Annotated in this window: 47 protein-coding genes (1 of these 47 running past the window's edge); 22 read left to right on the top strand and 25 right to left on the bottom strand. The window is 67.7% G+C overall.

Annotated elements, in window-relative coordinates; genetic code table 11:
- The 5 genes in view from S2M10_RS10120 to S2M10_RS10100 are tightly spaced (at most 33 nt apart) and all read left to right on the top strand, a layout consistent with a single transcriptional unit that may run on beyond the window.
- Window positions 1-358 carry the final stretch of an AAA family ATPase gene (locus tag S2M10_RS10120; protein ID WP_168845943.1) on the top strand. 707 nt of this gene lie to the left of the window's left edge, so 358 of the gene's 1,065 nt are visible here — the last part of the coding sequence; the start codon falls outside the window, past its left edge; the stop codon is at window positions 356-358.
- A 3-nt stretch (window positions 359-361) separates the two neighbouring features.
- Window positions 362-1,207 (top strand): XrtA system polysaccharide deacetylase, encoded by an 846-nt coding sequence (locus S2M10_RS10115; protein WP_168845942.1) that lies wholly within the window; start codon window positions 362-364, stop codon window positions 1,205-1,207.
- Window positions 1,204-2,256 carry a FemAB family XrtA/PEP-CTERM system-associated protein gene (locus S2M10_RS10110; protein ID WP_348770570.1) on the top strand — a complete coding sequence of 351 codons (1,053 nt, stop codon included), beginning with the start codon at window positions 1,204-1,206 and terminating at the stop codon, window positions 2,254-2,256. Before S2M10_RS10115 ends, S2M10_RS10110 begins: the two co-directional genes overlap by 4 nt.
- Entirely contained in the window at window positions 2,256-3,521 is a 1,266-nt protein-coding gene (locus tag S2M10_RS10105) for a TIGR03087 family PEP-CTERM/XrtA system glycosyltransferase (RefSeq protein WP_168845940.1), read from the top strand. Before S2M10_RS10110 ends, S2M10_RS10105 begins: the two co-directional genes overlap by 1 nt.
- 33 nt (window positions 3,522-3,554) lie before the next feature.
- Entirely contained in the window at window positions 3,555-5,447 is a 1,893-nt protein-coding gene (locus S2M10_RS10100; RefSeq protein ID WP_168845939.1) for an XrtA/PEP-CTERM system amidotransferase, read from the top strand.
- A gap of 153 nt (window positions 5,448-5,600) precedes the next feature.
- On the opposite strand, the gene S2M10_RS10095 is transcribed toward S2M10_RS10100, so the two are convergent.
- The 10 genes from S2M10_RS10095 to S2M10_RS10050 all read right to left on the bottom strand — a co-directional run bounded on the left by S2M10_RS10095 (window position 5,601) and on the right by S2M10_RS10050 (window position 12,910).
- Window positions 5,601-6,365 carry a phosphoadenylyl-sulfate reductase gene (locus S2M10_RS10095; protein ID WP_168845938.1) on the bottom strand — a complete coding sequence of 255 codons (765 nt, stop codon included), beginning with the start codon at window positions 6,363-6,365 and terminating at the stop codon, window positions 5,601-5,603.
- The gene (locus S2M10_RS10090) at window positions 6,358-6,783 is read right to left on the bottom strand and encodes a DUF934 domain-containing protein (protein ID WP_168845937.1); all 426 of its coding nucleotides are present in this window, start codon (window positions 6,781-6,783) and stop codon (window positions 6,358-6,360) included. The genes S2M10_RS10095 and S2M10_RS10090 overlap by 8 nt, the downstream gene beginning before the upstream one ends.
- Window positions 6,776-8,410, bottom strand: coding sequence for a nitrite/sulfite reductase (locus S2M10_RS10085; protein WP_168845936.1), 1,635 nt, complete (start codon window positions 8,408-8,410; stop codon window positions 6,776-6,778). The genes S2M10_RS10090 and S2M10_RS10085 overlap by 8 nt, the downstream gene beginning before the upstream one ends.
- Window positions 8,411-8,413: 3 nt before the next feature.
- Window positions 8,414-8,710, bottom strand: coding sequence for a DUF2849 domain-containing protein (locus S2M10_RS10080; RefSeq protein WP_168845935.1), 297 nt, complete (start codon window positions 8,708-8,710; stop codon window positions 8,414-8,416).
- Complete coding sequence (gene cobA / locus S2M10_RS10075; RefSeq protein WP_168845934.1) at window positions 8,707-9,504, bottom strand: uroporphyrinogen-III C-methyltransferase; 798 nt, start codon at window positions 9,502-9,504, stop codon at window positions 8,707-8,709. Before cobA ends, S2M10_RS10080 begins: the two co-directional genes overlap by 4 nt.
- Window positions 9,505-9,587: 83 nt before the next feature.
- A complete protein-coding gene (moaC, locus tag S2M10_RS10070) occupies window positions 9,588-10,061 on the bottom strand; it encodes a cyclic pyranopterin monophosphate synthase MoaC (protein ID WP_168845933.1) in 474 nt (157 codons plus the stop codon).
- Entirely contained in the window at window positions 10,058-10,828 is a 771-nt protein-coding gene (trpC, locus tag S2M10_RS10065; RefSeq protein ID WP_168845932.1) for an indole-3-glycerol phosphate synthase TrpC, read from the bottom strand. The genes moaC and trpC overlap by 4 nt, the downstream gene beginning before the upstream one ends.
- Window positions 10,825-11,820: an anthranilate phosphoribosyltransferase gene (gene trpD / locus S2M10_RS10060; protein WP_168845931.1), complete on the bottom strand. Its 996-nt coding sequence runs from the start codon at window positions 11,818-11,820 to the stop codon at window positions 10,825-10,827. Before trpD ends, trpC begins: the two co-directional genes overlap by 4 nt.
- Before the next feature lie 55 nt (window positions 11,821-11,875).
- Entirely contained in the window at window positions 11,876-12,280 is a 405-nt protein-coding gene (locus S2M10_RS10055; RefSeq protein ID WP_168845930.1) for a hypothetical protein, read from the bottom strand.
- A gap of 45 nt (window positions 12,281-12,325) precedes the next feature.
- Complete coding sequence (locus S2M10_RS10050; RefSeq protein ID WP_168845929.1) at window positions 12,326-12,910, bottom strand: aminodeoxychorismate/anthranilate synthase component II; 585 nt, start codon at window positions 12,908-12,910, stop codon at window positions 12,326-12,328.
- Window positions 12,911-13,035: 125 nt separating this feature from the next.
- On the opposite strand from S2M10_RS10050, the gene S2M10_RS10045 reads away from it, so the two are divergent.
- Window positions 13,036-13,431 (top strand): hypothetical protein, encoded by a 396-nt coding sequence (locus S2M10_RS10045; RefSeq protein WP_168845928.1) that lies wholly within the window; start codon window positions 13,036-13,038, stop codon window positions 13,429-13,431.
- Between the two features lie 18 nt (window positions 13,432-13,449).
- Here S2M10_RS10045 and S2M10_RS10040 read toward each other — a convergent pair whose 3' ends face one another.
- Both S2M10_RS10040 and S2M10_RS10035 read right to left on the bottom strand, forming a co-directional pair.
- Complete coding sequence (locus S2M10_RS10040; protein WP_168845927.1) at window positions 13,450-14,937, bottom strand: chorismate-binding protein; 1,488 nt, start codon at window positions 14,935-14,937, stop codon at window positions 13,450-13,452.
- On the bottom strand, window positions 14,934-16,877 hold the full coding sequence (locus tag S2M10_RS10035) for a peptidylprolyl isomerase (protein ID WP_168845926.1): 1,944 nt from the start codon (window positions 16,875-16,877) through the stop codon (window positions 14,934-14,936). Before S2M10_RS10035 ends, S2M10_RS10040 begins: the two co-directional genes overlap by 4 nt.
- Window positions 16,878-16,995: 118 nt before the next feature.
- On the opposite strand from S2M10_RS10035, the gene tpiA reads away from it, so the two are divergent.
- Entirely contained in the window at window positions 16,996-17,751 is a 756-nt protein-coding gene (tpiA, locus tag S2M10_RS10030; RefSeq protein ID WP_168845925.1) for a triose-phosphate isomerase, read from the top strand.
- A gap of 4 nt (window positions 17,752-17,755) precedes the next feature.
- A complete protein-coding gene (locus S2M10_RS10025) occupies window positions 17,756-19,753 on the top strand; it encodes an EAL domain-containing protein (protein ID WP_247650735.1) in 1,998 nt (665 codons plus the stop codon).
- Here S2M10_RS10025 and S2M10_RS10020 read toward each other — a convergent pair.
- From S2M10_RS10020 to rimO, 4 genes are all read right to left on the bottom strand, one after another.
- Window positions 19,731-21,125, bottom strand: coding sequence for a leucyl aminopeptidase family protein (locus tag S2M10_RS10020; protein WP_168845924.1), 1,395 nt, complete (start codon window positions 21,123-21,125; stop codon window positions 19,731-19,733). The genes S2M10_RS10025 and S2M10_RS10020 overlap by 23 nt on opposite strands.
- Window positions 21,126-21,198: 73 nt before the next feature.
- Complete coding sequence (locus S2M10_RS10015; RefSeq protein ID WP_168845923.1) at window positions 21,199-21,840, bottom strand: hypothetical protein; 642 nt, start codon at window positions 21,838-21,840, stop codon at window positions 21,199-21,201.
- A complete protein-coding gene (locus S2M10_RS10010; protein ID WP_168845922.1) occupies window positions 21,837-23,237 on the bottom strand; it encodes a serine hydrolase domain-containing protein in 1,401 nt (466 codons plus the stop codon). The genes S2M10_RS10015 and S2M10_RS10010 overlap by 4 nt, the downstream gene beginning before the upstream one ends.
- 60 nt (window positions 23,238-23,297) lie before the next feature.
- On the bottom strand, window positions 23,298-24,629 hold the full coding sequence (gene rimO, locus S2M10_RS10005) for a 30S ribosomal protein S12 methylthiotransferase RimO (protein WP_168845921.1): 1,332 nt from the start codon (window positions 24,627-24,629) through the stop codon (window positions 23,298-23,300).
- A 114-nt stretch (window positions 24,630-24,743) separates the two neighbouring features.
- Between rimO and S2M10_RS10000 the strand changes: the two genes are divergently transcribed.
- Complete coding sequence (locus tag S2M10_RS10000; RefSeq protein ID WP_168845920.1) at window positions 24,744-25,259, top strand: GNAT family N-acetyltransferase; 516 nt, start codon at window positions 24,744-24,746, stop codon at window positions 25,257-25,259.
- A 173-nt stretch (window positions 25,260-25,432) separates the two neighbouring features.
- Here the strand turns inward: S2M10_RS10000 and S2M10_RS09995 are convergent, their stop codons facing one another.
- Both S2M10_RS09995 and S2M10_RS09990 read right to left on the bottom strand, forming a co-directional pair.
- Window positions 25,433-26,869 (bottom strand): AMP nucleosidase, encoded by a 1,437-nt coding sequence (locus tag S2M10_RS09995; protein ID WP_168845919.1) that lies wholly within the window; start codon window positions 26,867-26,869, stop codon window positions 25,433-25,435.
- A gap of 220 nt (window positions 26,870-27,089) precedes the next feature.
- Complete coding sequence (locus S2M10_RS09990; protein ID WP_168845918.1) at window positions 27,090-27,572, bottom strand: peroxiredoxin; 483 nt, start codon at window positions 27,570-27,572, stop codon at window positions 27,090-27,092.
- 114 nt (window positions 27,573-27,686) lie between these two features.
- Here S2M10_RS09990 and S2M10_RS09985 point away from each other — a divergent pair, with 114 nt between their 5' ends.
- From S2M10_RS09985 to trxA, 10 genes are all read left to right on the top strand, one after another.
- Window positions 27,687-28,247, top strand: coding sequence for a YqgE/AlgH family protein (locus S2M10_RS09985; RefSeq protein ID WP_168845917.1), 561 nt, complete (start codon window positions 27,687-27,689; stop codon window positions 28,245-28,247).
- Between the two features lie 119 nt (window positions 28,248-28,366).
- The gene (gene ahcY, locus S2M10_RS09980; protein WP_168846051.1) at window positions 28,367-29,785 is read left to right on the top strand and encodes an adenosylhomocysteinase; all 1,419 of its coding nucleotides are present in this window, start codon (window positions 28,367-28,369) and stop codon (window positions 29,783-29,785) included.
- Window positions 29,786-30,041: 256 nt separating this feature from the next.
- Entirely contained in the window at window positions 30,042-33,059 is a 3,018-nt protein-coding gene (locus tag S2M10_RS09975; protein ID WP_168845916.1) for a TonB-dependent receptor, read from the top strand.
- Between the two features lie 109 nt (window positions 33,060-33,168).
- On the top strand, window positions 33,169-35,508 hold the full coding sequence (locus S2M10_RS09970) for a PAS domain-containing sensor histidine kinase (RefSeq protein ID WP_168845915.1): 2,340 nt from the start codon (window positions 33,169-33,171) through the stop codon (window positions 35,506-35,508).
- Window positions 35,505-35,963: a tRNA (adenosine(37)-N6)-threonylcarbamoyltransferase complex ATPase subunit type 1 TsaE gene (gene tsaE, locus S2M10_RS09965; protein ID WP_168845914.1), complete on the top strand. Its 459-nt coding sequence runs from the start codon at window positions 35,505-35,507 to the stop codon at window positions 35,961-35,963. The genes S2M10_RS09970 and tsaE overlap by 4 nt, the downstream gene beginning before the upstream one ends.
- Window positions 35,960-36,931 (top strand): phosphotransferase, encoded by a 972-nt coding sequence (locus S2M10_RS09960; protein ID WP_211090978.1) that lies wholly within the window; start codon window positions 35,960-35,962, stop codon window positions 36,929-36,931. Before tsaE ends, S2M10_RS09960 begins: the two co-directional genes overlap by 4 nt.
- 50 nt (window positions 36,932-36,981) lie before the next feature.
- Window positions 36,982-37,680: a nucleotidyltransferase family protein gene (locus S2M10_RS09955; protein ID WP_211090977.1), complete on the top strand. Its 699-nt coding sequence runs from the start codon at window positions 36,982-36,984 to the stop codon at window positions 37,678-37,680.
- A gap of 74 nt (window positions 37,681-37,754) precedes the next feature.
- Entirely contained in the window at window positions 37,755-40,694 is a 2,940-nt protein-coding gene (gene addB / locus S2M10_RS09950; protein WP_168845911.1) for a double-strand break repair protein AddB, read from the top strand.
- Between the two features lie 4 nt (window positions 40,695-40,698).
- Window positions 40,699-44,100, top strand: coding sequence for a double-strand break repair helicase AddA (addA, locus tag S2M10_RS09945; RefSeq protein WP_168845910.1), 3,402 nt, complete (start codon window positions 40,699-40,701; stop codon window positions 44,098-44,100).
- A gap of 84 nt (window positions 44,101-44,184) precedes the next feature.
- Entirely contained in the window at window positions 44,185-44,505 is a 321-nt protein-coding gene (gene trxA / locus S2M10_RS09940) for a thioredoxin TrxA (protein WP_168845909.1), read from the top strand.
- A gap of 51 nt (window positions 44,506-44,556) precedes the next feature.
- Here the strand turns inward: trxA and S2M10_RS09935 are convergent, their stop codons facing one another.
- Window positions 44,557-45,351 carry an inositol monophosphatase gene (locus S2M10_RS09935; protein ID WP_168845908.1) on the bottom strand — a complete coding sequence of 265 codons (795 nt, stop codon included), beginning with the start codon at window positions 45,349-45,351 and terminating at the stop codon, window positions 44,557-44,559.
- Window positions 45,352-45,356: 5 nt separating this feature from the next.
- Window positions 45,357-46,583, bottom strand: a complete 1,227-nt coding sequence (gene argJ, locus S2M10_RS09930; RefSeq protein ID WP_168845907.1) for a bifunctional glutamate N-acetyltransferase/amino-acid acetyltransferase ArgJ — start codon at window positions 46,581-46,583, stop codon at window positions 45,357-45,359.
- Between the two features lie 109 nt (window positions 46,584-46,692).
- On the opposite strand from argJ, the gene S2M10_RS09925 reads away from it, so the two are divergent.
- The 3 genes from S2M10_RS09925 to secA all read left to right on the top strand — a co-directional run bounded on the left by S2M10_RS09925 (window position 46,693) and on the right by secA (window position 50,523).
- Window positions 46,693-47,226, top strand: a complete 534-nt coding sequence (locus S2M10_RS09925) for an energy transducer TonB (RefSeq protein WP_348770569.1) — start codon at window positions 46,693-46,695, stop codon at window positions 47,224-47,226.
- Between the two features lie 165 nt (window positions 47,227-47,391).
- A complete protein-coding gene (locus S2M10_RS09920) occupies window positions 47,392-47,652 on the top strand; it encodes a hypothetical protein (protein ID WP_168845906.1) in 261 nt (86 codons plus the stop codon).
- Between the two features lie 126 nt (window positions 47,653-47,778).
- Window positions 47,779-50,523 (top strand): preprotein translocase subunit SecA, encoded by a 2,745-nt coding sequence (gene secA / locus S2M10_RS09915; RefSeq protein ID WP_168845905.1) that lies wholly within the window; start codon window positions 47,779-47,781, stop codon window positions 50,521-50,523.
- 98 nt (window positions 50,524-50,621) lie between these two features.
- Here secA and S2M10_RS09910 read toward each other — a convergent pair whose 3' ends face one another.
- The 5 genes from S2M10_RS09910 to S2M10_RS23105 all read right to left on the bottom strand — a co-directional run bounded on the left by S2M10_RS09910 (window position 50,622) and on the right by S2M10_RS23105 (window position 57,467).
- Window positions 50,622-51,221 carry a hypothetical protein gene (locus S2M10_RS09910; protein ID WP_168845904.1) on the bottom strand — a complete coding sequence of 200 codons (600 nt, stop codon included), beginning with the start codon at window positions 51,219-51,221 and terminating at the stop codon, window positions 50,622-50,624.
- A gap of 132 nt (window positions 51,222-51,353) precedes the next feature.
- A complete protein-coding gene (locus tag S2M10_RS09905) occupies window positions 51,354-51,869 on the bottom strand; it encodes a phosphoribosyltransferase family protein (protein WP_168845903.1) in 516 nt (171 codons plus the stop codon).
- Window positions 51,869-52,885, bottom strand: a complete 1,017-nt coding sequence (locus tag S2M10_RS09900; protein ID WP_168845902.1) for an adenosine deaminase — start codon at window positions 52,883-52,885, stop codon at window positions 51,869-51,871. Before S2M10_RS09900 ends, S2M10_RS09905 begins: the two co-directional genes overlap by 1 nt.
- Window positions 52,886-53,688: 803 nt before the next feature.
- On the bottom strand, window positions 53,689-54,747 hold the full coding sequence (locus tag S2M10_RS09895; RefSeq protein ID WP_168845901.1) for a PD-(D/E)XK motif protein: 1,059 nt from the start codon (window positions 54,745-54,747) through the stop codon (window positions 53,689-53,691).
- Window positions 54,744-57,467: a Z1 domain-containing protein gene (locus S2M10_RS23105; RefSeq protein WP_168845900.1), complete on the bottom strand. Its 2,724-nt coding sequence runs from the start codon at window positions 57,465-57,467 to the stop codon at window positions 54,744-54,746. The genes S2M10_RS09895 and S2M10_RS23105 overlap by 4 nt, the downstream gene beginning before the upstream one ends.
- Window positions 57,468-57,671 lie beyond the last annotated feature (204 nt).

Raw genomic sequence — 57,671 nt, 5'->3', positions numbered from 1 at the left:
CCAGTTGGCGAGCCGGGTGCTGCTCTACGGGGCGGTCGAGCAGATCGAGAATTTCGGCGCGCCGGACGTCGCCGCAGTGATCGAGGACATCGAGCAGGAAGACGTGATCGAAGCGGCGCCAGACCCCGCGCCCGAAGCCGTGGCGGCGCGCCCCGGTCGCGTCGCCGAGCTGCGCGCGGTTCCGCAAGGCTCGGCCGAGGCGCGCGCGCTGGAACGGCGGGTCGCCGAGCTGGAGGCGCAGGTTGCCTCGCAGTCCGACGCGCTGCGTCGCGTGCTGTCGCTGCTGGTCGACTGGGTGGAGAAGGACGATGGCCGCAGCGGCATCGACCTCGACGCCCTTCGCGGCAGCGCGGCCTGAGCGATGGGCGTGCGCAACGGCCTGTCGGTCGACGTCGAGGACTGGTTCCAGGTCGGCGCGTTCGAGACGACGATCGCGCGGAGCGACTGGGACGGGCTGGAACGGCGCGTCGAGGCGAACACCGATCGCGTGCTGGCGCTGTTCGAGGAAGCGGGAGCCAAGGGCACCTTCTTCACGCTTGGCTGGGTGGCCGAGCGGCATCCGAGGCTGATCCGCCGCATCGCCGAGGCCGGGCACGAAGTCGCCAGCCACGGCTGGGACCATGCCCGTGTCTTCACGATGACGCCGGAGCAGTTTCGCACCGACCTTGCCCGTGCCCGCACCGTGCTGGAGGATGCCGGCGGCGTCGCGGTGACCGGCTATCGCGCGCCGAGCTTCTCGATCGATCGGCGTACGCCCTGGGCCCATGCGGAGCTGGCGGAGGCGGGCTATCGCTATTCCTCCAGCATCGCCCCGATCGCGCATGACCATTATGGCTGGCCCGATGCGCCCCGTGCGCCGTTCCGGCCGTTGCCCGATGCAGGACTGATCGAGCTGCCGATCACCATCGCCCGCGTGCTCGGCCGCGAGGTGACCGCAGGCGGCGGCTTCTTCCGACTGCTGCCGCAGGGCGTGACCGATCGGGCGATCCGCACCGCCAACGCGGAAGGCAAGGCGGCCATGTTCTATTTCCACCCCTGGGAGATCGATCCCGGCCAGCCGCGCGTTCATGCCGCACCGCTCAAGTCGCGCCTGCGGCACTATGCGCGATTGGGAGCGATGGCGGGCAAGCTGCGGACGCTGCTCGCCGCGCACGAATGGGGTCGGGTGGACAAGGTGGCGGAACGCGCGGCGGAGCGGTTCGCGTGACGATCTCCGTCCGGCACGCGGATCTGCGGGACAAGGCCGAGCGCGGGCGGCTGGCGGCATGGATCGACGGGCATCCCGGCGGCACGCCGTTCCACCTTCCGGAGTGGAGCATCGCGGTTGCGACGGGCTGCCGGCAGAAAAGTCACTATCTGGTGGCAGAGCGGCGAGGCGGCGACATCGCGGGCGTGCTGCCGCTCACCGAAATCGCGTCACCGCTGTTCGGGCGGGCGCTGGTCTCGACAGGCTTCGGCGTCGGCGGCGGCATACTCGCCGAGCAGCCGCTGGCGGTCGCCGCGCTCGCACAGGCTGGCTGGCGGCGCGCGACCGAGCTGCGATGCCCAAGCATCGACTTGCGTGGCGGCCCCTGCCCGGGCGAGGACTGGCACCGCGACTATGCCACCTATCTGGGCTTTGTTCGTCGGCTCGCGGCGGATGACGAGACCGAGCTGCTCGCCATTCCCCGCAAGCAGCGCGCCGAGGTGCGTAAGGCGCTTGCTGCGGATCTGTCGGTGGAAGTGGGTGCCGACCGTCCGGCGCGGCGGGCGCATTACGCGGTTTATGCGGAAAGCGTTAGGAACCTCGGTACGCCGGTTTTTCCGGCGTCGCTTTTCGGCGCGGTGCTTGATGCCTTCGGGGCGGAGGCGGACATCCTCACCGTTCGTTTCCAGGGGCGACCGATCGCGAGCGTGCTCAGTCTCTACTGGCGTGGGACCGTCTATCCTTATTGGGGCGGGGGCGCTGCAGCGGCGCGGAGCTTGCGTGCCAACGACCGGATGTATTTCGCCCTGATGGCGCATGCCCGAGCCCGCGGCTGCGCCCGGTTCGATTTCGGTCGATCCAAGGCCGGCACCGGGCCGGCGGCGTTCAAGAAGAACTGGGGCTTCACGCCCGAGCCGTTGGTCTATTTCTCCCGCCATGCGGCGGGGGCTGAACCGCGCAGCATCAACCCAATGGATCCCAAATACCGGCTGCAGATCGCGGCGTGGAAGCGGCTGCCGCTTTGGGCGGCGAACCGGCTCGGCCCGTGGATTTCGCGGGGGCTCGGCTGATGGGCGACATCCTGTTTCTGGCGCACCGCATCCCCTATCCGCCGGATCGCGGCGACAAGATCCGCGCCTATCACCTGCTCCGCCATCTCTCCAAGAACCACCGGGTTCACCTTGTCGCCTTCGCCGACGATCCCGAGGATCTGCAGCGCAAAGGGGGCCTTGCGCCCTATGCGGTGACGCGGGAGATCGTCTGGCGGGAGCCTCCCTCCGCGTGGACGGGGCTGCGCGCGGTGCTGCAGCGCCGCGCGGTGTCGCTGGTCGCCTTCGCCGATCCCGCGGTCCGCCGGACGGTGGATCGGCTGCTGTCGACCCATCCCATCGACACGATCTTCCTCTATTCGAGCCAGATGGCGCAGTATCTGCCGCCGCAACCGGAGCAGCGGGTGATCATGGACTTTGTCGACATGGATTCGGCCAAGTTCGCCGCCTATGCCGAGGGCGCGCACGGCCCGATGGGCTGGGTGCATCGGCGGGAGGCCGCCTTGCTGCTCCGCCACGAGCAGCGCGTCGCCTGCGGCGCGGACGCCAGCCTGTTCGTCAGCGAGGCGGAGGCGGCGCTGTTCCGGGCTCGCACGGCGGCACCGCGTGTCCACGCGATCGAGAACGGAATCGACACGGTGTTCTACGATCCCGACCAGCGGTTCGAGCCGGTGCCCGGTGCGGGTCCGCTGCTCGTCTTCACGGGGCAGATGGACTATCGGCCCAATATCGACGCGGTGACCTGGTTTGCCGAGCGGGTCTTCCCGCGCGTCCGCCAGTCGTACCCAGACGCGCGATTCGCGATCGTCGGCCGCGCACCGACGGCAGCCGTGCGGGCGCTTGCGGATCGACCGGGCGTGATCGTCACCGGCGCGGTTCCCGATGTCCGCGACTGGCTGGCCGCCGCCGCGCTGGTGGTGGCGCCGCTGCAACTGGCCCGGGGGATCCAGAACAAGGTACTGGAGGGAATGGCGATGGCGCGCGCCGTGGTCGCCTCGCCTGCCGCCGCCGAAGGCATCGACCATGCCGGCACGCTTCGCGTCGCCGATAGCCCAGACGCATTCGGGGACGCGGTACTGAGCCTGCTCGCCGAACCGGAGATCGCCGCCGCCCTGGGGCTTGCCGCGCGGGCCCGAGTGATCGCCCGCTATAGCTGGGAGGCTCGGCTGGCACCGCTGGACGCACTGCTGGACGCCCCCGTGGCGCCGCGGTTGCGGCGGGGTGGCGCGCGTGGCGATCGCTTGGTACCGGGCCGCTACGATGCGGATCATGAACGGCGAAGATAGGACGGAAATGGGCGAGCGAGAGGGCGTGCGCTGATGTGCGGCATCGCCGGCCTGTTCCATCCCGCGCTCGCCAAGCCGGTTGATCCCGCACGGATCGTCGCGATGTGCGACGCCCAGGCCCATAGGGGGCCCGACGGCTCGGGCGTTTGGTGCGTCGCGGGGGTGGGGCTCGGGCACCGGCGGTTGGCGATCATCGACCTCCAGGGCGGCGTGCAGCCGATGGCGCTGCCCGACCAGAACCTCGCGGTGACCTTCAACGGCGAGATCTACAATTTCCGGGAAGTTCGTGCCGAACTCGAGGCGCTGGGGGCGCGTTTCGTTTCCGACAGCGATACCGAAGTGCTGCTGCACGGCTGGCGAGCCTGGGGGCCGGACATGCTCGCCCGGCTGAACGGGATGTTCGCCTTCGCGCTGTACGATGCGACGAGCCACAGCCTGTTTCTCGCGCGCGACCGCTTCGGGGTGAAGCCGCTCCACTATGCCGAACTGGCCGATGGCGCGGTCGCCTTCGCCTCCGAGCTGAAGGGGCTGCTCGCCCATCCGCTGCTTCGGCGCGCCGCCGATTTCCACGCGGTCGAGGATTATATGGCGCTCGGCTATGTGCCCGACGACACCTGCATCGTCGCCGGGGTACAGAAGCTGCCCGCGGGCCATTTCCTCCTCCTCCAGCGCGGGCGCCCCGTGCCGCGACCGGTGCGCTGGTGGGACATTGATTTCACCCGCCGCGTCACCGGCAGCACCCGAGACCTGAAGGCCGAACTGGTCGAGCGGATGCGCGTCGCCGTGCGGTCGCGGATGATCGCGGACGTGCCGCTGGGCGCATTCCTCTCCGGCGGGGTCGACAGTTCGGCCGTGGTCGCGCTGATGGCGGAGGGCAGCAAGGCGGCGGTGAAGACCTGCACGATCGGCTTCGACGAGGCCGGGCTGGACGAGACTGCGCACGCCGCCAAGGTCGCCGAGCGCTTTGCCACCAGCCACCGCACACGCCGGGTGGGAGCAGAGGATTACGGCCTGATCGACGCGCTGGTCGCCGCGTTCGACGAGCCTTTCGCCGATGCCTCGGCCCTGCCGACTTATCGCGTCTGCCAGCTCGCCCGCGAGAGCGTGACCGTAGCCCTGTCCGGCGACGGCGCCGACGAAGCGATGGCGGGCTATCGCCGGCATCGATTTTTCGCCGCCGAGGAGCGGGTGCGTGGCCTGCTGTCGCTCGATCTTCGCGCGCGGGTGTTCGGGCAACTGGGTGCGCTGTACCCCAAGGCGGATTGGGCACCGCGTCCGTTCCGCGCCAAGACCACGCTGCTCGCGCTCGCCGAGGACGGCGCTGCGGGCTATGCCAAGGCGGTCGGCGTTACCGCACCGGCGCTGCGGGACCTGCTTTACAGCGACACGGCGCGGGCCGCGCTGGACGGCTATCGGGCGGAGGCGCGCTACGTGGCGACGATGCGGGCCGCGCCAGCACGCGACGCGATCGACCGCGCGCAATATGCCGATATCCGCCACTGGCTGCCGGGCGATATCCTGACAAAGGTGGATCGTACCAGCATGGCGGTGGGGCTGGAGGCGCGCGAGCCGCTGCTCGATCACCGGCTGGTGGAGTTCGAGGCGTCGTTGCCGCCTGCGCTGCGCATTCGCCGCGGGCAGGGCAAGTGGCTGATGAAGAAGGCGCTTGAGCCCTGGTTGCCGCGCGAGATCCTGTATCGGCCCAAGATGGGGTTCGTGACCCCGATCAGCGCCTGGTTCCGCCACGCGCTGGCGGAGGAGGCGGCGGCGCTCGCCCGCTCGCCACTGCTCCTGCAGAGCGGCTGGTTCGAGCCGCGGACCATCGCCCGCCTCGCCGAGGATCACCGCGCCGGCCGCGCCGAGCATGGCCGCACTCTATGGCAGCTGGTGATGCTGGAGCGGAGCCTCGCCCGGCTGTTCGGCTGACCTGCGCCACCCGCGGCGGCATCGCCGCTGCCGAACGGCTTCAGGTGGACGAGGAGCGGCCGGAGCCGACAGATCGGCACGCGTTCCTGCAGTTCGGGTTCGGACGTGCGCGCGTCAAACAGGGCCGGCATTGCCGCATCCGCGCAGGCCGGATCAGAACACCGGCTGGTTGGCGTCGTCGTCTCCGGTGGGTGTGTGGATGCCGCACTCCGTCTTGTCCCAGCCGCGCCAGCGCCCGGCGCGGGGATCCTCACCCGGCTTGACCACGCTGGTGCAAGGCGCGCATCCGATCGAGAGATAGCCTTGCGCGACCAGCGGATGCACGGGCAGGTCGTGCGCAACGAAATAGGTGTCGAGATCGGCCTTGGTCCAGTCGGCCAGCGGATTGATCTTCAGCCGATCGCCGTCCAGCTCGAAGCGAGGCAGGGCGGCGCGGGTGATCGCCTGAAACGCCTTGCGGCCGGTGATCGTGGCGTCGATGCCGACAAGGCCTGCTTCCAGCGGCTGCACCTTGCGAATGTCGCAGCAGCCATCGGGGTCGTAGGACCAGCGGAGTTCCGTGGCATCTCGCTTGGCCAGCAGGGCGGGATCGGGCTGGAGGTTGCGAAAGTCGGTCAGGCCTAGCTTTCCGACGAGCAGGTCGCGATAGGCCAGCGTCTCCGGGAAATGCTTGCCGGTATCAAGGAACAGCACCGGCACCGACGGATCGACGCTGGCGACGAGGTGCAGCAATGCCGCCGATTCGGCGCCGAACGAGGACACGATCGCCGTCTCGCCGGTGAGCCGTTCAGCCAGCACGGCGCGGAGCATCTCCAGCGTGGGAACGCCCAGGAACCGGGTGTTGAGCCGTATCGCGTCCGCCTCCGTGAAGCGGGGCGAAACGTCGATCCGATCGATGGGGCGCGCCGCATCAGCCATGCCGCAGCTTCCACACCGGCACCACCGGATCCGCTGCCGCCTGGTAGCGGAAATCGTAGCGATCCAGCGCGGCAGCCAGCGTCTCCGGATCGATCGGCGCATCAGGGGCGAAGCTGTCGAAACCGCAGCGGCGCATCAGCGGGATCTGGTCGACCAGCACGTCGCCCTGGGCACGCAGTTCGCCCCTGTATCCGGCCTCGCGGAGGATGCGGGCCGAGGAATAGCCGCGGCCGTCGCGGAAGCTGGGGAAGCTCACTTCGACCAGCGCGATACGGCCCAGATGCGGGAGGAGCGCGCGGGCGTCTTCGCCCGACTCGATCCGCACCGCGGTGGCATTGGACTGGCCGAAGAAGCTGTCGAGCGTGACGGCGGGCTCGTCATGCGCCTCGTCGTCGCGGTAGCGCAGGAACTCAACCATAAATGGCCTCCTTGAACGGTGCCATGCCGATGCGGCGATAGGTGTCGACGAAACGCTCGCCGGGGGTGCGCTCGCGGACATAGACATCCGTCGCGCGCTCGATCGCGTCGACCACGCCGTCCTCGCTGAAGCCTGGGCCGGTAATGTCGGCCAGGCTGACATCCTCCGCACCCGAGCCGCCGAGCAGCAGCTGGTAGTTCTCGGTGCCTTTCCGGTCGACGCCGAGGATGCCGATATGGCCGGCATGATGGTGGCCGCAGGCGTTGATGCAGCCCGAGATCTTGAGCTTGAGCTCGCCCAGGTCGCGCTGGCGCGCGGGATCGGCGAAGCGTTCGCTGATCTTCTGCGCGAGCGGGATCGAACGGGCATTGGCGAGGCTGCAATAATCGAGGCCCGGACAGGCGATGATATCGCCGATCAGGTCGAGATTGGCCTCGGCCAGTCCCGCCTCGCGCAGCGCCGTCCAGACCACGTACAGATCGGCCTTGCGGACGTGCGGCAGCACGATGTTCTGGGCGTGGGTCACCCGCAGCTCGTCGAAGCTGTAGCGCTCGGCGAGACCGGCCATCACGTCAATCTGGTCGGCCGAGGCGTCACCCGGGATGCCGCCGATCGGCTTGAGGCTGATCGTGACCACGGCATAGCCCCGCGCTTGGTGGGCGTGGACATTCTGATCGAGCCAGACGGCGAAATCGGGATCGCGGCGGTCCACGGTGTCGGGCGCATCGGCCTCGAACGCGGGCGGCGCGAAGTGCGCGGCGATACGATCGAACTCAGCCTGGGGCGGGTCGATGCCCAGCGCCTTTACGGCCTGGAACTCTTCCTCGACCTGGCGCGCATATTCTTCCGCGCCGAGGGCATGGATCAGGATCTTGATCCGCGCCTTGTAGATATTGTCGCGGCGGCCGTGGCGATTATAGACGCGCAGGCATGCCTCGAGATAGCTGACGAAGTCAGCGAAGGGCACGAACTCCTTGATCAGCGACGCGATCATCGGGGTGCGGCCCATGCCGCCGCCGGCATAGATGCGCGCGCCGAGTTCGCCCGCGTCGTTCCGCACGATCTGGATGCCGATATCGTGCAGCCGCATCGCCGCGCGATCGGTGTCGCTGGCGATCACCGCGATCTTGAACTTGCGCGGCAGATAGCTGAACTCGGGGTGGAAGGTGCTCCACTGGCGGAGCAGCTCGGCCCAGGGACGCGGATCGGTAATCTCGTCGGCCGCAGCGCCGGCGAACTGGTCCGAACTGATGTTGCGGATGCAGTTGCCGCTGGTCTGGATGGCGTGCATCTCCACCGTCGCCAGCTCGGCGAGAATGTCGGGTGCGTCCTCCAGCTTGATCCAGTTGTACTGGAGATTCTGGCGCGTGGTGAAATGGCCATAGCCGCGATCATACTTGCGGGCGATGTGCGCGAGCAGGTGCATCTGGCGGCTGTTCAGCGTGCCATAGGGCACCGCCACGCGCAGCATGTATGCGTGGAGCTGCAGGTAGAGCCCGTTCATCAGCCGGAGCGGCTTGAACTGGTCCTCGGTCATGTGGCCGGCGAGGCGGCGCTGCACCTGGTCGCGGAATTCCTCGACGCGCGCGGCGACGATCGAGGCGTCATATTCGTCATACTTGTACATGGTTCAGATCACCCAGCTTCCGGCCTGCGGGTCGACGGGCTTGAGGGTCAGGTCCGGGCGCACGGTGGGCCCGAGCGCGCGGATGCGGTCCTTGATATGCGCGGGCCGCGGGCCTTCCGGTGTCGCCACGGCATCGATGACATAGGGCACATTGACCCGACGCGCGGCTTCCTCGGTCGCGGCGAGCACATCACCCTTGTCGCCCACGTCGACCGCGTCGGCGAGGTGGCGCGACCAGCTATCGCCCGTCCACCACACCACGTCGCCGGTGGGAAGATCGTTACCCGTCAAAAGCTTCATGCCTGTTCTTCCCCCAGAGTCTCGGCGGTGCGCGCCCAGCGGGCGAGCTTGTCCTCGGCATCCGCCAGCATCGTCACCTCACCCACGACGATGATCGCCGGGCTCTGGACCGCCTCGCGCTCGACCATCGGGCCGAGATCGGCGAGCAGCGTGCGGATGGCGCGGTGGCCTTCCAGCGTCGCGCGTTCCAGTACCGCGACCGGCATGTCCGGTGCGACGCCGTCTGCCATCAGCTTGTCGGCGATCGCCGAGGCGGTGGCGACGCCCATGTAGATCACCAGCGTGCGGCCCTTGCCGGCGAGACCCGACCAGTCCTGGTCGGTCAGCCCCTTGCATTGGCCGGCGACGAAGCTGACCGCGCTCGACCAGTCGCGATGGGTGAGTGGCAGCATCGCCTCGGCGGCGGCACCGAGCGCCGCGGAAACGCCGGGAATCACTTCCACGCGCAGCCCGGCTTCGCGCACTGCCTCCACTTCCTCGCCGCCGCGGCCGAAGATGAACGGATCGCCGCCCTTCAGCCGTACCACCACCGCGCCCGTCTTCACGTGCGCGACGATCAGCGCGTTGATCGATTCCTGCGGCAACGTGTGCTTGGAGCGGCGCTTGGCGACCGAGATGCGGTGCGCCTGTGGCGCGAGATCGAGCACACGATCGTCGACCAGCCCGTCATGGACCAGCACGTCGCACGCCTTCAGTGCTTCCACGGCACGAACGGTCAACAGGCCGGGGTCGCCGGGCCCGGCACCGACAAGGATCACGCGGCCGCGCGAATGGGGGTCGAGAAGCGTTGCCATGGTGCCGCACATGGCCCGCTGGCCGCGGCGGGGCAATGGAGGATCGGTTTGGGGCGGCTAAGGGATTCTTTGCCGCCCGGGAGTCAGCCTTCCGCGCGCCAATCGCCCGACTTGCCGCCGGTCTTGGCCAGCAGGCGGATGTCGCTCAACACCATGCCCTTATCGAGCGCCTTGGCCATGTCGTAGAGCGTGAGAAGCGTGACGGACACGGCGGTGAGTGCTTCCATTTCCACGCCCGTTTTGCCCTCGGTAGCCGCAGTGGCGGTGGCGGTGATACCGGTCTCGTCCAGCTCGAGGTCGATTGCGACGCGGGTAAGGGGCAGGGGATGGCAGAGCGGGATCAGTTCGGACGTCTTCTTCGCCGCCATGATGCCGGCGATGCGCGCGGTGGCGAGTACGTCACCCTTCTTGACGCTGCCGTCGCGGATCGCCGCTGCGGCCTCCGCCGACATGGTGATGCGGCCCCGCGCCACCGCCTCGCGCGTGGTGATCGCCTTGCCGCCGACATCGACCATATGCGCCGCACCCGTTGCGTCGAGATGGGTGAGCCCGCTCACCCGACCAGCGCCCGCGTCGCAGCTTCCACGTCGGCCTGCCGCATCAGCGACTCGCCGATCAGAAAGCAGCGAATGTCGTGCGCCGCCATCGCGTCTAGGTCGGCGCGGGTGTTGAGGCCCGATTCCGCCACGAAGGTGCAATCCTTGGGCGCATGCCGCACAAGATCGTAGGTCTTCTGCACGTCGACCTCGAAGGTCTTGAGATTGCGGTTGTTCACGCCGATCAACCGAGACTTGAGCGCGAGCGCGCGCTCCAGCTCGGCGGCGTCGTGCACCTCGACCAGCGCATCCATGCCCTGCTCGATCGCGGCCGCCTCGATCTCCGCCATCTGGCCGTCGTCGAGTGCCGAGACGATGATCAGGATCGCGTCCGCGCCCATCGCCCGCGATTCCGCGACCTGCCACGGGTCGATCAGAAAGTCCTTGCGGATCGCGGGCAGGTCGCATGCGGCGCGGGCGGCGACGAAATAGTCTTCATGCCCCTGGAAATAGTCGTGGTCGGTGAGCACCGACAGGCAGGCGGCACCGCCCGCCGCATAGGCGCGGGCATGGGCGGGCGGATCGAAATCGGCGCGGATCAGGCCCTTGGACGGGCTCGCCTTCTTGATCTCGGCGATCAGCCCATAGCCGCCCGCTGCCGCACGCGCGTCGAGCGCCGCCTTGAAGCCACGCGGCGCGCCGGGTGCCGGCCAGGCGCGCGGGTTCGCCTTGCGGGCGGCGACTTCGCTGCGCTTGGTGGCGAGGATGGTGTCGAGGATGGTACTCATGCAAAGGCGATCCAGCAGTCGAGCAGCGCGTTGGCAAGCCCGTTGTCGAGCATCTCGGTGGCTTCCTCCACGCCTTCGCGCAGATCATCGGCCCGGCCCGCGACCATCAGCGCGGCGGCGGCGTTGAGCAGCACCGCGTCGCGATACGCGCCTTCCTCACCCTGCAGCAGCCGGCGCAGCGCGAGGGCATTGTACGCGGGATCGCCGCCGCGAATGGCGGAAAGGGGATGGCGGGGCAGGCCCGCGTCCTCCGGCGTGATCCGGGTCGGCAGCTTGGCATGGCCGACATTGACCACGACGCTCGCCGTCTCGGTCGAGAGCTCGTCCAGCGCATCCTCGCCCGAGACGATCGCGGCGGCCTCGACGCCGAGCTGCGCCAGCGCCTCGGCATAGACCGGCGCATAGTCCGGCCGGGCGATGCCGATCAGCTGGTGGCGGACATGCGCCGGGTTGGCGAGCGGCCCCATCAGGTTGAAGATGGTCCGTCGCCCGATCCGGCGGCGGATCGGCGCGATCCGGCCGAGCGACGGGTGATGGTGCTGCGCGAAGAGAAAGGCGATGCCGATCTCGTGCAGGCTCTCCTCCGCGCGCGCCGCGGCGCGATCGAGGTTGAGTCCCAGCGCTTCCAGGGTGTCCGCCGCGCCGGCCTTGGACGAGGCGGCACGGTTGCCATGCTTCGCCACCGGCACGCCGGCGGCTGCCACGACAAGGCTGACGGCGGTGGAGACGTTGAGCGTATGGTGCCCGTCGCCGCCGGTACCGCACACGTCTATCGCGCCCTCGGGCGCGGTGACGGGGATCAGCCGGGCGCGGAGCGCACGAGCGGCCTCGGCGATTTCGATGCTCGTCTCGCCGCGCACGGACAGGGCGATCAGAAACGCCTCTACCTCCGTCTCCGGCGCGGTGCCGTCGAGAATGTCGGCAAAGGCCTGCGCGGCGGTCTCGCGCGCGAGCGGGGAGGACGGATCGGGAAGCAGGCTCAGGCTGGTCACGCCGCCTCTATTCCGGGGCGCGGCCGGCCTGTCGAGCAAATCCTGCTTGGGCGCCTCAGTTGCTCTTCTTGACCCTGGTATAGGGCACGAACTGGCCCAGCGAGACGAAGCCCCGCTGGAAATAGGAATTGCGGTCGATCAGCCGCACCGGATCAATGCTGCACAGCTGCGACCCGAAGGTATTGGTCACGAGAATCGAATTGTCGTCGAGCTGCTCTGCCCCGCCGCGCGGCTCATTGACATAGAGCGTGCTGCCGACTGTGTAGACGATCGCCTTGCCGTCGATGATCTGGCTGGAACCGGTGCGAACCAGACTGATGCAGTCCACCGGCTTGCCGGCGACTCGACCCTTGAGCAGCTTGGCAAGCTGCTGTTCGGGTGTGTCGCGGTGGCGCGCATCGGCAACGGGCGCCGCGAGCAGCGCGGCACCGGCGAGCAGGGAGGCGAGGATCGGTTTCATGGCATTCCTCCTACAGATGCTGCGATGAACCGAGGCTGAAGAGGGTCAGGCGGTGGCCTTGGCCTCTATCCCGGCGAGACGCAGGAAATTGGCGAGCATGGCATGGCCATGTTCGGTGGCGATGCTTTCCGGGTGAAACTGCACGCTGTGGATCGGCAGCGCCGCGTGGCGGAAACCCATCACCGAGCCATCCTCCGCCGTTGCGTTCACCACCAGACTGTCCGGAATATCGGTGACGATCAGCGAGTGATAGCGGGTAGCGGTGAAAGGCGAGGGAAGCTCGGCGAACAACCCGGTGCCGTCATGGCGGACCGGCGAGGTCTTGCCGTGCATCAGCCCGCCGCGCACCACGCTGCCGCCGAAATGCTGACCGATCGCCTGGTGCCCCAGGCACACGCCGAGCAGCGGCTTGCCCAGATCGGCGCAGGCCGCGACGAGATCGAGGCTGATGCCCGCCTCGTTGGGCGTGCACGGGCCGGGCGAGATCAGGAAACCCTGCGCATTGGTGGCGATCGCCTCGTTTGCCGTCAGCGCGTCGTTGCGCACCACCCGGACCTCCACGCCCAGCTCCATCAGATAATGGACGAGGTTCCAGGTGAAGCTGTCGTAATTGTCGAGAACGAGGATCATGGCGCCAGACCTAGGCGCTCACGCGCGCCAGCACAATCCGGCCATGCGGCGGCCATAGTGCGGCGGCACCGCTGGCAGGGCAGGGACGTGTCACCCAAGGAGTTTGCCGGATGTTTGCCCGTTTGATGATCGCCACCGCCCTGCTCGCCGCGCCGGCACTGGCGCAGACCCAGGATCAGGCTGCGCCCGATGGTCCGCCGAAGCGCGTGCGCAGCATTCTGCTGTACGGGCAGGAAAGCTGCCCCAAGCCCGCCAATCCCGACGAGATCGTCGTCTGCTCGGATGCCGGTGACTCGCCCTACCGCATCCCCAAGCGCTTCCGGGATCAGCCCAAGGAGGATGCACCCTCGACGAGCTGGTCGCGCCGCATGGAGGTGGTGGAAGATTTCAACCGCGCCGGCCTGCCGAACAGCTGTTCGCCGGTCGGCAGCGGCGGCCAGACCGGCTGCACGCGCAAGATGCTGCAGCAATGGTATCAGGAAAAGCTGGACCGCGAAGTGAAGGCCTCGCGGGTTCCGTGAGCCCGAAGGCGGGCCGGCCTATTGGCCGAAGCCCGCCTCGTTTGCCCGCGCGATGGCCTCGCGCGCAGCGGCGAACAGAGCCCCCGACTTGGCCTCGCACTCGCGCTGTTCATAGGCCGGATCGGAGTCGGCGACGATACCGGCACCGGCCTGGACGTGCATCACCCCGTCCTTCACCAGCGCGGTGCGCAGCACGATGCACGAATCCATCGACCCATCGGGCGAGAAATAGCCGACTCCGCCCGCATAGGGGCCGCGTGTCTCCGCCTCCAGCTCGGCGATGATCTCGCAGGCGCGGACCTTGGGCGCGCCGCTGACCGTGCCGGCGGGGAAGCCGGCGAACAGCGCGTCGATCGCGTCGGCATCCTCGCGCAGCCGCCCGACCACATTCGAAACGATATGCATCACATGGCTGTAGAACTCGACCGTGTAGCTGTCGGTGACCTTGACGGTGCCCGGCGCGGCGGCGCGGCCTACATCGTTGCGACCAAGATCGAGCAGCATCAGATGCTCGGCGCGCTCCTTGGGGTCGGCGAGCAGCGCGGTGCGGTTGGCCTCGTCCTCCGCGGCGGTGCGGCCGCGGGGCCGCGTGCCCGCGATCGGACGGATGGTGATCTCCCCGTCGCGCGCCCGGACCAGGATCTCGGGGCTGGATCCGGTGAGCGCGAAGCCCGGCAGATCGAGATGGTAGAGGAAGGGGGAGGGGTTGATTCGGCGCAAGGCCCGATAGAGCTCGAACGGCGGCAGCGGGAACGGCGCGGTGAAGCGCTGGGCCAGCACCACCTGAAAGATGTCTCCCGCGGCGATATACTCCTTCGCCGCCGCGACCATCTCGCCGTAGCGGCCTTCGCGCAGCACCGGCGTCGGCTGTATCGCCAGCGGATCGGCGCGTACGGGTGCGCGCAGGGGGGCGCTTGCAAGCTGCGCGGCGACGGCGTCGATGCGGTCGGCGGCGGCTTGCGGATCGGCACCCGGCCAGACCGGCGCCACGAAGAACAGCGTGTCCGCGAGCCGATCGAAGACCAGCAGCACGGTGGGCCGCACGAAGATCATGTCCGGCACGCCGACCGGGCTCTGCGGCGGGCGCGGCAGCTTTTCGACCAGCCCCACCGTCTCATAGCTGAAATAGCCGACCAGACAGGCAAGCGCCCGCGGCAATTCGGCCGGCACGTCCATGCGGCAATCGGCGACGAGCGAACGCAGCGCCGTCAGCGGATCGGCGGCGAGCGGCTCGAACGCCGCGCGGTCGGTGAGCCAGTGGCGGTTGAGCTCGGCCTCGGCGCCGGTTGCCCGGAACACCAGGTCGGGTGCAAGGCCGATCAGGCTGTGCCGTCCGCGCACCGACCCGCCCTCCACCGATTCGAGGAGGAAGTCGCCCCGACCCGGCTCGATCAGCTTCAGCGCGGCGGCGACCGGCGTCTCGGTGTCGGCAACCTGCCGCCGCCACACCAGCGCAGGCCGGTCGTCAGCGAGCGCGGCACGGGCGGCGTCGAGGCCCTGGATCATTGCGCGCCGTTGCGCTGCAGATCAGCGCGGAGGCGGGCGATCGCCGCTTCGTTGCGACGGACCTTGAGCGCGCTCACCAGCGAGGCGCGGAACTGCTGGTCATATTCCCGGGCACCCACCTGACCGAGCGCCTGGGTGATCGACTGCAGCATCTGCGGCCCCTGCGGATCGCCCGCGACGCTGCCCGGCTGGATGGTATCGACATAGACCACGTAATAGCCGGCGCGGTTCGGCGCCTCGACCAGACGGGCCGTCCTGGCCGGCATGTCGAACGCCATCTGGATGAAGTTCTCCTTGCCGCGCAGTTCGCTGCGCTTGAAGTCGAACGGCTTGGGCGGCGCACCCCTGGTCGCGCCGGCCTCGGCCAGCGCCTGCGCCATCGGCACGCCCTTCTGCAGCTTCGGCAGCATCGCGGTGGCGGCGGCACGCGCCTTGGCGAGCGCCTTATCGAGCAGATAGTCGGCCTTCACCTTCTCGGTGATCTGGGCGAGCGGGCGCGGTGCCGCCGGCACAATCTTTTCCAGCGAGACGAGCGCGAAGCTGCCGTCCTGGCCGACGGCCACCACCTGCGGTTCGTCGCCCGCCTGTTCGAAGCCGAAGCCGGCCTTGATCACCGCCGCGACGGCGGCGTCCGGCTGGTAGGCGACATTGTCGGGATCGGTGCCGTTGGCGATCAGCGCGGGGCTGCGGACCGTGGCGAGCTTCGCTTTGGCCGCCGCTTCGTCGAAGGTAGCGCCGTCGCCGACGGCATCCTCGATCGCCTGGCGCGAATCCGCCAGCAGCGCAGCGAGCTTGCGCTTGGCCACTTCCTCGGCGAGTTCGGTGCGGACCTGATCGAGCGTCCGGGCGGCGATCTTCTCGACCTTGCTCACGCGATACACGAACCACGCGCCGCCGAGCTGTACCGGGCCCTGCAGACCGGTCGTCGGTGCGGCGAAGGCGGCATTGGCAAAGGCTTCGGAAACCTGCTTGGCGAGGCCCGCCTTGTCGCTCGCCTCGATCGTGCGGGCCTCCAGGCCGGCGGCCTTGGCGGCGCCGGTGAGGTCGCCGCCCTTCGCACCGTCCGCCACCTTGGCGGCGACCGACTGGCTGATCGCCTGGACGAGTTCGACACCGCGCTTCTCGCTGGCGGCGTATTTGGCGGCATCCTTCTTGTAAGCGGCGGCGATCTCGGCCTCGGTCGGCGTCGCCTGGGCCTTCAGCGCGTCCGGCTGGGCAAGCGCGTAGCGGACGATGCGGCGTTCGGGCACCTGATAGCGGCTGCGATTCTGCGCATAATAGGCGGCGAGCGCGTTTGCGTCGGGTGCCGGGCCCGGGTCCATCGCCAGCGACTGGACGAAGCCGACGATGCCGGTGCGGCGCTCCAGCAGCGTCGCGACATAGGGGGTCACCACGCCGGCAGGGGCGGGCGCACGGAGCGCGACCGGGCCGACCAGCCAGGCGAGGTAGCGCTGGGTCGTCATGCCCTCGCGAAACTGCGCCGGCGTGAGGCGGTTCTGTGCGAGCAGTTGCTCGAAGGTATCCTGGCTGAACTTGCCGTCCATGCCGGCGAACTGCGGATTGTTGGCGATTTCGGTATCGACCAGCTTCTTGCCGACGGCCATGCCGTTCCGGTTGGCGAACGCCTCGACCGCGGCGGTGTTGATGGCGTCGTTCAGCGCGGCCTCGAACCCGCCCTGCGCCAGCACCTGCGCCATGGTGATGTTCTGTCCCTGCGCCTGCGCGGCCCGGACATAGCGTTCCAGCGTCTCGCGGACATGGCGCTCGGTCACGTCCTTGCCGGCGACCGTCGCCAGCGTCCCGCTGTTGGCGCCGCTCACGCCCTGGCGCATGCCGGTGACGTCACTCGCCGCAAAGGCGATCGCGAGCAGGCCCAAGAAGATGAAGACGATGATCAGGCCGTAGCGCGACTTGGTGAAGTTCCGGAAGGCGTTGAGCATGGAGAGCCGTTCGTTCGAGGAATTTGGGCCCGCTTTAGGGCCGGTACGACGCGCCTTCAAGCTTGTGCCGCGCGGCGCAATCGGTATCGACTGTGCCGAAACCACAGGGGAGTGATGGATGCGCCGAAAGCTGGTCGCGGGAAACTGGAAGATGCACGGCATGCGATCGCATCTTCGCGAGGTGTCGGCGATCGCCGCCGCCGCGGAGGCGCATCCCAGTGTCGACGCGCTGCTGTGCGTGCCCTTCACCCTTATCGCCACCGCGGCAGAGATGGCGCCGGGCTTCACGATCGGCGCGCAGGACGTGCATGAAAACGATTATGGCGCTCATACCGGAAACGTCTCCGCGCCGATGCTGGTGGAGGCTGGGGCGAAGGTCGTGATCGTCGGTCACTCCGAGCGCCGTGCCGATCAGGCCGAGACCAGCCACCACGCCTGGGCCAAGGCCGCCGCCGCCCGCCGGCATGGCCTGAACGTGATCCTCTGCTGCGGCGAGACCGAAGCGGAGCATGATGCGGGCCGCGCCGAGCGGATCGTCCAGTCGCAGATCGAAAAGTCGCTGCCCGACGGTGCCGCGCCCGATTGGTTGACCATCGCCTATGAACCGCGCTGGGCGATCGGCACCGGCAAGACGCCGACGCTTGACGAAATCGCGACGATGCATGCGATCCTGCGCGCCAAGCTGCGGGGGATGATCGGGCCCTCCGCCAACGCCATGCGGATCCTTTATGGCGGCTCGGTAAGCGGCGCCAATGCGGGCGCGATCCTCGCGGTGGACGATGTAGACGGCGCACTGGTCGGCGGGGCGAGCCTCACGGCGGACAAGTTCGTGCCGATCATCGAGGCCGCTGCCAAGATCGCGGTGGCGGATTAACCTGTTGTCGGGGGTCTGGCGCTACAAGGCCTCCATGTTGCGGCGGATTCATCTCGTACGGTCAGGACGGACCGGGCTCGATCGAGCGATTCTGACCGAACAATATCGGGTGCTGGGTCAGCAGATTCCGCTGATGTACACGCTCGTCTTCCTCGACGCGGTGTTCCTCGGATTTGCCTCCTACGGATCGGTCTCCACCCAACTCAGCGTGGTCGCGCCGACCCTGCTCGGCATCGCCGCCGCCGTACGCAGCCTCTTGTGGATCACCCGCCGCAGCGACGTGATTCCCAGCCTTCGCCGCATCCGGCGATACCTGGTCGGCACGATCTTCGCGGCCGCAATATTGAGCCTTGCGTTCGGCGGCTGGGCGCTGGTGCTGTTCGTGGAGGCAGACCTTGCGCGACGCACCTCGATCGCGCTCTACATCTTCATCGGTGCGATCACCTGCTGCTACTGTCTCCAGACCTTCCCGATTGCGGCGTGGCTGGTGATGGCGTGCGGTGCCTCGCCGGTCATCGTCTGCCTGATTTTTTCCGGCGACCGGTTTCTGATCGGGCTGGGGATCAACATCATCCTGGTGTCCGCCGTATCGCTGCGGATGTTCGGTGCTGCGCACTCCGGCTTCGTCGAGGTATTGGCTTCGCGAGCGGAGATGGCGGCGGGGCAGCGCCGCGCCCGCCTGGCCGAACAGCGCGCGCACCAGCTCGCCTATCACGATCCGCTGACGGGCCTGCCGAACCGCCGCGCCCTCACCGAATATCTCCAGGACGCCGAACCGCACCGATTCGGGCTGATGCTGGTCGATCTCGACCGGTTCAAGTCGATCAACGACGTGCATGGCCACCCTATCGGCGACCAGCTGCTGCGCGCGGTGGCCGGCCGGCTGAGCTGGGTGGTGGGCGACGGCGGACGCAGCTACCGGCTCGGGGGCGACGAATTCGCGATTACCCTGCCGTTCGACGGAGACGATCTCGATCGCGTGCGCAGCGTCGCCCATACGATCGTCCGCGAGGTCGCGCGGCCGTTCCTGATCGACGAGCGCATGCACCACATCGGTGCAAGCGTAGGCATCGCGCTCTATCCGCAGGATGCGCTCGACGCCGACACGCTGATGCGTCGGGCGGACGTGGCATTGTACCAGGCCAAGGAAGCCGGGCGCGGCTGCTATTGCGCCTTTGCCGCCCAGATGGACGCCGAGATCCGCCGCCGTTCGACCATCGAGGCGGAAATGCGCGACGGCTTGGCCCAAGGCCTTTTCTACCCGCGCTACCAGCCGATCGTCGACCTGCGTACCGCCCGCGTCACCGGCTTCGAGCTGCTCGCGCGCTGGCGCCGCGACGATGCCGAAATCGGGCCCGACCAGTTCATCCCGATCGCCGAGGAATGCGGGCTGCTCAACACGCTGATGCTCGATCTGCTCGATCGCGCCTGTTCGGAGACGCGCGACTGGCCCGTGCCGGCCAGCATCGCGATCAACATCTCGCCGGGCCAGCTGCGCGACGAGTGGCTGAGCCACAAGATCCTGTCCGTCCTCGCCCGCACCGGCTTTCCGCCGCAGCGGCTGACCGTCGAGATTACCGAGAATGCACTGATCGTCGATGCCGAGAAGGCGCATCACGCGATCGAGTCGCTCAAGAACCAGGGGGTGCAGCTGGCGCTCGACGATTTCGGCACCGGCTATGCCTCGATCCAGCACCTGCGCATGCTGCCGTTCGACAAGATCAAGATCGATCGCTCGTTCGTTGAGTCGCTGAGCGAGAGCACCGAAGCGCTGCGGATCGTGCGCGCCATTCTCGGGCTGGCCGCGACGCTGGAGCTGCCGGTGGTCGCCGAGGGCATCGAGACGCTGGAAACGGCGGAGATGCTGCGCGCGCTCGGCTGCGCGCAAGGGCAGGGCTATCTGTTCGGTCGCCCCATGGCCAAGGAAGAAGTCGAGCAATGGCTCGCCGGCGGCGCGGTGCCGCCGGCGGCCGAGGCGCTCATCCGCCGTAACGGTCCTTGAGCACCTTCCAGGTGGCGCGCAGGCTCACCGCCTCGGCGCCCTTGGGCCGGCCCGGCTTCGGGCTGCCGTTCCAGCAGAAGATGTCGAAATGTGCCCATTGGGCCTTGGCCGGCACGAATTCCTTCAGGAACAGCGCCGCCGTTATCGCGCCGCCGAAAGGCCCCTCGGCCGCATTGACCATGTCCGCCACGTCGGACTTCAGCAGGTCCTTGTACGGGTCGTAGAGCGGCATCCGCCAGATCGGGTCGGCCTCTTCCTCGCCGGCAGCGATGATCTCCGCCGCCAGCGTGTCGTCATTGGCGAACAGTGCCTGCAGGTCCGCGCCGAGTGCCACGCGCGCGGCGCCGGTGAGCGTGGCGAAGTCGAACACCAGCTCGGGATCCTTTTCCTCGGCCTTGGTCAGCGCGTCGGCCAGGATCAGGCGACCCTCGGCATCGGTGTTGCTGTTCTCGACGGTGATGCCCTTGCGCGAGATCATCACGTCGCCCGGCCGGGTCGCCTCGCCCGAGATCGAGTTCTCGACGGCGGGGACCAGCATGTGCAGACGCACGGGCAGCTTGTTCTGCATTACCAGCTCGGCAAGCGCGAGGGCATGGGCGGCGCCGCCCATGTCTTTCTTCATCAGCCGCATGCCGCTGGCCGGCTTGATGTCGAGCCCGCCGCTGTCGAAGCAGACGCCCTTGCCGATGATCGCAATGCGCGGATGCTCGGGATTGCCCCATTCGAGCTCGATCAGCCGCGGCTCGCGGCCCTTGCCGGCGGCCTGGCCGACGGCATGGAGCATGCCATAGCCCTGGGCCAGTTCGTCGCCCTTCACCACCGAGAAGGCGGCGCCATAGGCCTTGGCGAGCTCAGCACCGGCAGCTTCCAGATCGGCCGGGCTCATGTCGTTGGCGCCGGTATTGATCCGGTCGCGCAGCTTGAAGGCGACGGCGGCCATGCGCACGGCCTCTTCCATCTTCACCGGATCGCCGGTGAGCAGCACGCGCGGGCCCTGCGCCTTGGGATCGGCCTTGCGATAGCGATCAAATTTGTACTGCGCGGCAAGCCAGCCATAGATCGCCTTGCCGGGCTCTACACCTTCCACGCGGTAGCTGCCTTCGGGCAGCGTCTCGGCGAGCTTGGCGAGGCACCAGGGCGAAAGCTTCTCGACATTGGCGACGACGCTGACGACCGACCAGTCTTCGGGCGCATCGCCGGGAAGGATGGCGCTGGCATAGGCGGAGCCGCTCAGCTTCTGCGCGGCGGCGGCGGCACGGTGGCGCGGCGGCTGGGCAGCGAGCCAGGCATCATAGCCCTTGGCGTCGATGAGGTGGATGGTGCGAGCGGCCTGGCCGCGATCGGGCTGAACGAGCGTGTTGAGATCCGTCATGCACCTGATCTAGGACGCCGGGTGCCCCGCGCCTAGCCCGGAACCCCCTGGTTTTTTGGGCAGGGGCCGCGGGTCACTTCGCTGCAGGCAGCAGGGTCTTCCATCGGGTATCGAGCTTGGCTTGCGCCTGTCCGCGCTTCACCTTCGCCACCAGCGAGATGCCGCGCAGGGTGACGCTGTGCCCGGCGATGAAATTACCGGTGATGGTATAGCCAACATCATACAGCGCGACATCCTCATGGGCGTCGCCATCGGCCAGGAAACGGGAGACGATCACCACCGGCAGCCGTTCGTCGCCGCGGCTGTTGTCAGGCAGCCCGGCCGTTTCGCGCGCCTTTACCAGCGCATGCTCGAACCAGCCGCCTTCGATGCGCGGCTCGCCGGTGGTCGCAGCCGGCGATATGCCGAGGGCGGTTGGAAACAACACGGTCTGGCTCTGCACCGACTGCTCCGGGGCTGCCGGCTTGAGCGCCAGCGTCTGCTTGCCGCCATCCGCTGCCACCAGCACCAGCTTCGCGGCCCTGGTGGAGGCGCGCTGCTCGATCGCCGCCTTCTCGGCCTTGGTCTCCCGACGATCGGACCAGCTGTTCCACAGCGTCAGGCCCGAGATCAGCACTGCGGCGACGCCCAGTACCTCGCCGAGCGTCACCCAGCGACGCCGCACCTTCGCCGCTTCGGCGCGGTCCCTGGCGCGGCTTTCGGCTTCGTCGCTCATCGCGGCATCACCAGGAACTGCTCGAACTTGCCCGCGGCGCCGGGCTCGGCATAGGTCACTGCCACCAGCGTGCGATCCTTGTAGCGGATCATGTAGTTGCGGTTGACGAATCCGCCGCGTAGCCGGGGCTTGCCGATCGGCGCGAAGACCAGCGGCTCGCCCAGGGGGGCAAGGCTGTCGCAATAGTCGCCCAGCGCGGTGGCATCGAAGAAATAGTTCGCATCCTCGGTCATCAGGCTGCGATCGGGCGTGCCGGCGCGGAGCTGGTCGAACAGCTTGCGGGCAAGCGCGTCGCGCTGCTGGTCGAGGGTGAGGGCTGTGGCGGGCGCTGCGACGGGCAGCAGCAGATCGGTGATGCCTTGCGCGATCACGTCATGCGCTCCCCCGAAATCGGCGCTGACGAGCGACACCACTGCGAACCGCTCTTCCGGGATGACGAGGTTGCTCGACAGGAAGCCGACCGCTTCGCCGCCGTGCGACACTTCCTTCTTTCCGCCATGCTCGCCCAGCGAAACGCCGAGGCCGTAGCGGGTGGGCGAACCATCGGCGAGCTTCACCTCGGTTTCCTGCACCGCCCAGTCCTCGGGGGTGAGCACCTTGCGGTCGATCCGTGCGATGTCCCACCTGGCAAGGTCTGCGGCGCTCATCGCCAGCTCGCCGGCCGCCCACAGCCACCCGTCCGCGGCTGGCTTGGCGGGGCGGACGGGCCCCAGCGCATAGCGATGCGTGCCCTGCGGGAACCCCTTGCCGACCGCCTGGTCCTGGTCGATCGCGTGGATGCCCAGCGGCTTGAAGATCTTTGCCTCGAGATAGTCGAGCAGCTTCCTGCCCGACGCCTTCTCGATGATCATGCCCGCGACGACATAGCCGGTATTGGAATATTGCCAGGCCGTCCCCGGCGTGAAGTCCAGCGGCTTCTTGCCCCAACGGTCGACGATCTGCTGCGGCGTGACCGCCGTCTCCATTGCCTTGAAGCTATAATCCTGCGGCCAGTAATCCTGCAGGCCGGCGGTGTGGCTCAGCAGCTGGCGGATGGTGATCTTGTCGGCGTCGGTCACGTCCGGCACCCATTTCGACACCTTGTCGTCGAGGCTGAGCTTGCCCTCGTCCTCCAGCAGCAGGATCGCCGCGGCGGTGAATTGCTTGGATACAGAGGCGATCTGGTATTTGGCGTTGACGTCCGGCCCCCTGGCGATGCCGGGCCCCTGATCGCCGTACGCCTTGGTGAAGACTATCTTGCCCTCGCGCACGATCGCCACCGATGCGGAGGGCACGCCGCTGCTCTTCAGCGCGTCCGCGACGATCGTGTCGACCTTGGCGGTCTGCTCGGGCGTAAGCTGCTGCGCGGCGGCGGGCGTGGCGATCAGCAAGGTGGCGGCGAAAGCGGAACGGAACATCGGGCCTCCGGAAGATGATGCCCGACGCTTAGCGCTCCCCGCGCACCCTGCCAACGCGGATCAACCCATCGGCACGCCGTACAGATCGTGCTCGTCGGCGTCCTCGATCAGGACCTTGACGATATCGCCCTGTTCCAGATGCCCGGAGTCGCGGAGGAACACCTCGCCGTCGATCTCGGGCGCATCGGCCTGGCTGCGGCCGGTGGCGCCGCCGTCCTCGTCGACCGCGTCGATGATAACGTCGAGCTTGCGGCCGATCTTGGCCTGGAGCTTGGCGGCACTGATCGCCGCGGTCTTCTCCATGATCCGGGCGTAGCGCGCTTCCTTGACGTCCTCCGGCACGGCGCCGGGCAGGTCGTTGGCCGAGGCGCCCTCGACCGGCTCGAAGCGGAACGCGCCGACACGGTCGAGCTGCGCCTCGTCGAGCCAGTCGAGCAGGTACTGGAAGTCCTCCTCGGTCTCGCCGGGGAAGCCGACGACGAAGGTCGAGCGGATCGCGATGTCCGGGCAGATCTCGCGCCAGCCGCGCAGCCGCTCGAGCACCTTGGCCTCGTTCGCCGGGCGCTTCATCGCTCGCAGCACATTGGGCGCTGCGTGCTGGAACGGGATGTCGAGATAGGGGAGCACCAGCCCCTCCGCCATCAGCGGGATGACCTGGTCGACATGCGGGTAGGGATAGACATAGTGCAGCCGCACCCAGGGCGCGATCTGGCCGAGCTCGCGGGCGAGGTCGGTCATGTGCGGCACTACTTCGCGGCCCTTCCAGGCGCGCGGCTCCTTGCGGATGTCGATGCCATAGGCCGAGGTATCCTGGCTGATGACCAGCAATTCCCGCGTGCCGGCGGCGACCAGCTTTTCCGCCTCGCGCAGGATCGCGTCGGGGCGGCGGCTGACCAGATCACCGCGCAGCGACGGGATGATGCAGAAGCTGCAGCGATGGTTGCAGCCCTCCGAAATCTTCAGATAGCTATAGTGGCGCGGCGTCAGCTTGAGCCCGCTGTCCGGCACCAGATTGACGAAGGGCGAGGGCGGCATCGGCGCCGCGTCGTGCACCGCGCCGACCACTTCCTCATATTGATGCGCGCCGGTGACCGCGAGCACATTGGGGAAACGGGCGCGGATCACCTCGGCTTCCTTGCCCATGCAGCCGGTGACGATGACCCGGCCATTCTCGGCGATCGCCTCGCCGATCGCCTCGAGCGATTCTTCCTTGGCGCTGTCGAGGAACCCGCAGGTATTCACCAGCACGACGTCCGCGCCGGCATAGTCCGGCGACAGCGCATAGCCGTCCGAACGGAGCTTCGTGAGGATACGCTCGGAGTCGACCAGATTCTTGGGACAGCCGAGCGACACCATGCCCACCTTGGGGGCTTCGGGGAGTCGCGTTGCCATGATCGTTGGCGCACATAGGCCTTTTCGCGGAAATTGCCAGCCATCGGGCGTTTACGGATGGCCGATCCGGCCCGCCATGGTACGGGCGAGGCAGCAACACCGGGAGATTTCGTCATGACCGCGACCACCGCCGAGCCTGTCCAGCTGCCGACCCGCTCCGGGCTCGTCATCGACGTGCGTACCGTGCGTCCCGACGACGAGGCGCTGCTGAAAGACTTTTTTGACCACGTCTCGAACGATGATCGCCGGTTTCGCTTCTTCACGGCGAGCCCCCAACTCCAGCCGCATCAGGCCAAGGCGCTCATCGACGTCGATCACCACCAGACCGAGAGCTATCTGGCGTTCACCGCCGAGGGCGAACTGGTCGGATCGGGGATGCTTGCCTGTGACGACACGATGGAGACCGCCGAAGTGGCGATCTCGATCCGCGCCGACCGCAAGGGGCAGGGGGTGGGTTGGAGCCTGCTCAACTATATCACCGGCGAAGCCAAGGCGCGCGGCGTGAAGCGGCTGCAGTCGATCGAGAGCCGCGAGAACCATCTGGCGATCGAGCTGGAGCGCGAAATGGGGTTCGTCGCGCGCGAGGTCGAGGGCGATCCCAGCGTGGTGCTGCTCGAAACGGTGTTCTGATCTGCAAACCTCTCCCCATCGGGGAGAGGGAGGGGCCCGCTGCCGAAGGCAGTGGGAGGGAGAGGGGCCTGTTTAGCGGCGCTTCGCGCCGCCCGCCCCTCTCCAAGCTCCGCTAGGCGCTTGCGCGCCAAGCTCCGCTATCCTCTCCCCTCGCGGGGCGAGGATTTCAAAAATCACCGGAACGGCGGCTCGTTGAAGGCGCGCAGCTTGCGGCTGTGCAGCTTGGCGCCTTCGCGGCGCAATTCTTCGCAGGCTTCGATGCCGATCTTGAGATGCTCGGCGATCGCCCGCTCGTAGAAGCGGTTGGCCTGGCCAGGCAGCTTGAGCTCGCCGTGCAGCGGCTTGTCCGAGACGCAGAGCAGCGTCCCATAGGGCACGCGGAAGCGATAGCCCTGCGCCGCCAGCGTCGCCGACTCCATGTCGACACCCACCGCGCGGCTCAGCGAGAAGCGCAGCGCGGACTGCGAATAGCGCAGCTCCCAGTTGCGGTCGTCGGTGGTGACGATCGTGCCGGTGCGCAGGCGCTGCTTCAGCTCGTCCTCGGATTGGCCGGAGACGGTTTCCGCCGCGCGGGCCAGTGCCTGCTGCACCTCGGCGATGGCGGGGATGGGGATCTCCGGCGGCAGCACGTCGTCCATGATGTGGTCGTCGCGCAGATAGGCATGGGCGAGCACATAGTCGCCGATCCGCTGGCTCGGGCGCAGGCCGCCGCAATGGCCGATCATCAGCCACGCCTCCGGGCGGATGACCGCGAGGTGATCGGTGATCGTCTTGGCGTTGGAGGGCCCCACGCCGATATTGACCAGCGTGATGCCGGTGCGACCCTCCGCCATCAGGTGATAGGCCGGCATCTGGTGCCGCCGCCATGCGCCGTCGCTGACCAGCCGGTCGGCATCCGCAGGGTCCTCGATGACGATCCCGCCCGCGCCCGACACGCCGGTGAAACGGCTGTCCGGCCCCAGCTGCGCACAGGCCCAGCGGACGAACTCGTCGACATAGCGGTGATAGTTGGTGAACAGGATATATTGCTGGAAATGCTCGACCGGCGTGCCGGTATAGTGCTTCAGCCGCGCCAGCGAGAAATCGGTGCGCAGCGCATCGAACAGCGCCAGCGGCCGGGTCTCGTCCTGGCTGATCCAGATACCGTCGGCGATCTCGTCGCCGATATGCGAGAGCTCGGTTGCCGGGAAGTGCCGGCCGAGCTCGGTCGCGGAGATGTCGTCCAGGCTGAGGATCGTGTTGGGATCGAGCACATAGGGGAAGGGAATTTCCTGGCGCCCGGTGACCGCGTGAACCTCGACGTCATAATCCTCGATGAGGAAGGTCAGCTGCTCGGTAAGATAGTCGGCGAACATCGCGGGACGCGTTACCGTGATGCGATAGTCGCCCGCCTCGACAAGGCGGCCGAACGACCGGCGCGGGATCGGCTTGTGGACGCCGCCACGATAGGTGACGCGCAGCTCCGGATAGGAGAAACTGCCGTCGGTCCGGGTCTCGGGGTCCGGCGTGGTGCCGTCGGTGATGTAGCGGTTGAGCGCCTGCTGCAGTCGTTCGACCGAGGCGCGATAGAGCCGATCCAGATCGGCGACGATATCGGAGGCTTGAGTCATCTTCCACCGCTAAGCGCGGAAGATGACTCTGGCAAGTCGGGGGGGCGGAAAAGGGGCAATGGGTCGGCGGCGCTGTCCCCCATTCCGATCGTCATCCCCGCGACGGCGGGGATCCATCCATGGTGCCGTCACGGCGCCTGCCGAGACATCCTGGCAAATGGATTGCCGCCTTCGCGGGAATGACGATGGAGATGGAGGCGTCGTTCGCGCTCGCCCGCGATCAGAGCTTGCTCAGCACATAGTCGGCCGAGCTCACCTCGAACGCGCCGGGCGCCTCGACGAACATCTGCTCGACAACCCCGTCGTTGACGATCATCGCGAAGCGCTGGCCGCGCGTGCCGAGGCCAAAGGCCGAACCGTCCATGGTAAGGCCAAGCGCTTCGACAAAGCCGCCATTGCCGTCCGCCAGCATCGTCACCTTGTCGGCTACGCCATTGGCCTCGCCCCAAGCCTTCATCACGAAAAAGTCGTTGACCGCGGTGCAGGCGATCTCGTCGACGCCCTTGGCCTTGATCTCCTCCGCCTTCTCGACAAAGCCCGGCAGGTGCTTGGCCGAGCAGGTGGGGGTAAAGGCGCCGGGAACCGAGAACAGCGCAACCTTGCGGCCGGCGAAATAGGCGGGGGCCTCGACCTGGTCCGGCCCCTCGGCGGTGACCTTGACGAGCGTGGCGTCGGGGATGCGGTCGCCGGTCTGGATCGTCATGCTGCTCTCTCCTTGTGCGAATCCTGCGGCCCCAAGGCCGCCGCGCCTCCATCGCATCCCTCGCAACAAATTCAAGCGTGGCCCGTAGGGAGTGCAAACGATATGGTGGACCGCATGGATTCGACGCCTTCCCTCACTGGCCAATTCCTGCTTGCGATGCCCGGCATCGGCGACCCGCGCTTCGAACGGGCGGTAATCGCGATGTGCGCGCACGATGTCGAAGGCGCGCTCGGCATCGGCATCGGCGCGACGATCGAGGGACTGGGACTGCACGATCTGCTGGAGCAGTTCGAGATCGATCCCGGCGAGGTGCCCGACGTGCCGGTGCATTTCGGCGGGCCTGTCGAGCCGCGCCGCGGCTTCGTGCTGCACTCCGCCGACTGGAGCGGGCAGGACACGATCGACGTCGCCGGGCGCTGGCAGCTCTCCGGCACCATCGACGTGCTGCGCGCCATCGCCGAAGGGAAGGGCCCCAGCCGCTGGCTGGTCGCGCTCGGCTATGCCGGTTGGGGTGAGGGGCAGCTGGAAACCGAACTGACGCGGCACGGCTGGTTCAACACGCCCGCCGATATCGGCCTGCTCTACGACACCGATGTGTACGAGCGCTGGGCCGAAGGCTTTGTCGGCGCAGGCATCGATCCGCGACTGCTGGCAAATAGCACGGGCACCGCTTGAATTCGCCCGAACGGCATATAAAGATATCTTTATATTAACATTGCGCCTCTGATCCGAAGCGGCTAGGGGCGCACCCATGCGGCCGGGAGGAGTCCCGGCGCGCCAGCATTTGCCTGCAACTGGAGAAGCAGCCCGTGGCTAAGAACGACTATGTCATCAAGGACATCGCCCTCGCCGATTTCGGCCGCGCCGAGATCAACATCGCCGAGACCGAGATGCCCGGCCTGATGGCGCTCCGCAAGGAATTCGGCGCATCGCAGCCGCTCAAGGGCGCGCGCATCACCGGTTCGCTGCACATGACGATCCAGACCGCGGTGCTGATCGAGACGCTGACCGCGCTCGGCGCGCAGGTCCGCTGGGCGACCTGCAACATCTTCTCGACGCAGGACCACGCTGCCGCCGCCATCGCCGCGACCGGCGTGCCGGTGTTCGCGGTGAAGGGCGAGAGCCTGGCCGAATATTGGGACTATGTCGGCGACATCTTCAACTGGGGCGCCGACGGTGACGGCACCACCGCCAACATCATCCTCGACGACGGCGGCGACGCCACCATGTTCGCGCTATGGGGCGCCAAGCTCGAAGCCGGCGCGACGCTGGGCGAGCCGGAGAATGACGAGGAAGTTGAGTTCCAGCGCGCGCTCAAGGCGTTCATCGCCAAGTATCCGGGCTATCTGACCGAGACGGTCAAGAACCTGAAGGGCGTCTCGGAAGAGACCACCACCGGCGTGCACCGCCTGTACGAGATCGCCAAGAAGGGCGAGCTGCCGTTCCCGGCGATCAACGTCAACGACAGCGTCACCAAGTCGAAGTTCGACAACCTCTATGGCTGCAAGGAATCGCTGGTCGACGCGATCCGTCGCGCCACCGACGTGATGCTCGCCGGCAAGGTCGCCGCGGTCGCCGGCTTCGGTGACGTCGGCAAGGGCTCGGCCCAGAGCTTGCGCAACGGCGGCGCCCGCGTGCTCGTGACCGAAATCGATCCGATCTGCGCGCTGCAGGCGGCGATGGAAGGCTTCGAGGTCGTCACCATGGACGAGGCCGTCAAGCGCGCCGACATCTTCGTGACCGCCACGGGTAACGCCGACGTGATCACCGCCGATCACATGAAGGCGATGAAGCCGATGTCGATCGTCTGCAACATCGGCCACTTCGACAGCGAGATCCAGATCTCGGCGCTGTCGAACTACAAGTGGACCGAAGTGAAGCCCGGCACCGATCTGGTCGAGTTCCCCGACGGCAAGCAGATCATCGTGCTCGCCAAGGGCCGCCTGGTGAACCTGGGCTGCGCCACCGGCCACCCGAGCTTCGTGATGTCGGCCAGCTTCACCAACCAGACGCTGGCGCAGATTGAGCTCTGGACCAAGGGCGAGAACTACAAGAACGAAGTCTACGTCCTGCCGAAGCACCTCGACGAGAAGGTCGCAGCACTGCACCTCGAGAAGCTGGGCGTCGCGCTGTCGAAGCTCAGCGAGAAGCAGGCGGCGTATATCGGCGTGCCGGTGGAAGGGCCGTTCAAGCCTGATCATTATCGCTACTGATCTGCACAGATCTTGCCGCAAAAAAATGGCCGTCCCCGCGAGGGGGCGGCCATTTCGTTTGCAAGTTCGTGCAATATTGCGTCGTCGCTGTTGCGCCAATGTCACATACCGTTCTGAAAACGGTGTAACATTTCTGCCATGACTGCCTTCGCGACGTGCGGACGCCGGATGGAAGCGATTCGGACACATCGGCAAAATGGGGGACGCGCCCATGTCCTCCACCGAAGTCATAAGGATGTCCGTAGAAGGGGTAGATATGCGTTTCACTGGTTGCGGTCGCCACGGCGGCCTGAAGCTGACCGCGTCGCTTGCTGCAATGATCGCGGCACAGGCTGCATTCGCGCAGACGGATCAGACCGCAGCACCTGCAGCGCCGGCCGCGCAGGCACAGGAGCCTGCGGAGATTGTCGTTACCGGGTCGCGCATCGCCCGCCCGGAGTTCGATACGGTGCAGCCGACGCAGGTCGTCGGCGCTGCGCAGATCGAATCGCGAGGCTACACCAATGTCGGTCAGGCGCTGCGGGAAATCCCAGCTTTCGGCCCTCCCGGCAACAGCTCCGTGGGTGCGCAGTCGTCGTTCGGCCCGTCGCAAACCTTCGTGGACTTCTTCGGTCTGGGCACGCAGCGCACGCTGGTGCTGGTCAACGGTCGACGCTTCGTTTCGTCGAACACGGCCAGCATCTTCGGTCCGGTGAATCCGGGCACGCAGGTCGATCTGAACAACATCCCGACCACCCTCGTCCAGCGGATCGAGACGGTCGCCGTGGGCGGCGCGCCGATCTACGGGTCGGACGCAATCGCCGGGACGGTGAACATCATCCTGAAGAAGGATTACGAGGGTCTCGAGTTCGGCGGCCAGTACGGCATTTCCGAACGGGGCGATGCGCCGGAGGCGCGGCTGAACGTGCTGGCGGGCAAGAACTTCGCGGGCGGCCGCGGCAACATCGTGGTGTCGGGTGAATATAATCACACCACCGGTCTCGTTGCCAGCGATCGCGCGATCACCGCGCAGGGCAACTTCTTCGGTACGCCGCCGCAGGCAGATTCGCAGTTCCGCCGCCTGCTCTACCCGCAGCAGCGCTATTCCGCCTTCACCGCAGGCGGCGTACCGTTCGTCGCCGACGATGTCTTCGTGCAGGATTCCGGCATTCGCAACGCGGCCGGCCAGTATCTGCAGTTCGGGTCGAACGGCACGCTCGTGCCGCTCGATCTCGGGACCGTCCTGCGTCAGGGCTATATCAGCAGCGGCGGCAATGGCTTCGATCTGCCCGCGCAGAGCAACCTGCTTACCAATTCCGAGCGCTACATCGCCAGCGCCCAGCTGAACTACGAATTCACCGACCATGTGCGCTTCTTCGGCGAGGGCTGGTACACGCACACCAAGGGCGTGAACCTGATCGACCAGCCGAACTACAATACCGGCCTGTTCGACGCTGCCGGTACGCCCGACGGCAACCTGATCGTGTCGCTCGACAATCCGTATCTGAGCGCTGCGGACCGCGCCACGATCGCTTCGCAGCTGCCTGCGGGGCAGAACGAGTTCTATGTCGGCCGGGCGCTGAGCGATCTCACCACCGGTCGCGCAGAGGCGAACATCGAGACCTATCGTTTCGTCGGCGGCCTCGCCGGCGACTTGGGCGTCGGCAGCCGCAGCTTCAACTGGGAAGCGTCGGTCAACTATGGCCGTTCGCAGACCAAGGGTCGCAACTTCGAGCTGGACAACCGGAACTTCTTCAACGCCATCGACGCGGTGCGCGATGCCAATGGCAACATTACCTGCCGCCCGGGGGTGACGAACTCCACCGCCGACACGATCAGCAAGACCTGCGCCCCGCTGAACATTCTGGGCATCGGCCAGGCCAGCCAGGCAGCGAAGGACTATATCTTCGCGATCGCGCGCCCGGTTTCGACCAACGAGCAGCTGGTGTTCAACGCCAACATCACCGGCGCCGTGGCGACGCTGTTCGGCAACGACGTCAGCATTTCAGCCGGCTATGAGCATCGCCGTGAGAAGACCTCGTTCGATCCGGGCAGCTTCTATTACGGAGAGGACAATGGCGACGGCACGCGAACACAATATGGCCGTACCATCCCGATTGATCCGCTGAGCGGCCGCTTCCACACCAACGAAGCCTTTGGCGAGCTGGTCATTCCGTTCGTTACGTCGAAGAACGGCCTCAGCTGGCTGAAGACGGTCGAATTCGACGGTGCCGCCCGCTATGTCGACAATTCGCTGTCGGGCGGCGACTGGGCATGGACCGCGGGCGGGCGCCTGGGCTTCATCTCGGACCTGACCTTCCGCGGCAATTATACCCGCTCGATCCGCTCGCCGGCGATCACCGAGGCGTTCAACCCGACCTCGCGCGCGTTCGACACCGGTTCCGATCCGTGCGACGTCAATAGCTATCAGAGCGGCCCCAATCCGGCCGTCCGCGAGGCCAATTGCCGCGCAGCAGGCATCGACCCGGCCAACTTCCAGTCGGACTACAGCAACTTCACCATCCCGGTGACGGTTTCGGGCAATCCGGGTCTGCGCAACGAAGTGGCGAATAGCTGGACGGCGGGCGCGATCATCCAGCCGCGCTTCGCCAAGAGCCTCACGATCGCGGTCGACTGGGTGGACATCAGGCTGAAGCAGGCGATCGTCTCGCTCGGCGGCGACGACATCCTCAACGCCTGCTACGACTCGGCATCCTATCCCAACAGCTTCTGCGGCCTCGTGACGCGCGATGCCGACGGTCAGATCACCTTGATCCGGGAGGGCTATTACAACGCCTCTTCGTACGAGACGGCAGGCCTGACGGTCACCGCCGCCTATCGCCTGCCGCTTGCGCGCCTCGGCATGTCGAGCAGCGGCGTGGCGGGCCTCTCGGTGAACTATTTCTACCGGGACAAGCTGGAGCAGCAGGTCGGCGTCGGCGACATCAACCATTTCGCCGGCGAGATCGGTTATCCCCGGCACTCGGGTACGGCGAACTTCACCTATGAGAGCGACCGCTTCAACGCACTGGTGCAGGCACAATATACCGGCAAGGGCGCCTATGATCTCGACGAGGCGCCGAACACCCGCAACATCGCGGGCGTGAAGGATTGGTGGATGATCAACGCCACGCTGGGCGTGCGGGTCAACCAGCAGTTCGGCCTGAAGCTGATCGTCGACAATGTGTTCGACGTGAGCCCGCCCTATCCGGCACCAGCCGGTGGTGGCACGACGAGCTACTTCTCCGGCATTCTGGGGCGCTACGCCCGGATCGCCGCGAGCGTGAAGTTCTGATCGGGACCGGAAATTTGGACGCGAAGGGGCTCGGCATCCGCCGGGCCCCTTTTCGTTTGCGCCGGGATGCGCATAAGGGTGAGGCGATGGCTTGCCGGCATCTCCTCCGATGATCGTTCTCTCGCAGAGTGGCGCGGCCATTGTCGGCGCGGTGCTCGCTTCCGTGCTGATCGCGGCGATCTGGGCGCTCTATGCCGGGCTCGCTGCGCGGGCGGCGGCGCGCACCGCCTATGAGCAGAACCGGCGGTTGCTGCGCTTCGCCCGAACCTCGCCGGCGCTGCCGATGCTGGTCCGTGCCGACGGCCGCATCGAGATGTCGCCGCGCCTTGCCGCCTGGCTGGGGCTGGACGGGCCGGTCGAGTCGCTGTCCCGTTTGTCCCAGAAGGATACCGGCCTCGATCCTGAGGATGTCACGCTGCTCGGCGAGCAGGTGGAGGCGGCCCAGCGCGCCGGCCAATCCTTCCGCCTGTCGCTGCCGGTGCGCGGATCCGAGCGGATGCTGCTGGTGCTCGGCGAACGCGCCTCGGAAGCGGTGGAGACGCCGGGCAGCGTGCTGCTCTGGGTGCTCGACGCGACCGACAGCCAGGCCGAGGTCGGCGCATTGGAGCGCGAAGCCGATCGGCTGCGCGCCGCCTTCGACGCGCTGACCGCGCTGATCGAGGCCGCGCCGATGCCGATGTGGTATCGCGGGCCGGACCTGCGGCTGCTGATGGTCAACACCGCTTATGTTCACGCCGTGGAAGGGCGCGATGCCGAGGATGTGGTATCGCGTGGGGTCGAGCTGGTCGACGGCGCCGGGCTGGGCGGTCCGCTGGCCAATGCCGCAATCGCGCGCGACACGCAGGAGCCGCAATCGGCGGCGATGCCGGCGACGATCGCCGGTGCACGGCGCATGCTCCATCTGCACGACGTGCCGCTGCCGACCGGCGGAATCGCGGGCTTCGCGGTCGATATCGAGGAACTGGAGCGTGCCCGGGGCGGCCTGAAGCGCTTCGCCGAGGCCCAGCGCGCAATGCTCGATCGCATGTCGGCGGGGGTCGCGCAGTTCGGTTCGGATCGCAGCCTCGTCTTCTGCAACCAGCCGTTCCGGCGCATGTTCGCGATGAAGAACGAATGGCTGGCGGACCGGCCCGAGTTCGATCGCGTGCTGGAGCGGATGCGCGAGGCGCGCAAATTGCCCGACGTGCGCGACTTCCCGCACTGGAAAGCCGAGCGCCGCGAATGGTTCACCGCACCCGAGGCGGTGGAGGAAAGCTGGAGCATCGGCACCACCCACCTCCGCGTCGTCGCCCAGCCGCTGCCCGAAGGTGGGCTGCTGCTGATCTTCGAGGATCAGACCCAGCAGCTCGAATTGCAGCGCGAGCATGGCGAGATGCAGCAGGTCCGCACCGCCACGCTGGACAGCCTGGCCGAGGCGGTCGCGGTGTTCGGCAAGGGGCGGCTGCAGCTGTGGAACCGCAAGTTCCGCCAGGTCTGGGGATTCGAGGACGGGTTTCTCGACGGGCATCCGCAGATCGCCACGATCGTCAAGACGGCGGGGGGCAAGCTGGTCAATCCGGCGCGGGCCGAGATCATCGGCGACCTTATCCGGCTCGCCGCCAAGGATCGCCAGCAGCGCGGCTCGAGCATCACCTTCGCCAATGGCCGTCATTTCGACATCGCCGCGGTGCCGCTGCCCGACGGCAACGCGCTGGTGACGATGCTCGACACTACCGATCGCCAGCGGGTGGAGCGCGCGCTGCGGGACCGCAACGAGGCGCTGGAGGCGGCCGACCGCGTCCGCACCGCCTTTGTCGCCAATATGAGCTATGAGCTGCGCACCCCGCTCACCTCGATCAAGGGTTTCGGCGAGATGCTGCAGGGCGGCTTCGCGGGCAAGCTGAGCGCCGACGGCAAGGAATATGTCGAGGCGATCCTGATGTCGGTCGATCGGCTGGGCGGGCTGATCGACGACGTGCTCGACCTCACGCAGAGCGAGGGCCAGCCGATCGAGCGCGAGACGGTGGACGTCGAACTCGCCGCCACCAGCGCCGCTGACGTGATCGCGCCGCTCGCCAAGGGCAAGCAAATCGAGCTGGTGATCGAGGATGCCGGCACCGCGGGTGTGGTGCAGGGCGACGCACGGCGCATTCGCCAGACGGTGGAGCACCTGCTGCGCCACGCCGTGTCGCACACGCCGGAAGGCGGGCGCGTGCTGCTGCATCTCGACGGCAATGCCCGGGTGGCGCGGGTAATCGTCAGCGACGACGGGCCGGGCATGGCGCCCGAAGCGGTGGCGCGGGCGTTCGATCGCTTCGCCCAGGTCGGCACGTCGCGCGGCGGGGATCGTGCGCTGGGGCTGGGCCTGCCGCTCGCCAAGCAGTTCGTCGAGGCGCATGGCGGGCGGATCGAGCTGCTGTCCGAGCCGGGGCAGGGCACGCTTGTGACGGTGGAGTTGCCGCGCGGATGACCGGGCATGAAATGACGCTCACCTCGCTGGATGCGGCGCTGTCGCTGGGCGCCAGGCTGGCGGCGGTGGTCCGCCCCGGCGACGTGATCGCACTCTCCGGGCCGCTGGGAGCGGGCAAGACCAGCATCGCTCGCGGGCTGCTCGCCGCGCTTGGGCTGGAGGGCGAGGCGCCGTCGCCGAGCTTCGCTATCGTCCAGCCCTATGACCTGCCCGAGGTGCGGCTGCCGGTGCTGCATGTCGACCTCTACCGGATCGAGGATCCCGACGAAGCCGAGGAACTGGGTCTTGACGATGCGCGCGCGGATTCGCTGTTGCTTGTCGAATGGCCAGAGCGCCTGCCCGCCTCCGCGTGGCACGACGCCTTGTGGCTGACGCTGGACGTCGCGGCGGACGGCACCCGCAGCTTGACAGCGCGCGTGCCGGCGGCATGGGAGGGCCGATGGCCGTTGACATGACTCCGCCGCCTGGCGCGCCCGCATTTCTCGTTTCCGCTGGTTGGGAGGGAGCAGATATTCTCCCCGTCGCCGGTGATGCATCGTTCCGCCGCTATTTTCGCGTGGTCGACAGCGGCCGCAGCGCGATCCTGATGGACGCGCCGCCGCCCCATGAGGATCCGCGGCCGTTCCTCGCGGTGGCCCGGTGGCTGACCGAGCATGGCTTTGCCGCACCCGCGATCCTGCACGAGGATCTCGCCCAGGGGCTGGTGCTGCTGGAGGATTTCGGCGACGTGCGGCTGCGCGAGACGGTGGATGCCGAACCCGCGCGCGAGCTGGGGCTCTACGGCGCCGCCGTCGATCTGTTGGTGCGGCTGCACGAGAAGGACGCGGGCGTCGAGCCGCCCTACGACCTGGCGGTCTATCAGCGCGAGGCGGGGCTGTTCGTCGAGTGGTATTGCCCGGCCGTCGGGCTGGAAGTGGATGCCGCCGGCTATCGCGCCGCCTGGGACGCCGTGCTGGCGCCGCTGCTCGACGGTCATCGCCCCGTCACGGTGCTGCGCGATTACCATGCCGAGAATCTGATGCTGATCGAGGGTGGCGAAGGCTTGGGACTGCTGGACTTCCAGGACGCGCTCGCCGGCCATCCCGCCTATGACCTCGTCTCGCTGCTGCAGGATGCGCGGCGCGACGTGCCGGAGGCGACCGAGACGGCGATGCTGGCGCGCTATCGGGCAGCCACGGGGGCGGGAGAGGCGTTCGACACCGCCTATCACGTGCTCGGCGCGCAGCGGAACGCCAAGATCCTCGGGATCTTCACCCGGCTGTGGAAGCGCGACGGCAAGCCGCGCTACCCGTCGCTCTGCCCGCGCGTCTGGACCTATCTCGAGCGCGACCTTGCCCATCCGGCGCTGAAGCCGGTGGCGGACTGGTTCGCCGCCAATGTACCGTCCGAGAAGCGCGGCGATCCGATGCGAGTCGCGGCGTGACGATCTACGCGCTCCGCCCGCAGCCGGTCGCGCCGGCGCCCCGGACCGCGATGGTGATGGCCGCCGGTCTCGGCAAGCGGATGCGCCCGCTCACCGTCACCCGGCCCAAGCCGCTGATCGAAGTCGCGGGCAAGCCGCTGATCGACCATGTCTTCGATCGTCTGAGTGCGGCGGGCGTGGAGCGCGCGGTGGTCAATGTCCATTATCTCGCCGATCAGCTCGAGGCGCATCTGCGTGCGCGGGTGAAGGGCATGGAACTGCGGATCTCGGACGAGCGCGGGCAATTGCTGGAGACGGGCGGCGGCCTTGTCCAGGCGCGCGCGATGCTGGGCGACGAGCCTTTCCTGTGCGTCAACAGCGACAATCTGTGGGTGGACGGCCCCAGCGATGCGATCCGGCTGCTTGCCGCGCAGTGGGACGATGCGAAGATGGACGCGCTTCTGCTGCTCGTGCCGCTCGCGCGCGCGACCTGCCATCGCGGCCAGGGCGACTTCCGGCTCGACGCCTTTGGGCGGATCACCGAGCGGCGCAGGCCCGGCCGCCTCGCGCCATTCGTGTACACCGGCGTGCAGATCCTCTCGCCGCGGGTGATCCGCGACTGGCCGGAAGGGCCGTTCTCGACCAACCTGTTCTGGAACCGCGCGATGGAAGCCGGGCGCTTGTGGGGCGCGGTGCATCAGGGCCTGTGGTTCGATGTCGGCTCGCCCCGCGCGATCCGCGAGACCGAACTGGCGCTGGCGGAGCTCTGATCCGACCGCGCTGCTTGCGCGGAGCCGGGGACGGCCGCTAAGGTTCGCGCTCCGTTCCCGTTTCGCGGATCCGCATGTCGCACGCTCTGCATCTCTACACCATCCCGCCGCACCGCGCCTTCGCCGACGCGCTGGCGATCGGGCTGATCCGCCGCTTCGGCGGGGACCCGCTGCGGCTGGCGCGCGGCGTGGTGCTGCTGCCGAACAACCGCGCCAAGCGCGCCATGCAGGACGCGTTCGTCCGCGAAAGCGGCGGCGGGCTGCTGCTGCCCCGGCTGGTCGCGATCGGTGACCCCGAGCTCGACGAGGCGGTGTTCGAGACGGTGGACGATGCCGAGTCGGTGCCGCCCGCGATCGATCCGCTGCAGCGCCGTATGGTACTCGCCCGGCTGCTCCAGGGGCATGATGCGCGGCTCGACGCTGCGGAGGCCGTGCGGCTGGCCGGCGACCTGGGCACGACCCTGGACCAGCTGCTGGTCGAGGAAGTCTCGCCCCAGGGGCTGCGGGAGCTGGAGCTGGGCCCGGAGCTTTCTGCACATTGGGAACGCTCGCTGGCGCTGTTCGAGATCGTCCTCACGCGCTGGCCCGCCGAGCTGGCGGCGCTGGGGCGCGTGGACCTGCCTGAGCGGCGGCGACGCCTGCTGAACCGTGTCGCCGCGCGGTGGCAAGCGGCGGCGCCGGCGGGGTTCGTCTGCGCGGCGGGCATCACCACGGCGGCGCCGGCGATCGCACGGCTGCTCCGCGTCGTGGCTGGGCTGCCCGAAGGCATGGTGGTGCTGCCCGGGTTGGCGACCGCGATGGGCGAAGAGGAATGGGCGGCGCTGGGGCCGCACGCGCCCGATCCCATGACCGGCCGGCGGCGGCGCAACCTGGAGACGCACCCGCAGTTTCACCTGAAGCTGCTGCTCGAGCGCATGGGCGTGGCGCGCGGCGAATTTCAGCAGTGGCGCGTCGCCAGCGAGCTCGACGCGCCGCCCGCGCGCAGCAAGGCGATCGCCTCGGCGATGCAGCCGCCCGAGCTCACGCATCGCTGGACCGATCTTCCGGCCGGCGAGCGGCGGCTGGACGGGGTTCGCGCGCTGGAACTGGCGACGCCGGCAGAGGAAGCGCAGGCGATCGCGCTGGCGCTGCGCGAGGCGCTGGAGACGCCGGCGCGCACCGCCGCGCTGGTGACACCCGATCGCGCGCTCGCCCGCCGCGTGGCGGCGCATTGCGCGCGCTGGGGCATCGCGGTCGACGACTCGGCGGGGCAGCCGCTGTCGCTCACCCCGCCGGGGACGCTGCTGCTCGCGCTGGCGGACGGCGCGGCGCAGGCATTTGCGCCGATGCCGTTGCTGACGCTGCTCAAGCACCCGCTGGTGCAGCCGAACGAGCGTGCCGAGTGGCTGGACGGCACACGCGCGCTCGATCTGGCCCTGCGCGGGCCGAGGCCGGCGCCGGGATTGGCGGGCATCGATGCGCACCTCGCTGACCAGGCCGGGCGGGAAGGCGCGCTGCGGCGCACGGCTGCGGGCTGGTGGGAAACCGCCCGGCCGCTGCTCGCGCCGCTGGAGACAGTGTTCGCGGGCGGCGCGCAGCCGCTCGCCGGGCTGGTCGCCGCGCTTCGGGAGGCGGCGCAGGCCTTGGGCGGTGACATGCTGTGGAGCCGCGAAGACGGACGCGCCGCCGCGCTGCTACTCGACGATCTGGAGCGGGAGGCCGTACACGGCCCGGCGCTGGCCCAGCCGGACAGTCTCGCGCCTATGCTCCGCACGCTGATGGACGAAGTGGCGGTGCGACCCCCGCAGGGCGGGCATCCGCGCCTCGCGATCCTCGGCCTGATCGAGGCGCGGCTGCACAGCGCCGATCTGATGATCCTTGGCGGGTTGAACGAAGGCGTCTGGCCCGGCCTGCCCGCGCCCGATCCCTGGCTCGCGCCGCGCATCCGTGCAGAGCTGGGGCTGCCGGGGCTGGAGCGGCGGATCGGCGTTTCGGCGCATGATCTCGCCATCGGACTGGGCGCGCGCGCGGTGCTGCTCACCCGCGCCCGCCGTGACGCCAGCGCGCCGACCATCGCCTCGCGCTTCTGGCTGCGGCTGGAGGCGCTGTCGGGCGGGCTGGAGCGGGCGGACGACCTCGCCGGCTGGATGGCGGCAATCGACGCGCCCGGCATGTTCGCGCCGGTGGCCCGCCCCGAACCGGCGCCGCTGGCCAAGGATCGGCCGAAGGTCATCTCGGTTACCGAGGTCGATCGCCTCAAGGCCGACCCCTACGCCTTCTATGCACGGCGGATGCTGCGGCTGATGCCGCTCGACTCTGTCGATGCGGACCCGAGCGCCGCGTGGCGCGGCACGGCGGTGCATGACGTGCTGCAGAAATGGTTCGAGGAGGATGATTGTCGCCCCGACCTGCTCCGGGCCCGCGCCGAGGCGATGCTGGCAGACACGCGGACCCACCCGCTGATCCGCGCGCTGTGGCAGCCCCGGCTGATCGAGGCGATCGACTGGATCGCGGGCGAACTCGTCGAGCAGGGTGCGAAGGGCCGAAAGGTGCTGGCGGTGGAGCAGGAGGGGGCGATCGACTTCGCCGGGGTGACGCTGCGCGGGAAGTTCGACCGGGTCGATCGGCTGGAGGGCGGCGCGCTCGCAATCGTGGATTACAAGACGGGCCAGCCGCCCAGCACGCGCGCGGTGAAGGCAGGGTTCAGCCTGCAACTGGGCCTGCTTGGGCTGATCGCCGAGCGGGGTGGATTCAAGGGGATCGAAGGGGCCGCGCGCGCCTTCGAATATTGGTCGCTGGCGCGCAACCCGAAGAGCGGCGGGTTCGGTTATGTCGACTCGCCGGTCGATCCGAAGAAGCGCGAGCCCGTGCCGGCGGAGGATTTCGTGTCGATTGCAGCAGAGCATTTCGCCGTGGCGGCCGGCGAATGGCTGACCGGCGATCGTCCGTTCACCGCCAAGCTCGTGCCGGAATATGCGCCCTATGCAGAGTATGACCAGTTGATGCGACGTGACGAATGGTACGGGCGGGACTGAACGCATGAGCCGCGGCCCCGCCAAGCTCCACCCGCTGAAGGGCAATCAGAAGCGCGCGAGCGACCCCGGTCGGCACATCTGGCTGTCGGCCTCTGCCGGTACCGGCAAGACGCAGGTGCTGGCCGCCCGCGTGTGGCGGTTGCTGCTGGCGGGCACCGATCCGTCGGCGATCCTGTGCCTGACCTTCACCAAGGCCGGCGCGGCGGAGATGTCCGAGCGGATCACCGGTCGGCTGGCCTATTGGGTGCGCGCCAAGGACGAGGAACTGGCCGCCGATCTCGCGGCGCTGGGCGAGAGCATCGGCCCGGAGCGCCGGGCGACCGCGCGCACGCTGTTCGCCAAGGTGCTTGATGCGCCGGGCGGCGGCATCCGCATCCAGACGATCCACAGCTTCTGCCAGTCGCTGCTCGCCGCCTTTCCGATCGAGGCGGGGCTGGTCCCCGGCTTCCGCCCGCTGGAAGCGCGCGAGGAGGCGGTGCTGGCGCGCGAAACGCTCGCCGAAATGCTGGTCGACGCCCGCCGCGAAGGCCGGGAGGGTGTGATCGAAGCGATCGGCGCGCTCAGCCTGCGGCTCGGCGAAGGGGGTGCGGAAGGCTTTCTGCAGGAGTGTGCGCGGGCCGGCGAGGCGCTGGAAGGATTGCCCAGAAGCATCCAGCCCTGGCTCCGCCGCGCGTTCGACCTCCCGGCCGGCGACATTCGAGAATCGCTTGCAACAAGCTGTGGCGACAATGGTTTTGATGTGCGAACGCTACGCAATATTGGTTCGGCGAACGCCGCCTGGGGCACCGCGCGCGGGCTGGACCGGGCCGACATCATCGCCGCCTGGCTGGGCCGATCGCCCGAGGAGCGGGCGGCGACGCTGGACCAGCTCCACCTCGTCTGGGCCACCGCGAAGGGAGAACCGCGCAGCTTCGCCAAGGGGCAGGCGCCACAGGATCCTGACTATGCCGAAGCGGCGATGCGGCTCCACGGCCGCTGCGGCGAACTGCTCGCGATGCAGGTGCGCGCCGCCTATGTCGATCTGCTCGCGCGCGGACTGGAGGCGGGTCGCGACTATGCCCGTGCCTATGCCGCCGCCAAGCGGCGGCTGGGGGCGGTAGATTTCGACGATCTGATCGGCCGCACCATTGCCCTGCTCCGTCAGGAAGGGATGGGCGAATGGGTGCGCTACAAGCTCGATCAGGTAACCGAGCATGTGCTGATCGACGAAGCGCAGGACACCAATCCGAGCCAATGGGCGATCGTCTCGGCGATGGCCGACGAATTCTTCGCGGGCGAAGGCGCGCGCGGCGACCGGCTGCGCACGCTGTTCACCGTGGGCGACTACAAGCAGGCGATCTTCGGCTTCCAGGGCACCGATCCGATCTTCTTCCAGGCGGCGTTCGAGCGGTTCAAGCAGCTGGCGAACATCCAGAGCGACTATGAGGCGGAACTCCGCGAACTGGAGCAGTTGTCGCTCACCCACAGTTTCCGCTCGACCCGGCCGGTGCTCGAATTCGTCGATACCGCACTGGGCCTGTTGCCCGAGCCCGGCATGGGCCCGATGAGCGACCGCGAGCCGCATGCCAGCGAAGTGCCGGGTCCCGGCACGGTGACGCTCTGGCCGCCGGTGATCGAAGGCGGCAGCGATGCCGACGAAGAATCCTGGCTCGGCGACGCCACCCGCGAGTTGGCGGCGCGGATCGCGCGGGCGATCAAGGGCTGGATCGGCACGCTCCCGCTTGCCAGCAAGGGCCGAATGCTCGCGCCCGGCGACGTGATGGTGCTGGTCAAGCGCCGCGGCGAACTCGCCTCGCTGATCGTCGCGCGGCTCTATGCCGAGGGGGTACCGGTGGCGGGCGTCGACCGGCTGCGGCTCAACGCGCCGCTGGCGGTGCAGGATCTGCTGGCGGCGATCCGCTTCGCGCTCCAGCCCGAGGATGATCTGTCGCTGGCATCGCTGCTGGTCTCCCCGCTGATCGGCTGGAGCCAGGACGCGCTGATGGCGGGCGCGGTGCGCGAACGCGGCGGGCTGTGGCGGCACCTGCGCGAGACGCAGCCGGCCGAGAAGCTTGCGCCGCTATACGATCTGCTGCGCCGCGCAGATCTCGCCACGCCGTACCGCTTCCTCGAGGAACTCCTGTCCGGGCCGATGCAGGGGCGACGCAAGCTGCTCACCCGGCTGGGCGAGGAAGCGCGTGATCCGATCGAGGAACTGCTCAACGCCGCGCTGACCTTCGAGACGCGCGCGACGCCGTCGCTCCAGCGCTTCCTCGACTGGTTCGATCGCGGCGATGTCGAGATCGTCCGCGATGCCGCGCAGCCGCAGCCGGCGGTGCGGGTGATGACGGCGCACGGCTCCAAGGGCTTGCAGGCGCCGCTGGTGATCCTCGCCGACGCAACGGTGGATCCCACCCGCAGTCCGCGCAGCTTTCTCAAATGGGCGCCGGAGGGGGACGAGAAACTCCCCATCTTCCGCCCCCGCAGCGCCGAGCGCGACGGTGCGCTGGCGGAGGCGCTGGCCGAGGCCGATGCGCGCGAGCTGCAGGAGCATTGGCGGCTTTTCTATGTGGCAGCCACGCGGGCGGAGGAACGGCTGGTGATTGCCGGCGCGCTCGGCCCCCAGGCCAAGGGCGAACCGCCCAAGGCGAGCTGGTACGCGGCGAGTGCCGCTGCGCTCGATGCGCTGGGCGTGCCGGCGGACGAGGCGGGCGTCCGTGCTTTTCACGGCGTGGTGCCGCAGGCTCCGGTACGCGCGGTCTCCGCCTCGCCGGCGGAGCCGCCAGCCTCCCGACCCGTGCTGCCCGGCTGGCTTCATGCACCGGCGCCGCAGGAAGCGCGTCCGCCGCGGCCGCTGGCACCCTCCTCACTGGGCGACGACCGCGTCGCCGATCCGCCGCCCGGTCCGGCGCTGCGTGCCGCCGCAGAGCGCGGACGGCTGCTCCACGCGCTGTTCGAGCGCCTTCCCGGCGTCTCGCCGTCCGAGCGGCGCGGTGCAGCCGACCGTTGGCTGGCCGGGGCGGGCGGGCTTGTCGATGCGGGCGAGCGCGCGGCGCTGATCGACTCGGCGCTGGCGGTCACCGAGGATCCGCGCTTTGCCGAGCTGTTCGGTCCGGACGCGCTGGGGGAAGCGCCGATTGCAGCGGTGGTGGCCGAAGGGGTGGTGGTGTCGGGCACGGTCGACCGGCTGGTGGTGCTGCCGGACCGGGTGCGGGTGGTGGATTTCAAGACCGGTCGCCGGGCGCCGGCTTCGCTGGAGGACGTACCCCCCTATCATCTGCGGCAGATGTCCGCCTATGTCGCCGCGCTGCGGGTGATCTTTCCGGAGCGTGCGGTGGAGGCGGCGCTGCTGTATTCTGCCGGTCCGGTGCTCTACGCATTGCCGGAGGCGCTTCTTGCCGCGCACAAGCCGGGCTACGCGGGGTAGGAGCAAAGCTTGCGCCCATGCGCTTGAGCGATGACCCCGGTGATCATAGATAGCCGACCAACACGAAGTTCAGGAGATTTTGACATGGCCACTCTGGCGACCACCGACGCCACTTTCGAGACCGACGTGCTGCAGGCGGACAAGCCCGTCCTCGTCGATTTCTGGGCCGAGTGGTGCGGCCCGTGCCGCATGATCGCCCCGGCGCTGGAAGAAATCGCCGAGGAGATGGCGGGCCAGGTGCAGATCGTGAAGATCAACATCGACGACAATCCCGACGCGCCGACCAAATATGGCGTGCGCGGCATTCCGACGATGATCCTGTTCAAGAACGGCCAGCAGGCCGCGACCCAGGTCGGCGCGCTGCCCAAGAGCGCGATCAAGCAGTGGATCGAACGCGAGATGTGATCCCGCACCGCCTGCGCGCCCCCTCCCGCGCTTGGGAGGGGACTGCCAGGATCAATCGAACAGCAGCTCGGTCGCGCGCCTGCCAAGTTCGGGCGTAGCGGCCGCGACAATGCCGACGCCGTCGTCGCCGATGCGATAGGGGCTGGCGTCCCAGCGGGCGACATAGCCTCCCGCTTCGGTGAGGAACAGCACGCCCGGCGCATGATCCCATACCAAGGTCCGCCGGAAGACGGCGACGTCGTTCTGGCCCAGCACCAGCCGCGGATAATTCTCCGCGGCACAGCGCGGCAGCGGTACCAGCTCGAAGGGGCCGCCGAACCGCGCGGCGCGGGCAGCGTGCTCGTCCTCGGACTGGCCGACCTTGGAAACCGCGGCCAGCGGGCGCGGAGCACCGCTGGCGCGGGCGCGGATCGGCGCGTCGTCGAGGAACGCGCCGCCACCCAATATTGCGTGGCACATGCGCTTGGCCACCGGATCGTAGAGCCAGCCTGCCTGCGTGATGCCGTTCTCGACCAGCGCGATCATGATCCCGAAGGGCGGTTGCCCCGACGCGAAATTGGCGGTGCCGTCGATCGGATCGATGACCCAGGCCCTGGCGGCGGTGGCCTGCTCGATCAGCGCCGGATCGGCCGCGCAGGCCTCTTCGCCGACGATCACCGTGTCGCCGTCGATCGTCGCGAGCCCTTCGGTCAGCCGTTCCTCGGCCTCGCGATCGGCAATGGTCACCAGCTCGCCGGGGGTCTTTTCCAGCATCTCCTCGGCAGCGAGGTTGCGGAAACGCGGCATCACCACCGCCTCTGCTACGGTGCGCATCAGCGCGGAGACGGCTTCGTGGTGGCGGTGCATGGCGCTCAGCTCCGATAGTCGGCGTTGATGGAGATGTAACCATGGGTCAGGTCGCAGGTCCAAACCGTGGCGCGACCTTCGCCGAGGCCCAGGTCGACCCCGATCTCCACTTCCTGTCCCTTGAGGTGCGCGGCGACCGGCGCCTCGTCATAGCCCTCGACCGCCAGCCCCTCGCGCGCCACCTGGGTGGCACCGAAGCGGATGGCGAGCCGGTCGCGCTCGGCGGGCTCGCCGGCCTTGCCGACGGCCATCACGACCCGGCCCCAATTCGCATCCTCGCCCGCGATTGCCGTCTTCACCAGCGGCGAATTGGCGATCGACATGGCGATGCGGTGCGCGCTGCGGTCGCTCTCGGCGCCCTCGACGGTGATTTCGATCAGCTTCTGCGCGCCTTCGCCGTCGCGGACGACGAGCAGCGCGAGTTGACGGCACAGATCGGCAAGCGCAGCGCGGAACGCATCGGCGCCGGCATCGTCATCGCTGGTGAGCGGCGCGTTGCCGGCCTTGCCGGTGGCGAAGGCGAGGACGGTGTCGCTGGTCGAGGTGTCGCCATCGACCGTGATGCAGGAGAAGCTCGCGCCATTGGCATCGGCGAGCGCACGCTGGAGAAACACCGGGTCTGCCGCTGCATCCGTGAAGACGTAACCGAGCATCGTCGCCATGTCCGGCGCAATCATGCCGGAACCCTTGATGATGCCAGCCAGCGTCACCGTGCGGCCGTCGACGACGGCGGTGGTCACTGCGCCCTTGGTAAAGGTGTCGGTGGTCATGATCGTCGCGGCGGCGTCTTCCCAGCTGCACGGCTCGGCGGCATAGGCGGCGTCGAGCCCGGCCTCGGCCTTGTCGATCGGCAGCGGCACGCCGATCACGCCGGTTGACGAGACGAACACGTCCGAGGGATCGCAGCCGAGATGCTGCGCGGTGCGAGCGGCGATCGCCTCCACGGCGGCGCGGCCGCGATTGCCGGTGAAGGCGTTGGAATTGCCCGCATTCACCACCAGCGCGCGCGCCTTGCCGAGGACGAGCGCCTTGCGGCACCACTCCACCTCGGGCGAGGGGCATTTGCTGCTGGTCAGCACGCCGGCGACGCTGGTGCCTTCGTCGAGCGTGACGAAGGTGAGGTCGCAGCGATCCCAGTTCTTGTACCGCGCCCGCGCGATGCGCGGCGTGACGCCGGGGATCGCGGGCAGGGCGGGGAAGGGCAGCGCGAGCGGGGAGGTGCTGGTGGACATGGAACCGCCTGTGGTTAGGATGCGGCGCGTGCTTCGTGCATGGGGGGATAAAGATCAATGCTTTTGGTGCGCCTTGGTCGCCGGTGAGGAACGGGTTGAAGGCAGCGGCGTGAAGTTCGCCATTGTCGGAAACGGAGACGGGCTGCGGCGGCTCGTTCTTGCCGCCATCGGGTTGCTCATTCTCGCCCTCCTGGCCCTTGCCGGATATGGTGTCTGGCAAGCTGCCCCTCGCATCCCGAAGTGGGTCGACGGAGGCTGGAAGTCAGTAGCGCGACTTGATGAGAAAGGCGGTAGCTCCAAGCCCACTACTACGATCCTACCCCATGTGTCGGAGGTGCTTCCCGGCGGCCCCCGCGCGTTATACCCGAGGAACCCGCCGGGATCGTGGGTCACGAACGATGACTATCCCCTGGAAGCGCAGCGTGCGGGGGAGCAGGGCAGCGTTGCCTTCACGCTCTTTATCGATGAACAAGGAACGCCGAGACGCTGCCAGGTTACGGCTTCCAGCGGTTCTGCGCGGCTCGACCAAACGGCCTGTGGCCTGCTCATCGAGCGCGCGCGGTTCGTCCCGGCATTGGATGCCGATGGCCGGCCGGTAGCGGCTATCTACAGAAACCGCTTCAGGTGGGTTCTTTCGCAATGACGCGCGGTGGGGCCAAGTCGGAAAGTTGGCCTAATCTGACACCCGTGGCACTATGCCTCTCTACCGGGGCAGCTTTTGATTAGACGAACCGTGCGTCGATCCCTATGTGTCGTGCGTTGCCGCCCGTCGGTTGCGACATCACCACCGTGTACCACAGGGTTTCGCTTGGAACTGCTGCTGCTCCTCACTGCGCTTTTCGCGAGCCTGACCGGCGGGTTGGGCGAGCGTGGGCTGCGTCCGATCCCGGGCGTCGCCGTGGTGCGCGTGGCGGAAGCGGCCCAGGCGGCGACCGTCCCGTCGCGCCACATCGTGGCGGCTGCGGCGGCGCTCCCCGCGCTGGTGCGGGTCGTCACCATCCCGGTGTTCCATCTGGCCGCCACGCCGCGGCCTGCGCTTCGCCTCGCCTTCGAGCAGCGGCGCGAATAGCCTTTCCGGCCCGCGTGTTCGGGCCCTTCTTCCTTTCGTCGCCGCGCTTGCTCGCGGTGCACCCGTGATGGCTCCGCCTCGTCCGGCAGCCTTCGCGCACTCCCTACAAACAGGTCAGGAACTCGCATGTTCGGCGGTATTGCCAAGTCGCTTTTCGGTTCGTCCAACGATCGCTACGTCAAGTCGCTCAATCCGATTGTCCAGAAGATCGCCAGCTTCGAGCCGGCGCTCCAGGCGATGAGCGACGACACGCTGGCCCAGCAGACGATCAAGTTCCGCGAACAGCTGGCCAATGGCGCCAAGCTCGACGACCTGCTGCCGGAGGCCTTCGCCACGGTGCGCGAAGCCGCGCGCCGCGTGATCGGCCAGCGCCACTATGACGTGCAGATGGTCGGCGGCATCGTGCTCCATCGGGGCGAGATCGCCGAGATGCGCACCGGCGAGGGCAAGACGCTGGTCGCGACGCTCGCCACCTATCTGAACGCGCTGCCCGGCAACGGCGTCCACGTCATCACCGTCAACGACTATCTCGCCCGCCGCGACGCCGAGTGGATGGCGCAGGTCTATGGCTTCCTGGGTCTCACCACCGGCGTGATCGTCCCCAACCTGTCCGATCAGCAGCGCCGCGACGCCTATGGCTCGGATATCACCTACGGCACGAACAACGAGTTCGGCTTCGACTATCTGCGCGACAACATGAAATATGATCGCGCGAGCATGGTGCAGCGTCCGTTCGCCTATGCCATCGTCGACGAGGTGGACTCGATCCTGATCGACGAGGCGCGCACCCCGCTGATCATCTCCGGCCCGACCGATGACCGTTCGGAGCTCTATATGGGCGTAGACGTGGTGGTGAAGCAACTGAGCGCCGAGGACTATGAGAAGGACGAGAAGCAGCGCACCATCGTCCTCACCGAGGAAGGCACCGAGAAGGTCGAGCGGATGCTCGAGGAAGCAGGGCTGCTGGTCGGCGCCAACCTGTATGATTTCGAGAACACGCAGGTGGTGCACCATCTGAACCAGGCGCTCCGCGCGAACGTGATGTTCAAGCGCGATACCGATTACATCGTCAAGGACGGCAAGATCGTCATCATCGACGAGTTCACCGGCCGCATGATGGATGGCCGCCGCTGGTCGGACGGCCTGCATCAGGCGGTGGAAGCCAAGGAAGGCGTGAACATCGAGCCGGAGAACCAGACGCTCGCCTCGATCACCTTCCAGAACTATTTCCGCATGTACCCGAAGCTCGGCGGCATGACCGGCACGGCCTCGACCGAGGCGGCGGAATTCTTCGACATCTACAAGATGAACGTCGTCACCATTCCGACCAACCTGCCGGTGCAGCGGATCGACGAGGAAGACACTTTCTACAAGTCGACCGAGGACAAGTTCGCCGGCATCGCCAAGACGATCAAGGCGCATGCCGAGCGCGGCCAGCCGGTGCTGGTCGGCACCGTTTCGATCGAGAAGTCGGAGCTGCTTTCCGAATTCCTCCACCGCGAGGGCGTGAAGCACGAGGTGCTCAACGCGCGCTTCCACGAGAGTGAGGCGCATATCGTCGCGCAGGCGGGCCGTCTCGGCATGGTCACCGTATCGACCAACATGGCGGGCCGCGGCACCGACATTCAGCTGGGCGGCAATGTCGAGTTCCGCGTGGCCGACGAACTGCGCGACATGCCCGACGGCCCCGAGCGCGACGCCGCGATCGAGCGGATCAAGGCCGAGGTCGCCGAGGAGAAGGAAAAGGTGAAGGCTGCCGGCGGCCTGTTCGTGCTCGGCACCGAGCGCCACGAGAGCCGCCGCATCGACAACCAGCTGCGTGGTCGTTCGGGCCGCCAGGGCGACCCGGGCCTCAGCCGCTTCTATCTCAGCCTCGACGACGATCTGCTGCGCATCTTCGGCTCGAACACCTTGTTCTCGCGGATGATGCGCTCCAGCCTGGAGGACGGCGAGGCGATGCCGCCGTCGCGCTGGCTGAGCAAGGCGATCGAGACCGCGCAGCGCAAGGTCGAGGCGCGCAACTATGACGTGCGCAAGCAGGTCGTCGAATATGACGACGTGATGAACGACCAGCGCAAGGTCATCTACGAGCAGCGCGCCGACATCATGGATGCCGACACCGTCGGTCAGGTGGTCGAGGACATGCGCCACGAGACGGTGAACGCAATCGTCGGCGAGGCCTGCCCGCCGAACAGCTATCCCGAGCAGTGGAATATCGCCGGTCTCAAGGAGCGGCTCGCCGACACGCTCAATCTCGACCTGCCGGTCGACGAGTGGGTGAAGGATGAGGAAGCGATCGATCCGGAGATCCTGGAGGAGCGCGTTCGCACGGCCGCGGATGCCGCGATTGCCGAGAAGGCAGCGGATCTGGAGCCGGAGACCTGGACCTCAATCGAGAAGTCGATCCTGCTGCAAAATCTCGACCATCACTGGAAGGAGCATCTCGCGATGCTCGACGCGCTGCGCCAGGTCGTCCACCTGCGCGCCTATGCGCAGAAGACGCCGATCAACGAGTATAAGCACGAGGCGTTCTCGATGTTCCAGCGCATGCTCGACACGATCCGCGAGGACGTGACGCGCACCATGGCCTTCGCCCAGTTCCGCATGGCACCGCCCCCCGAGCTTCCCGAGCTGCCGGCGTTCCTGACCACCCATATCGATCCGCTGACCGGCATGGACAACACCAATGATTGGGACGGCGGTTCTGCGGGGCTGGTCACCACCCGCCTGCCACCGCTCGGCATCCCGCGGCCCGCGGGCGACGATTATGGCACCGATCCGTCGGAGTGGGTCGGGCTGGTCAGCCGCAACGCGCCGTGCCCGTGCGGTTCTGGGCTGAAGTACAAGCACTGCCACGGCCAGGTGGCGTAAGCACCTGCGTTCCCCTCCCGCTTGCGGGAGGGGAACATAAGAAAAGGGCGGCGCCGGGATCCCCGGCGCCGCCCTTTCTGTTTCCCCGCGATCCGCGATCAGCGGGTCTGCGGCATCTGGATCTTCGGACCCAGCCGTTCCTTCACCTCGCGCGCATCGAAGGCGCGGATGTTGTCGGCGGGCTTGGGGCCCTTGCCCATCACGATCTCGGCCATCGCCTCGTACCGGTCGACGGTGCGGATATCGACGTTGCGGTCGAAAAAGGGATCGCCCCAGAAGGGATCCCAGCTACGCCAGCCCCAGCGCGGGCTGTAATAGCGCCAATAGGGGTTCCAATAGCCCCAGGGGCCGCCGAAGCCCGCCCCGCCGATCCCCGGCGTCGCATAGGTCTGGGTCTTCTTCTCGGTATCGCGATCGGCGAGCAGGAAATAGTCATAGCCGCTCTGCAGCGTCAGCTCAGCCGCGCGGTAGAGCAGATAGCGCTCCACCGTCTCGCGCGAGGTCAGGCTGTTGCCCGAGAAGCTCACCCGGAAGCGATTTTCCTCAATCTGCTCGTCCGAATAGCCGTTGCGCACCGATCCGCTCGCCGAGGCGGGCTGATAGGGCGTTGCGGTCATGCACGAGGCGAGCGAGAGGCTGCCCGCGACCATCAGGCCGAGTGCTGCCAGCCGCCGGTCCTTCTGTGATGAAATTGGCATTGTTCCTCCGACACTTCCAAACAGTAAACGTCGCCACATGCCCCTCGAACGCGCGAGCCGGCGAAACTCTCCCGCGCGTTCACGCGATGAGGCGTGGCATGCAAGCGATTGACGGTTGCTGAACAGGGCCTGTCAAGCGATCCGATCAGGCACGTCTCGGGCGTCGGCTTCAAGGCTGGTCTGCGGCGCCATCGCCTCCCAGGGAAAGACGAACCAGTCCTTCTGCACCGCGCGATCGATGGTCTCTGCGCCATAGTCGACACGCTGCGACGAGCGGATATTGTCGAGCAGCACGGCAAAGCGGACCTGCCCGGCCACCGCGCCCTCGGCGGCGAGCGCGGCACGCAACTCGCCGATCGTCTTGCCGCTGTCGTTGATGTCCTCGATGAACAGCAGCCGCTCGCCGTCGCGGGTCCGCCGGGCGAGGACCGCAACGAGTTCCTCGGCGAACTGGGCGATACGGGTCGAATAATCGATCGACACGAGCGGCAGCCCGATCCGGTGCGAAAGATACACCGCCGGGGTGAGCCCGCCGCGTCCGACGCCGACGAGCAGGGTGGGGGACCAATCCGCCACCGCGCCCGCGATCGCATGGACCCCGCTGACGAGCTGATCGTGGGTGAAGAGCGTGAAGACGATTTCGCCCATCACGCCGCCTCCGCCATCCAGGCGTCGATCGCCGCGCAGTGCGCCGCCACCGCCTCGTCGGGCAGGAACGAGCCCAGGAAGCTGTTGCGGGCCAGCATGGCCAGCTGTTGCCTGCTGAGGCCTCGTCCGCGCGCCACCGCCCGGTAATTCTCGCCGACATACCCGCCGAAATAGGCAGGATCATCCGAGTTCACCGTGGCGCGGAGACCGAGTTCCAGCATGCGGTCGATCGGATGCGCGTCGATCGTCTCGACATTGCACAGCTTGACGTTGGACAGCGGGCACACGGTGAGCGTCATGCCCGTGCGCGCCAGCCGGGCGACCAGGGCCGGATCGTCGAGGCTGCGATTGCCATGATCGAGCCGGTCGACCTGAAGCAGGTCCAGCGCCTCGCGGACATAGTCGGCGGGGCCTTCCTCGCCGGCATGGGCGACGCGCTTCAGGCCCTTCTCCGCCGCTGCTGCGAACACGCGAGCAAATTTGGAGGGCGGGTGCCCCAGCTCGGACGAATCGAGCCCGACGCCGGCGATCCGGTCGAGCCACGGCTCGGCTGCCTCCAGGGTGCGGAAGGCATCCTCCTCGTCCAGGTGGCGCAGGAAGCAGAGGATCAGCTGTGAGGTGACGCCCAGTCGCGCCTCGGCATCCGCCATGCCCGCCAGCAGCCCCTCGATCACCGTGGCCATCGCGATGCCGCGCGCGGTGTGCGTCTGGGGATCGAAGAAGATCTCGGCGTGGCGCACGCCGTCGGTCGCGGCGCGTTCGAAATAGGCGATGGCCAGGTCGCGGAAATCGGCCTCGGTGCGCAGCACGTCGGCACCGGCATAATAGATGTCGAGAAAGTCCTGGAGGTTCGAGAATTGGTAGGCGGCGCGCACCGCTTCCACGCTGTCGAACGGGATCGCCACGCCGTTGCGGCGGGCGAATTCGAACATCTGCTCGGGCTCGAGGCTGCCTTCGATGTGCAGATGGAGTTCGGCCTTGGGCAGGCCGGCGATGAACGCGTCGAGATTTTCCATCGCCTCACCATCGCAGCGGCTCGGCTGAGTCGCAAGCGCAACGCCCAAGCGGTGCGTTGCGCTCGATGCACACGCCGTCGGCGCGATTCGCTGCGGCGCCCTGATTCGGACACGCGGCGGCCGAGGCGGTCGTTCACCAGCGGGCGACGTTATCGCTGTCGAGAATTTACAGAGAAGGAGGCGGCGGCACCGGCCACCGCGCGGTTGAAGGGGAAGATGTCTCGACCGGCAGAACCGGGATCACTTCGCCTTCGAACCGGCGGACGAGAGATGGCTCCCACGTTGGCTCACATCGCGAACTTCTTCAAGCATCCGACGCTCGAAGCGCGGAAAATTGTCACGCGTTATCGTGCCACGTTCGGGAACGCAGCATAGGTTCTCATAGCCCCGTAATTCAACGTTGCTCCATCGACAGAAGATCGCTGGTCATCGTCTACGGCGATGGCTGGCAATCCCCGATGCGCGGCGCTCGCACCGGGCCTCACAATCGATCGTGGCACGAGGTCCGGCGGTTCATCGTTCAAGAGAACGTGTAGCTCGGCTGGCTCTCGGTTCGATCCGATGCGATAATGGCTAAGGGACAAATGCGCTGCAATGGGTAGGGCATTTAAGTGCCGAAGCGGCACTGAAATGCCGCTTCGGCACGAACGATCTTCAGGGCAGGCGGGTCTGCGACCTGCGCTAATCAGCGGTGAATCGCATCTCGATCCGCATCATAGAGCGGATTCTTGGGCCCAATCGGCGGCTCCGCGCGCTTGAACGCGTCGGGCCCAGCACTCGACATTGGCTCGGCGGACGAGGCGTCAATCTATTACCATCGTTTCCAACTCGGCCTCCCAACTCGGCGCGGGGTTGAAGGCGGAGACCTGCTCGGGAATGTGCATCGTAAAGGAAAGCCCCTGCGCTTGGACGAATGTCTGGGCGAGGAGGTTCCGACTTAGCGTGAGCATCGCCGGGTCGTCGACGCGGTAGAGCCGCGGCAGGAAAGTGTGCGTGTAGCGCGTTCCGTAGGCGCTCCACTCCTGCATGGTACAATGGGAATATCCGCTGCTTGATACCGTGCCGTAGAGCGACACCCGTCGCAGGAACTCGTCAGCCAGTTCGGCGCCCATTTTTGGAGCGGAGAGCAGGTTGACGATAGTGCTTACGATCGCAGGAAGGTTCTCGCCGATCGAGTTTGATGCGGCGAGGCCGATGCTCATCAGGTGTAGGCTCTCGATCTCGCCTGACGGAAGCTGGGCCGGCTCAAGTTGGTGAAGACCGCTGAACTCGTGGATGGAGACGCTCGCTTGCGTCGTCTTCACCTCGATCGCGTGATTGCCGATGCGGAAGTCGCGGCCGCCCTCTCTCCACCCGTGCCAGTAGTCTAGGCAGCGCAGCATCTTCTCCGGCTCGCCGGCACGCGCAAGGAGGAGTTGGCGAAGGAGAGTCAGTTCGCCGATCAGTCCAATGATCACCTCTTCCGACAGCGCGCCGCGACGGATCGCCATCTCGATGATGGGCTCGACGTCCGTGAATGCCGGCTGGACTCCGGCTGGTCCACCGATGCCCGCCCGGAGCAGTTCGATTGCGATCAGAGCCGCGACCGACGCGAAATGGGGCGCCGCGGGCAGGACAATTCTGCTCGCCGAGAACGGGTCGCCACCCTCCTCGGGCCGCCAGTCGCCGTGCTGCACGTGGCGCCGGACGAGCGACGACGACGCCCTCAATTCGTCACCCCGGATGAAGATCTCGTAGTCGCCCGACGCGGTGCGGCCGATCGCCAGCGGCAGGCCTAACCACCGCAGGTTCCGGGTGTGACCTTCGGGAACGGCGAGTGCCTCGAGGTCGTTGCGAAGCGACTCGAAGTGGGTGTCGCTCATGTTCGGAGGGCCGCGATATGGTCGGGGCCGCCGTGCGGCAGGCCAAGGCCGATCGCCAACTGGTCGGTGGGAAGATCGGGCGCGTTGACCACGTGTAGGAGGGCGAGACCGGGATGGCCGCGGGGACGCCAGCTTGCGCCCCCCTGGATGCTCGGCACGGGCGCAGTACGGTGGAAGTAATAGTCAATCAGTTCGTCGCCGAAGTAGGTGCCACCGTATCCGCGGGTGCCCCAAAGGGTCTGCAGTGCGCGGCCGTTCGGTGTCCGTTCGCGCGTCACGGCCTTTATTCCTCTCACCGCCAAGCGGGCGTCACGTGCGATGTTCTGGCCATGCCTGAACGCGATGTAAAACATGGGCGTCGCCGAGCGAAGGGTGTCTGCGTAGTTCCATGGAACCTCCGGTCGGTCCGTCGGGTAGAATCCGGGCGCCGAGTGGTCACCTGTGAGGTGGGACCACAGCCTGAGGTAGGCCGCGATTGAATAAGGGCAGGACTGGGGCTCGGCCCCGTAATCCTGCGGATTCCGCATGGGCGGCGTGAAGAGTTGGTCGTCGATGCCGAGCAGCCGGGAGTAGTGATCCCACCGCTGGCTCAGTTCGTTGCCGAGGTCGGGATCGTGGCGGGTGAACCGCAGGTCGTTGAGCGTCGCGGCGATGCGTTGGAGGCTGACCGGCTCCGTTCTGATCAGACCTCGTTCCAGCCCGTTGTCGTCCCTGAGGGGCACCCATTCCCCATCGTCGAGCAATCGCGCGGCGACATCGATGTTGTGCCGTGCGAGGACGTCGTCCTCGGATTCGACGAGCCGGATGGAGGGCCTGGGCCCCGGCGACAGCGGAACCTTGCGCGCCTCGACCTTGCTCGTCGCGACGAATGAGGCGCCCTGGAGGACGAGCGCCGGCCCGATCGCCTCGCCACCACAGTCCATCGAGGCGATCACCTCCGACTTCAGCGCGTTGTCGTTCACGTGGTAGCGTCTGAACAGCTCAAGTTGGTCCTCGTAGGTGAAGACCCTGCAGAAGGGTAGGAAGCCACCCCGGTAGCCGAACCAGCGCTGCATTTGCATCTGCGTGTCAGCGGCTGGCTCGGCTGCGCCGCGGAGGAACAGGCTCGTCGTCAGGCCCTCCAGGGTAAGGCCGCGTGAGAGCACGTTCCCTGCCACGAATATCGACAGGCTGTCCGGGGGGATTCGGAAGTCTCCGTCCGCGCCATCCTCGACCTCGAAGCGCGGGCGGTCATCCGACGCCGGGTCGCTGTTGAGGACGCGTAGGCGGACGTTTGGGAAGACCCTCTCCAGCAGAGCGCTCCGAACCTCGGGCCACCTGGCCATCGGTATCGGGGTGTATGGGGCCTGTGGAAGGGTAGATAGGGCCATTCGGGAGGCCTCAAAGCGCGCGAGCCACGCCGACCATTCGGCCTCCTCGAGGCCGAGCCTGCGCGTCAGGCCTTCGGTCGAGATGTCGAGCCGTTCCGCCATCTCCTCGTTCGGTTCCACCGCGGCCTCGAACCCCGGCTCCGACATGGCCCAGCGGACCACGTCGATCGCCGTGTTGAAGTGGTCCTCCTTGCGCGCCGAGGGGTGGATCAGCATCGTGTGCGGACCTCGCGCGGCGGCGCGCGCGTCCTCGGCCGAGGTGTAGACGCGCCCGCGATCGAACGCAGATTCCCAGCCGGCCTCAAGGCTTCTGATCGCCGCCCCGACCATGTAGCAGCGGAGCGCGTCTGATAGCATCGACCAGCGTAGGCCTTCGCGCCGGTCTGCGAGTTCCGCGTCCGACTCGCCGGGGCGCGGATCGGGGAAGAGCGACGTGCGGCACAATGCGCCGTCGCCCGCCTTCCGCAGCCGCTCGTAGAACATCTCGCCGCCACAGTAGTAGGAGCGGATGCCCGCCGTCTCAGCATAGCCGAGCGAGCGCGGTCTCACCGACCCGACTGGTCCCGGCGTGCGGAGGGCGGCGTTGAAGTCCCGCGGGCTCAACGGGTTGTGCGTCGCCTGCAGGAAGTTGGCCTGCGGCGTCGCGGTGTAGGCCACGTAGCTCGCCAGAAGCGCCGGATGGCGCGTCGCGGCCACGTCGGGATCGCCACTCCACAGCGCCGTGATCAGCCGGGGCGTAAGCTTCTGCGAGCGGTCGCTGTCGAGCACGCTTGCGTCGTCCGCCTCGTCGTCCAGGATTAGGATGGTGTAGGGCTTCGTCCGGCCGTCGAGGAAATTGTCGGAGATGACCTCTCCGAGGAACCGCCTGAGCGTCAGGAGGTGATCGTCCTCCTTGGGGACGACGCAGATGATGGGCCGCCCGGCTTTCAGCGCCTGCCGCGCGAGCGGCCTCTGCAGGTATCGCGACGGATCGGCCCGCTGCTCGTGGAGGATGTCGGCGGGCTGCGGCAGGATCAGGCGCTCCGCGCGGCGACGGTATGCGTTGTCCGCGGTCGACCCATCGAGTTGGCCGAGCAGACGCTCGTATGTCTGGAGCCAAAGGCTCACGCGGGTGCCAGCCAGCAGGATCAACAGATCGACGCCTGCGTCGAGCGCCAATGCCGCAACGCCCAGCATGCTGGCCGTCTTGCCGGACTGGACGGAGCCGACGACCATCCCGGTCCGGACCCGGGACTCGGGCCAGGATGCCGGGTCGAACTCTTCGCCGCCTTTCGGCAGGGCACTCCTAACGATGTAGCGTGCGTCGTCCTCCAGCACCTCAAGCGCGGTCGGGGAGAGCCGTCCCTCCACGCTGGCACGGTATCGCGCCCACCAGGGCGCGCCCCCGATCGTTGTGCCTGATCTCTCGAAATCGGCCGAAGGCGCATTGAAGCGCCCCGGGTTTTCAGGAGGCAGTTTTCATTTGGCTATGCAGCCATATCGAGGTTCTCGAGGGCTGCATAGTAATTGTCTTCGGCCTCAGCGGGCGGGATGTGCCCGATAGGGCCGAAGAGC

It is taken from the genome of Sphingomonas sp. S2M10, assembly GCF_012650175.1.
GTDB lineage: Bacteria > Pseudomonadota > Alphaproteobacteria > Sphingomonadales > Sphingomonadaceae > Sphingomonas.
The sequence above is the reverse complement of the archived record's forward strand: the minus strand, read 5'-3'. Positions and strand labels throughout refer to the sequence as shown.

Coding starts and splice junctions, on each gene's coding strand:
- S2M10_RS10090 (WP_168845937.1), bottom strand. CDS start 6,783: ATGGTTGAGTTCCTGCGCTACCGCGACGACGAGGCGCATGACGAGCCC.
- S2M10_RS09935 (WP_168845908.1), bottom strand. CDS start 45,351: ATGCACCGCCACCACGAAGCCGTCTCCGCGCTGATGCGCACCGTAGCA.
- S2M10_RS09955 (WP_211090977.1), top strand. CDS start 36,982: ATGGTGATGGCCGCCGGTCTCGGCAAGCGGATGCGCCCGCTCACCGTC.
- S2M10_RS09910 (WP_168845904.1), bottom strand. CDS start 51,221: ATGCCAATTTCATCACAGAAGGACCGGCGGCTGGCAGCACTCGGCCTG.
- S2M10_RS10080 (WP_168845935.1), bottom strand. CDS start 8,710: ATGAAGCTTTTGACGGGTAACGATCTTCCCACCGGCGACGTGGTGTGG.
- S2M10_RS09960 (WP_211090978.1), top strand. CDS start 35,960: ATGACTCCGCCGCCTGGCGCGCCCGCATTTCTCGTTTCCGCTGGTTGG.
- argJ (WP_168845907.1), bottom strand. CDS start 46,583: ATGTCCACCAGCACCTCCCCGCTCGCGCTGCCCTTCCCCGCCCTGCCC.
- S2M10_RS10085 (WP_168845936.1), bottom strand. CDS start 8,410: ATGTACAAGTATGACGAATATGACGCCTCGATCGTCGCCGCGCGCGTC.
- S2M10_RS10015 (WP_168845923.1), bottom strand. CDS start 21,840: ATGAGCGACGAAGCCGAAAGCCGCGCCAGGGACCGCGCCGAAGCGGCG.
- secA (WP_168845905.1), top strand. CDS start 47,779: ATGTTCGGCGGTATTGCCAAGTCGCTTTTCGGTTCGTCCAACGATCGC.
- S2M10_RS10095 (WP_168845938.1), bottom strand. CDS start 6,365: ATGGCTGATGCGGCGCGCCCCATCGATCGGATCGACGTTTCGCCCCGC.
- S2M10_RS09975 (WP_168845916.1), top strand. CDS start 30,042: ATGCGTTTCACTGGTTGCGGTCGCCACGGCGGCCTGAAGCTGACCGCG.
- addB (WP_168845911.1), top strand. CDS start 37,755: ATGTCGCACGCTCTGCATCTCTACACCATCCCGCCGCACCGCGCCTTC.
- tsaE (WP_168845914.1), top strand. CDS start 35,505: ATGACCGGGCATGAAATGACGCTCACCTCGCTGGATGCGGCGCTGTCG.
- S2M10_RS09985 (WP_168845917.1), top strand. CDS start 27,687: ATGGATTCGACGCCTTCCCTCACTGGCCAATTCCTGCTTGCGATGCCC.
- S2M10_RS09900 (WP_168845902.1), bottom strand. CDS start 52,885: ATGGAAAATCTCGACGCGTTCATCGCCGGCCTGCCCAAGGCCGAACTC.
- rimO (WP_168845921.1), bottom strand. CDS start 24,629: ATGGCAACGCGACTCCCCGAAGCCCCCAAGGTGGGCATGGTGTCGCTC.
- S2M10_RS10100 (WP_168845939.1), top strand. CDS start 3,555: ATGTGCGGCATCGCCGGCCTGTTCCATCCCGCGCTCGCCAAGCCGGTT.
- S2M10_RS09895 (WP_168845901.1), bottom strand. CDS start 54,747: ATGAGCGACACCCACTTCGAGTCGCTTCGCAACGACCTCGAGGCACTC.
- S2M10_RS10115 (WP_168845942.1), top strand. CDS start 362: ATGGGCGTGCGCAACGGCCTGTCGGTCGACGTCGAGGACTGGTTCCAG.
- S2M10_RS09970 (WP_168845915.1), top strand. CDS start 33,169: ATGATCGTTCTCTCGCAGAGTGGCGCGGCCATTGTCGGCGCGGTGCTC.
- trpC (WP_168845932.1), bottom strand. CDS start 10,828: ATGAGTACCATCCTCGACACCATCCTCGCCACCAAGCGCAGCGAAGTC.
- S2M10_RS10055 (WP_168845930.1), bottom strand. CDS start 12,280: ATGAAACCGATCCTCGCCTCCCTGCTCGCCGGTGCCGCGCTGCTCGCG.
- S2M10_RS09905 (WP_168845903.1), bottom strand. CDS start 51,869: ATGGGCGAAATCGTCTTCACGCTCTTCACCCACGATCAGCTCGTCAGC.
- S2M10_RS09995 (WP_168845919.1), bottom strand. CDS start 26,869: ATGACTCAAGCCTCCGATATCGTCGCCGATCTGGATCGGCTCTATCGC.
- S2M10_RS10050 (WP_168845929.1), bottom strand. CDS start 12,910: ATGATCCTCGTTCTCGACAATTACGACAGCTTCACCTGGAACCTCGTC.
- S2M10_RS09990 (WP_168845918.1), bottom strand. CDS start 27,572: ATGACGATCCAGACCGGCGACCGCATCCCCGACGCCACGCTCGTCAAG.
- S2M10_RS10105 (WP_168845940.1), top strand. CDS start 2,256: ATGGGCGACATCCTGTTTCTGGCGCACCGCATCCCCTATCCGCCGGAT.
- tpiA (WP_168845925.1), top strand. CDS start 16,996: ATGCGCCGAAAGCTGGTCGCGGGAAACTGGAAGATGCACGGCATGCGA.
- S2M10_RS10020 (WP_168845924.1), bottom strand. CDS start 21,125: ATGACGGATCTCAACACGCTCGTTCAGCCCGATCGCGGCCAGGCCGCT.
- S2M10_RS10040 (WP_168845927.1), bottom strand. CDS start 14,937: ATGATCCAGGGCCTCGACGCCGCCCGTGCCGCGCTCGCTGACGACCGG.
- S2M10_RS10045 (WP_168845928.1), top strand. CDS start 13,036: ATGATCGCCACCGCCCTGCTCGCCGCGCCGGCACTGGCGCAGACCCAG.
- cobA (WP_168845934.1), bottom strand. CDS start 9,504: ATGGCAACGCTTCTCGACCCCCATTCGCGCGGCCGCGTGATCCTTGTC.
- S2M10_RS10010 (WP_168845922.1), bottom strand. CDS start 23,237: ATGTTCCGTTCCGCTTTCGCCGCCACCTTGCTGATCGCCACGCCCGCC.
- trxA (WP_168845909.1), top strand. CDS start 44,185: ATGGCCACTCTGGCGACCACCGACGCCACTTTCGAGACCGACGTGCTG.
- S2M10_RS10035 (WP_168845926.1), bottom strand. CDS start 16,877: ATGCTCAACGCCTTCCGGAACTTCACCAAGTCGCGCTACGGCCTGATC.
- S2M10_RS10000 (WP_168845920.1), top strand. CDS start 24,744: ATGACCGCGACCACCGCCGAGCCTGTCCAGCTGCCGACCCGCTCCGGG.
- addA (WP_168845910.1), top strand. CDS start 40,699: ATGAGCCGCGGCCCCGCCAAGCTCCACCCGCTGAAGGGCAATCAGAAG.